The sequence below is a fragment of the Erythrobacter sanguineus genome (genome assembly GCF_900143235.1).
Taxonomy (GTDB): Bacteria; Pseudomonadota; Alphaproteobacteria; order Sphingomonadales; family Sphingomonadaceae; genus Erythrobacter; species Erythrobacter sanguineus.
The window spans coordinates 1-56,095 of sequence record NZ_FRDF01000018.1 but is presented as its reverse complement, the minus strand read 5'-3'; the positions used below and the strand labels follow the sequence as shown (position 1 = coordinate 56,095).

Here is a 56,095-nt window from a genome sequence, read left to right as displayed (position 1 = left end):
AATATCGGTCACGATCGGGGCTGATGCGCGATCGCGAAAGCGGTTTGGCAGTTCTTGGCGAAATCAGACGTTCATTTTGGCGGACGTGAACGACCGGCTTTGGTCGGCAGCTGCCGCAAGTTTGTGAGATTGAACCCGCCATAAAGGGGCGTACCACGGGCGCAACCTTGCGGTTTAGCACTGCTGACGGCATCTCTGACCATCAATGATCGTTTACGAACATGTCACCTGTGAGCAAAATGGGCGCGGGCTTTCGGCGGCGCTGCCGCACGGGCCAGGTCGGCGCAGGCTTGAGCGCGAGAACAATGGCGCGCAGCAGATCGGCGAAGCGATCAGCTACGCCCTGAAGCGCCGGGATAGCCTGACGCGCTTCCTCGACGATGGCCGCATCGATCTCGACAACAACGCCGTCGAGCGCGCCATCCGGCCGCTTGCCCTGAACCGCAAGAATGCCCTGTTCGCAGGCTCCGACGAGGGCGGCGACAACTGGGCGGTGATCGCCACGCTGATCGAGAACTGCAAGCTCAACGGTATCAACCCGCATACCTGGCTGACCGCTACGCTCACCAGCCTCGCCAATGGCCACCCCGCATCGCGCGTCGACGAGCTCCTGCCGCACGCTCACGTGGCTTGAAAATACCGCTTACGCTGAGCTGATCTATTCCAACTGTTATGGCGTCAGACAATTGGCAGGAGCCGAAGCCCCTGCCAATTGCGTCATTCTCAAAACCGGACCTGTATCGTAGCCTGTGCGCTATGGTCGGTCTGGGTGATGCCACTGAGGCCAGTGTAGCCAACGGACACTTGCAGCTTATCGTCAAGGCTGAAACGGGCATCGAGCCGGGCGACCAGCGCAAATTCATCAAGCTGCGCACCGCTGATAGCAAAAGCCTGCTGGGGCGCGGCAGCAAGCGCGAGAAACGCCTGCGGATCACGATCACCAAGCTGGGCTCTGCCTGCGAACGCGCCATTGATGCTTAGACTCTTGCCGATCGGGACCATCGCGTCGATCCCGCCAGTGAGCGTAGCGGTGGAGTAATCCTGCTCAAGCATGGTAAGGTTTGCCTCACCGCCCGTCTCAGTCATACCATCAAGTTTGAAACTGCCGATTGACCCGGCGAGGAACGGACGGACAATCGCGCTGCCCGATGGGATGGTGTAAGATAACTCAGCGAAAGCCTGCTTGGCTTTGCCTTCGGTAGTACCGACATTGGTTTCGGCAAAACCCGGCAGCCTGATATCGCGGAAAGCGCGCAGATCGATTTCTGTAAGATAGCCGCCAATCGCAATCCCCACCCGACCAGTCTGGAGTGACGCATAGACGCCTCCGCCAGCCTGTTCGACCTCCGCGGTCGAGCCGAGACGGTCAATGGTAACATCGCTCTGCACCTGCATGCCGAAGATGCCTGCGCGCCAACTGCTGTTTTCGGTAGCCTTGCCTACATCAATGCCGGTGACCATGCCCATACGATCGGTTTCGAAGGCCGCGGCATTCCTGTCGCTGTCACCGTTGCCCCAGCCGCCAAAAAGTTGGCCCCAGACGCCCACACCCGAGCCCGCTTCCGTTTCGTCGCGCGCGGCCATCGCCACGCTGCCGAGCCGTCCGAGCACTGCGTCGCGGACTAAACGCTCCTGCTCGATCCCGACACCGGCCGCGGTCGCATAGACCTCGCCCGAAAGCTGGTCGAAGGCGCCGGGCATCTGCGCGACTGGCAAGGAATAAATGTTGAACAGCGGCTGCGGGTTGTAACCCGCGGTCACTGCTCCATCGATCAGATTGACCACTGAACGCTGGTTCGAGGTGAGAACAGTCGAACCGACGATATTGGCAAGCAAGTTTGGCGCCATGCGCAGACGCACCTGCGTGTCAGTGTAGACCAGTTCGGGTCGGTAGAGAATCCCGAACCCGGCGAGGCCTGTCGCGTCGGCAAATGTGCCCGTCCGGCCGCCGTCCGCCTCGAGCAGCAGATATTCGCTATTGAAGGCATAGATCCCGCCGAGGTTCGTGATTGCTGCCGTTCCGTCAACCTCAGCCGCGCCCGTGGCAAGGATCTGGTCGATCGGGCCGGTGGCGCTAACCTCGAACTCGACCGTGCTGCCTGACTGCAGGTTGACCGCGCCATCGACATTGAGAACACCAGGGCTGTTACCCGGCGAAATCACGCTGCCGCTGTTGGCGACCAGCCCACCGATCACACCCGTGCCCGACAGACGCGCGCCGGATTCGACCGAGGTGACTGAACGCGACAGGTTCCCATTGACGCGAAGCTCGCCGGCTTGGACGAACGTGTCACCGGTGAAGCTGGCGCTATTGGCGGTGAGGGTCAACATACCGGCTCCGGTCTTGTCAAACCGCCCCGTTCCGGAGATCTGATCGGCAAAAGTGCCGGTAGTGGCTTGCGCGAACTCGATCACGGAGTTGTTCTGGATCGCGCCCTGCAGCGAGGTCGTGTTACCCACGAGTCGTCCGCGGCTGATCAGCGTACCGCCGGTATAGGTGTTCGCAGCGGTCAGCGTGGTGGTGCCCGTGCCGTCCTGCACGAAGATGCCTGTCCCGCTTATGACACCTGCAAAGGTGTAGGTATCGCTACGATTTACGGCCAGGGCACCATTGTTCACCACAGGACCGGTGATCGAACCGCTCGCGGCGCCACCGCCCAGCTGCAGAACGCCGCCGCTGATCGTCGTCCCGCCAGCGTAGGTGTTAGCACCCGTCAGGGTAAGGGCACCAGCTCCCGTCTTGGTGAGCGTGCCGCTGCCGCTCATCACTCCGGCATAGGTGCCGCCTGTCGCCTGGGCGAACTCGACCGCCGCGTTGTTAGCAATCGCTCCCTGCAGCGAGGTCGTGTTGCCGATGAGCTCCCCGGCCGAGACAATCGTCCCGCCAGTGTAGGTGTTGGCGCCCGTCAAAATGAGCCGACCTGCACCGACCTTTACGATGTCACCCGGGTTCACCCCGTCAGATATATCTCCAGCGAGGGTTACGATTTCGCCAGTTGCAACATCAATGATCGGATCGCCATCCGCAACGATATTGGCACCAACGGTCGTCGATCCTGTAAAAATAAGACTGGCAGCCCGGCCATTCACGGTGCCGATGGGATCGCCGATCAGTCTAATCAGCGATGTCGCTCCCAAAGCATCAGCAGAAGCGAGCGAGATTGAACCGCCCGGGTTTACGACGGTCTCGCCAGAATAGGTGTTGATCCCGCCCAGAACCAGAACGCCTGAACCAGTCACGTTGAGATTGCCGGTACCACTAACAATGCCACTCCAGACCACACTGTTGGCCTGAACATCAATTGTGCTGGATGCGCTTGACAAGGCAAGATCACGGTTCGCCGCGAAATCCCCATTGGCGAGCAAGGTGCCAGCCCCAATTTCAAGCGAACCGGTACCGATCTGAGCAATGTTGGAGACGCCCAGGGCCCCGTTTTGAATAAAAAAGCCACCCGAATGAGAGCTGCTTGCCGTCAGGTTAAGGACACCTGCCCCACCCTTGGTCATCCGGCCAACGCCAGAAAAGGAACCCGACAAATTGATGGTGTTGCCGTCAGTATCGATTGTCCCGCCCTGCGACTGCACTGTAAAGGCGTTGCTTACAGTGCCAGAAGTTCCAATGCGTAACGTTCCACCAACAAAGTTAGGGTTGACCTGCGAAGCAGCCAGCTGGACGACCGTGTAAGCTGGCGCAGCTGTGTCAATGTCGGGAATGACGGGCACGGATGGGGTCAGACCAGTACCCGAAACCACCGAAGATCCGCTGGGCACACTGTTCAAGGCGACGCTTGTAAACGTGAGGAAACCGCCAGCGCCGAAGAATTCGCCATCCCCGTTCGCAACAACATTAACCCGGCTGAAAAAGTTGGTGTCATTGATTGCACCGATAAAGTGCTCAGTCCCAGGGATAGTGCTCGCAATTCCGCCCAGCAAGAGCGGTGCAGTGTTATCGAAAATCAGGTAAATTTCCGATGCGTTCGACGTTCCACCCGAGGGTGTGGCGTTGTTAGTTGCGCAGCAAGTTCCCCAATTATTGACGTGCAAACCCAATGAATTCATCTGAAAGGGGTTGGTCAGGCTGGCGTCTGAAAAGAATTCAATATTATAACCAAGGGCAGCAGCCGCGGCAAAAGTATCGGGGCTGTAGCTGTTGCCCCAGTTCGTAAAACCATCCCCACCCAGATCACCGGTGCCGTTATTTAGGGCCGGGGCGCCAACCCGGGTCGTCCTGACAAAAACAATGTCGCTATTGGTTGGGTTGGTGACTTGAAAGATGCTGCCAGTGGTGTTCAGAATATCGATCTCATAGATCACCGATGTCTGACCGGCATTGGCGTCGGCAGCCTGCACTGTGTTGCGGAAGGTTGTGCGGCCTGCATCCCTATCGTCGTTGAAGAAAACGGCCGGTTCGGCAAATGCAGTCGACGCGGCGCACGCCGCAATGACCGAACAGCTGTATTTCAGATGAGAAAATCGCACAAAGCCTACCCCTATGATGAAAGGGGATGCGGCTATCCACGGATCAACCTACAGGCAATAAGTATTCGAACTGAATTCAATTTGGCGATTTTAACTAATTATACCTTATTTATTAATGATGCGTTAGTAATTTGGCCCGTTAAAATCGCTGGTGCTGGAGGCAACCGGTTGAATCAATTGTGGTTGGTCAGCGAAGCTCAGATGCGCTGGATTGAGATTTGTTTTCCGTAATTTCCGCTATGGCCTCGCTGCTGGGTTAATCTGCGACTTCAACCGCTCAACCATCAGGTGCTTCCGGCATGGTGGCTGCGATGCGCTTTTGAGGTTCGATCGGTTTTTCTAAGCCTAAACTCCAAGCCCACTCGATCAAACGCGCACAATCGTATACATAGAGTATGCGTGGGTCCCATCTGAAAGAAACGGGGGTGCCCCGGGGTGGGGGTGTTGCTGGTCAGAAACTCGATGAGGTTGGGGGCTCTATTCGGCGCACCCCAAGCGTCAACCGTAAGATGGGTGCAAAGGCGGGTAGCGAACCAGATCCCCCCTTAAAGAGTTGTTGTCGTTGAAGGTATGGCGGAGAGGGTGGGATTCGAACCCACGTTACCGTTGCCGGCAAACCGCATTTCGAGTGCGGCGCATTCGACCACTCTGCCACCTCTCCGCGAGGCCTGTCGCGCATCGGCGCGCCGCATGGTCAGGCGGCAGGCGACAGGAAGCGCGCGCGTTAGCCCAAGGCCCGCCCCTTGCCAAGTCCCGAAGCTTCACAAAATTGGGGCATATCTCGCAGCCGCACAAAAGCGGTGCTTGTTTTGCTTTTGCAAAAGTCCATATTGTCTCCCTATGGAACGTGCAGAGTTCTTCTCAAGCCAGGCCGGACGCACCATCATCGCTCCGCGCCAGACCCGCGCCCGCTTCGGAATCGGCGATGTGGTGCGGCACCGCATGTTCGACTTCCGCGGGGTTGTGTTCGATATCGATCCGGTCTTCGCCAACAGCGAGGAATGGTATCAGTCGATCCCCGAGGATATCCGCCCGCAGCGCGATCAACCGTTCTACCACCTGCTCGCGGAAAATGACGATTCCTCCTACGTCGCCTATGTCAGCCAGGGCAACCTTCTGGCCGATCCGGACGGCGGGCCGATCGATCACCCAACGGTGCGCCAGCTGTTCGACAGCTTCCGTGACGGACGTTACCGGATGCGGCGCGCGTTGACTCACTGATTTTTGTGGCAAGCCCTCCGGCTTGCCAATCCTCGCAAAGGCTCGAGCGCGCAGTCGCGCTTGCGGCCCTCTGGGCCGGTGCGGGCAACACACCATCCGGCCTGCCAATCCTCGCAAAGGCTCGGGCGCGCCGCCGGGATCAGCTTTTCAGCTTCCAGCCCGAGCGCAGCAGCGCATAAACGCCCACCGCCAGCACCAGATTGAGCGCCAGCAGCCCGCCTGCCGCGCCCCACACCGCGGCCGCATCGCCGATGTCGCTTTCGCCCAGAAACCCGTAGCGAAAGCCCGAAATCACATAGAAGAACGGATTGGCGCGGCTCACCCACTGGAACGCCGGGTCGAGGTTCTCGATCACATAGAACGTCCCCGACAGCAGCGACAGCGGGGCGATCACGAAATTGGTGATCGCCGCATTGTGATCGAACTTCTCGGCCCAGACCGAGGTCGCCAGCCCCAGCACCGCCAGCATCAGCGCGCCCATCAGACCGAACCACACCACCGCCCAGACATGCGCAATCCCAAGCGACACCCCCGGCCACAGCGCCATCGCCAGCGCCACAGTGCAGCCCACCGCAACCGCGCGAGTGATCGCCGCCGCCAGAATACCGGTCATCAACTCGCCCGGCGACAGCGGCGGCATCAACAGGTCGATGATCGTCCCCTGCATCTTGCCCGACAACAGCGAGAAACTGGAATTGGCAAAGGCGTTCTGCATCATTCCCATCACGATCAGCCCCGGCGCAACGAAGCTGGCGAAGGGCACGCCCAGCACCTCGCGCCCGCCGCGTCCCAGCGCCACGGTGAAGATCACCAGAAACAGCAGCGTCGTGAAGGCCGGTGCCCAGATCGTCTGCGTCTGCACCTTGAGAAACCGGCGCACCTCCTTCATATAGAGGGAGTACAAGCCCACGCGATTGATCCCGGTAATCACCGGAACACCGCGCTGGGCAAACCGGGTGCTCCCGCCGGCCTTGTCATGAGTGATGTTTTCCGTCACGGGGGCGGCGTTGCCATTCGGGTTCGCTGAAGCAGTATCGGCCATGGTGCAATCGCCTAGGCCGCCGGGGCTTCCGTGACAAGCATGGCCCGGCATCAGGGCCACGGCCAAGGCGCCGGACACAGGAACAGGTAGGGTTTATGAGCTGGACGGACGAGCGCATCGGGACGCTCAGGAAAATGTGGGAAGGCGGCTCCACCGCCAGCGAGATCGCGACCGAACTGGGCGGGGTCAGCCGCAATGCCGTGATCGGCAAGGCGCATAGGCTGGGGCTGAAGGCACGCCCCTCCCCGGTCAAGGCCAATGACAAGAAAAAACCCGCCGCGCCCAGGAAGCCGGCGGCGGCCGCGCCGCGCCCCGCTGCGGAGCCTCGGGCCGAGACTGCCGGACGCACGCCCGAGCGGGCCGCAGCGGCCCGTCCGGCTGCCGCGCCTGCCCGCAGCGATGATTCGGCCGGCGCTTCGCCCGCCTCGCCCTCGCAGCCGATGCCCAACCCCGCGTCCGATCTGCCCAAAATCGTATCGGTCGGCCCCGGTGGCTTTCTGCGGCAGGGCCCCGGCGACCAGCAGGCGCCGATCCCGCCCGCCCCGCCGCGCCGCCTTGTACCGGCCAAGCCCAGCCCCGAAATCGCGGGCAAGACCACCCTGCTCGATCTGTCGGAAAAGGTCTGTCGCTGGCCGATGGGCCATCCGGGCGAGCCTGATTTCCACTTCTGCGGCCAGCCGGTAAACCCGGGCTTCCCCTATTGCGTGGAACATTGCGGGCGCGCCTATCAGGCGCAGCTGCCGCGCGGGGTGCGCCGTCCGCCGCCGCCGCTGCCTTTCGGCGGGCCCAGAGTCCGCTAGAACACGCGCGAATCGGTGCCACAGGCGCACGCCGGAACGACACCCGGCGTGCGCCTGCGGCCGCGCCGTGTTGGAGACACATGAGACACTGTTCAGGGGCAGAATTTCCGCCCGGTCAAACCGCCCCTGCGCCGAAAGGGATTCGGGCAATACAAGCTTGCGCAGCACAAGGTTGGGCGGTGACAGTCTGGGCCGTGCCAGTTTGAGCGGTGACATTGCGGAAGTCTGCCCTTTGGCGACCCCTGTAGGAAAGCCCTGATCGCGCTGGGCCGACTGGTGGCTGAGGCTGACCAGAAACCGGTCGACAGGGGTTTCGAAACCGCGCGCCTGCCACCATTCCGGCACAGGCAAACTAGGGGGAAATCACATGAAACCATCCGCTTTGGCTGTGGGCGCACTCGCGCTTGGGCTGGGCATCGCGATCCCGGCACCGGCCCTCGCCGCCCTGCCCGAACCCGTTCGCGCGATGATCAATGCGGCGATCGCCACCGGCGACGAGGAAAAGGTGCGCACGGTCATCGACCTCGCCCGCACCACCAACCCGGCTGATGCCGCCGAACTTGATGCGATCGAATCCAATTACGCCGTCACCCTCGCCGCGCTTACCGAAGCCGAATCCGCCGCCCAGCAGGAGGCGATCCGCACGGCGGGACTGTTCGGCAACTGGACCGGGCAGGGCGAACTCGGCGCGTTCCAATCAACCGGGAATGCTGACAACGTGGGCATCACCGCCGGGCTGGGGCTGGTGCGCGAAGGCATCAACTGGCGGCACAAGCTGTCGGGCCGCGCCGATTATCAGGAAACCGAAGGCGTGGTCACGCGCGAGCAATATCTCGCCGCCTACGAACCCAACTACAAGCTGTCAGAGCGCCTCTATGCCTATGGCCTCGCGCAGTATGAGCGCGATGCATTCCAGGGCTTCGCGGCGCGCTATTCGGCTTCGGGCGGTCTGGGTTATGACGTGCTGACCGGCGACAGGATGACCCTGTCGGTCAAGGCCGGCCCGGCATGGCGGCGCACCGAACTGGTCGGCGGCACCAGCAGCAGCAGCTTTGCAGGCCTCGCCGCAGCCGATTTCGACTGGAGGCTGGCAGAGACCATATCGCTGACCCAGGATGCCAGCGCACTGGTGCAATCGGGCAGCAGCACCTTCATTTCCGACACCGGTGTGGTGGCGAAGCTTTCGGGCAAGATGTCGGTGCGCCTGTCCTATACGGTGGAACACGACACCGCCCCGCCGCCGGGCGCGGTCAAGACCGATACGCTGAGCCGGGTGACGCTGATCTACGATTTCTGACTAGACCGGATGATGTGATGCGCGCCCTTGTTGCTGGGCCGCCACCTTCGCCCCGCCCCATTTAGGGTTGCGCAATGAATTTGCCCTAGGTTCACCATGCTTTGGGAGAACCCGGTCAGATGGTCGAGATGTCGGATATGGTTGCAGGAGGCTATTACGCCTCAACAGCCTTGTTCGGCCTTGGCGGGGCTGGATTTGCGCTGGCGACGCGTGATCGGCTCTATGCCTATTTTGCGCTCCATGCGCTGGCGGTTGGGGCGCTTGCGCTGACATTTCCGCCGGTTTCGCCTGCCGCCGATGCAATCGCGCCGTGGCACATCGCCTGCCGTATCGCAGCCGAAGGTCTGGTGGTTGCCACGATCGGGCTGGGTCTTGGCCATCTGCTCGCCCCGCGCCTGTCGGGCCTTCTGCGGCGGGCCATCAGATGCGTTTTCCCGATTGGTCTGATGACGTCGGCAAGCGCGCTCTGGTTCCTGTTCAATACTGATGCCACGTTCATCTATGGCCTTGTCATGCTTGGCGTTATTGTGACCATCGGGATTGCCCTGACGGTTGGCATCGCGCGCGGTTACCGCGAAGCTATCTGGAGTGCGATTGCCCTTGCCCCCTTGCTCAGCGTTGGCGCGATCGCCGCGCTGATGGAGGGGTTCGCGCTGGGATCAATGCAGAATTATGCCGAAAGCATCCTGATCGGCTTCGCGTTCGAACTGGTCTGTATTTCAGGGCTTCTTGCGGTGCGTTTCCGCGCCACCTTGCGCGAACGCGACGCCGCGATGGCCGAAGCGGTTGCAGCCCGCAATGCCAGCGAGATTGATGCGCTCACCGGAATTGCCAATCGCCGGGTGTTTGAGGATGATCTGCGCAAGATCCCGCACCAAAGCTACACCGCGTTGGCGATTGTCGATTGCGATCACTTCAAGCTGATCAATGACCAGTTTGGCCATGCGACCGGCGATATCGTGCTGCAATCGATCGCTCGCTGTCTTGCCTGCGCGCCGGGCAAAGCGATGCGGATTGGCGGCGAGGAGTTTGCGGTCTTCCTAACCGCGCCGGACTGGCAGCGCGAACTCGAATCGTTGCGGGAGGCCATCGCCCACCAGACGCGCCAGGAACTGGCCCGGTTGCAGATATCGCATAATGTCACGGTCAGCATCGGGGCTGTGGAATTGTTGCAGGGCCGCCCAACCGAACAGGCGTTGATGCTGGCCGATAAAGCACTTTATCGCGCCAAACGGCTTGGGCGCAATCGGTTGGAAATTCAGGAGGCTTGCCGGGCCAAACGGCCGATCAATCCCGAAATCGCCTGCGCTGCCTAGGGCCTTTGCGGGGGTTCAGACCTTCTGCGCAAACCAGATGATATGATGCGCGCCCTTGTTGTTCGGGCGTGAGCGGACTTTCCATTCGACGATGTCGAGGCCAGTATCATGCAGCCGCTTGCGAAAGGCCGGATCCGGCCCGGCTGACCACACCGCCAGAATGCCCCCCGGCTTCAGCGCATCGCGCGCCTTGGCAAGGCCGGTGCGCGAGTAGATCCGGTTGTTGGCATCGCGCACCAGACCATCGGGCCCGTTGTCGACATCAAGCAGGATCGCGTCGAACTTTGCTGACGTGCCATCATTGGCATCATCGATCAGCGCGGCGACATCACAGATGCGCAGGTCAAGGCGCGGGTCGGACAGGCTATCGCCAGTGAGCTGCGCCATCGGCCCCGTGGCCCATGCGATGATTGCATCGGAAATCTCGGCGATGACGATCTCGGCGCTATCCGCCAGCCGGGCGCGCGCGGCGCGGTAGGTAAAGCCCATGCCATAGCCGCCGATCAGAATGCGGGCATCGGGCTTGCCCAGCCGCTCGATGGTCAGCTCGGCCAGCTGCTCTTCGGAAAAAGCCATCCGCGTGCTCATCAGCTCGTTGCGGCCCATCACGATCATGAAGTGGCCCGCATGGGTGTAGAGTTCGAGCAATTCGCCGTCAGCGATCTGCGCGCTGGCAAGGTGTTCGCGTTTAAGCATTGGTCAGGTGACCCCGTAACAGCAAATGGGCCGCCCGGATCGCTCCGGGCGGCCCCAATTGTTTACCTCGGATGAGGCGATCAGTCCTTCAGGAAATCGGGCAGGCCCGCCGGGCCGCTGTCGCGTTCGCGCCCGCCGCGATCACCGCCGCCGCTGCGACCACGACCGCCGCGATCGCCGCCGCCCTTGGGCCCGCGACGGTCACCGCCGCGATCCCCGCGACCACCTTCACGCGGTTCGCGCGGGGGACGGGTGTCCTCCAGCTCTTCGCCGGTTTCCTGATCAACGACGCGCATCGACAGGCGAACCTTGCCGCGCTGATCGATTTCGAGCACCTTGACCTTCACTTCCATGCCTTCGGAAACGACATCGGTGGGCTTTTCGACCCGCTCGTTGCGCATTTCCGACACGTGGACGAGACCATCCTTGCCGCCCATGAAGTTCACAAACGCGCCGAAATCGACGATGTTCACGACCTTGCCGTTGTAGATCTTGCCGACTTCGGCTTCCTCGACGATGCCGAGGATCCACTTCTTCGCGGCCTCGATTTCATCGGTGTTGCTGGACGAGATCTTGATCACACCTTCATCGTCGATGTCGACCTTGGCGCCGGTTTCAGCCACGATTTCGCGGATCACCTTGCCGCCCGTGCCGATCACGTCACGGATCTTCGATTTGTCGATCTGGATCGTTTCGATGCGCGGCGCATGCTTGCTGACTTCGGTGCGGGCACCGGTCAGCGCCTTGGCCATTTCGCCAAGGATGTGCATCCGGCCAGCCTTGGCCTGTTCCAGCGCCTTGGCCATGATTTCCTGCGTGATGCCGGCAATCTTGATGTCCATCTGCATCGTGGTGATGCCGTTTTCGGTACCGGCCACCTTGAAGTCCATGTCGCCAAGGTGATCTTCATCACCCAGAATGTCCGACAGGACGGCGAAATCATCGCCTTCAAGGATCAGGCCCATCGCAATGCCCGACACCGGAGACTTCACCGGCACACCGGCGTCCATCATCGACAGACAGCCGCCGCATACGGTCGCCATCGAGGACGAGCCGTTAGACTCGGTGATGTCCGACAACACACGGATGGTATACGGAAAATCTTCCTTGCTCGGCAGCACGGGGTTGAGCGCGCGCCAGGCGAGCTTGCCGTGACCGACTTCGCGGCGACCCGGAGCGCCGAAGCGGCCCACTTCACCGACCGAATAGGGCGGGAAGTTGTAGTGCAGCATGAAGCTGGTGTAGCTCAGGCCTTCCAGACCATCGATCATCTGCTCGGAATCCTTGGTGCCGAGCGTGGTGGTGCAGATCGCCTGCGTTTCACCGCGGGTGAACAGCGACGAACCATGGGTGCGCGGCAGGAAGCCGACGATCGCTTCGATCGGACGAACCTGATCGAGCTTGCGGCCGTCGATGCGCTGGCCATCCTTGAGGATCGCCCCGCGCACGATTTCGGCTTCGAGCTTCTTCATCAGCTTGCCCGCGACCATCTGGGTCTGCCCGCCTTCGTCAGCGAATGCCGCCTTGGCCTTGGCCCGCGCTTCGTTGAGCGCGTCCGAGCGTGCCGACTTGTCGGTCAGCTTGTAGGCGGCCGCGATATCACCGCCGATCAGATCCTTGAGCTTGGCCTTCATGTCAGCGGTATTGTCGCTGAGGTCGACGGTCCAGGGATCCTTGGCAGCCTGTTCAGCGAGATCGATGATCGCGCCGATGACGTTGCGGATTTCGCCATGTGCAAACATGACGGCGCCGAGCATTTCGTCCTCGGTCAGTTCCTTGGCTTCGGATTCGACCATCATCACCGCGTCTTGCGTGGCGGCAACAACCAGATCGAGGCGGCCATCGGCCAGCGCGCGGTCCTGCTTGGGGTTGAGCGTGTATTCGCCATCGATGTAGCCCACGCGGCAGGCGCCGATCGGACCCATGAACGGCACGCCCGAAATCGTCAGCGCAGCCGAAGCGGCGATCATGGCGACCATGTCCGGCTCGTTCTCGCCGTCAAACGACAGAACCTGACAGATCACGTTGATTTCGTTGTAGAAGCCTTCTGGGAACAGCGGACGGATCGGACGGTCGATCAACCGGCTGGTCAGCGTTTCCTTTTCGGTCGCGCCGCGTTCACGCTTGAAGAAGCCGCCCGGAATGCGTCCGGCAGCGGAGAATTTTTCCTGATAGTGGACGGTGAGCGGGAAGAAATCCTGCCCTTCCTTGACCGACTTGGCGGCGGTCACGGCGCACAGCACCACGGTTTCGCCATAGGTGGCCAGCACTGCGCCATCGGCCTGACGGGCAATACGCCCGGTTTCCAGAGTGAGGGTCTTGCCGCCCCACTCCAGCGATACGGTTTTCGTGTCGAACATTGATTTTCCTTTTGACCCGCACAGCCATATTGCCGGGCGGGGCCTCTTGTGCCGGGTAAACAACCGTCCCGGTCCGGTGCGGGGCTGTGTTTGGCCCCAAGGCTAGGCAGACCGGATGTCTGCTGCCCCATATGCAAAAAAGGCGGCCCCTTGGAGCCGCCCTTTCGCAAAACTCTTACTTACGCAGGCCCAGCTTCTGGATCAGCGCGTTGTAGCGCTCGACATCCTTCTTCTTCAGGTATGCGAGCAGCGTGCGGCGCTTGTTGACCATCATCAACAGGCCGCGACGCGAATGGTTGTCCTTGTGGTGATCCTTGAAGTGTTCGGTCAGGTTGCGGATGCGCTGCGTGAGGATCGCAACCTGCACTTCGGGGCTGCCGGTGTCCTTGGGATCACGGGCGTTATCGGAAATGATTCCCTGCTTTTCTTCGGCGGTCACCGACATAGTATATCTCTTTCACTCAGCGACATCGGGAAGGTTGAAACCCCTGACGACCGTGGCCATCCCGTCCGTGATTTCCATCAGCGCGACCGGGACATTGCCCAGTTTCGCCAGATAGAGCCCGGATGATTGGGGCATGTCAGACAGCACCCGGCCCTGTCGGACCGCCTGCGCGCTTGTCTGATCGAGGTGAAGGGCCGGGATGTCGTCCAGCCCTGCCTCCAGCGGCAGGAGAAGGTATTCAAGGCTCGCGCCCTTAGCGGCTTCGTCCAGTTTGTCCAGCGAAATCGCCTGTTCTTGGCGGAACGGACCGGCCTTGGTGCGCCTGAGATAGGTGACATGGCCGACCGTGCCAAGCGCGTATGCGATGTCCCGTGCAAGGCTGCGGATATAGGTGCCCTTGGAGACGTGGGCCTGCAAAGTGGCCTCCTCCAATTCATCGTCACCCCGGCGCAGGCCGGGGCCCAGTGGATCAAGGTTCTCGGCTTGTCGCTCTGGGTCCCGGCCTGCGCCGGGATGACGAATGATAGCGAGGGAGTGAATGGTAACGCTGCGCGCCTTCAGCTCCACCGTCTCCCCTGCCCGCGCCAGATCATAGGCGCGCTGGCCGCCCACCTTAAGCGCGGAAAAAGCCGGCGGCACCTGCTCGATCGGCCCAGTGAAACGCGGCAGCACTGCTTCGACCTCAGTCAGCGAGGGCCGCACATCGCTGGTCGCCACCACATCGCCTTGGGTGTCGAGCGTGTCGGTTTCCTCGCCGAAACGGACGGTGAATTCGTAGATCTTGGAGGCATCCAGCATCCGCCCGGCGAGCTTGGTCGCCTCGCCCAGCGCAATCGGCAGCACGCCTTGGGCCAAGGGATCCAATGTGCCGCCATGGCCGACCTTGGTCCTGGCATAGCCGTTCTGGCGGAGGACACGCTTGACCGCGCTCACCCCTTGGGTGCTGCCCAGCCCGCGCGGCTTGTCGAGGATCAGCCAGCCCGACAGGGGCAGACCGGATGCAGGTTTCAATGGGTCGTTCACCCTGCCCCCCTAGCCAAGCCGGATCGAAAACGCCAAGTTTCGCAAAGCATGGACATTACCGGGCCTCAGGACTTCGATCTGCTGGTAATCGGCGGCGGCATCAATGGTGCCGGGATCGCGCGCGATGCCGCAGGGCGCGGGCTGAAGGTGTGTCTTGCCGAAAAAGGCGATCTGGCAGGCGCGACCTCGTCGGCCTCGACCAAGCTGGTGCATGGCGGGCTTCGCTATCTCGAACATTACGAATTCCGGCTGGTGCGCGAAAGCCTGATCGAGCGCGAGCGGCTGCTCGCCATTGCCCCGCACATCATCTGGCCGCTGCGCTTCGTGCTGCCGCATGATGCGGGCCTGCGTCCGCGCTGGCTGCTGCGGCTGGGGCTGTTCCTTTACGACCATATCGGCGGGCGCAAGCTGCTGCCGCCGGCGCGCAGCATAGATCTCACCCGCCCGCCGCACGCCGGGGTGCTGGAGGAGCGGCTGACGCGCGGGTTCGAATATTCCGATTGCTGGGTCGAGGATGCGCGGCTGGTGGTGCTGAACGCCATGGACGCAGCTGAGCGCGGCGCGGATATCCGCACCGGCACCGAATGCACCGGGCTGAAACGGATGCGCGGCCACTGGCAGGCCCGCCTCACCGGCCCGGCAGGCACGCAGAACTTAACCGCAAAGATGGTCGTCAACGCCGCCGGCCCGTGGGTCGATCAGGTGCTGGCCCGCGCCATGCCGGGCCGCAATGCGAGCAATCTGCGGCTGGTCAAAGGCAGCCACCTCGTCTTCCCGCGGCTTTACGAAGGCGACCATTCCTACATCTTCCAGAACCGCGACGGACGGATCGTGTTCGCCATCCCCTATGAAGGCGACTTCACGCTGGTGGGCACCACCGATGTCGCCTTTGAAGGCGATCCGGCAGAGATTTCGATTTCCGAGGCGGAGGCGGATTACATCTGCGCTGCGGTGAACGAATATCTCAGCCGCGATGTGTCGCCGGATCAGGCGGTGTGGTCCTATGCCGGGGTGCGCCCGCTTTATGATGACCAGTCGGCCAGCAATTCCACCGTCACGCGCGATTATGTGTTCGAACTGGATCGCGGGCGGAACGACAAGGGCCCGCCGCTGCTGTCGATCTTCGGGGGCAAGATCACCACCTATCGCAAGCTTGCCGAGCACGCGCTGGAGAAACTGGGCGTCAGCGGGCGGTCATGGACGGCGGACGCCCCCTTGCCCGGCGGGGATATTCCGGCGCTCGATTTCGAAGGCTTCGTGGCTGCGCAGGCCGCCATCCGGCCGTGGCTGCCCGCGCCCGTGCTGCGGCGGCTGGCCCGCGCCTATGGCACCCGGCTGAACGCGGTGCTGGGCGATGCGCGCAGCTTCACCGACCTTGGCCAGCATTTCGGCGCAGGGCTGACGGCGGCAGAGGTGGTCTACCTCGTCCGCCACGAATATGCCCGCAGCGCCGATGACGTGCTGTGGCGCCGTTCAAAGCTGGGGCTGCACATGAGCGCAGCCGAGCGCGCCGCCCTCGCCCAATGGTTCAAGCGCTTGCGGATCGAGGATCAGGCGATCAGCGCCGCGATCCAGTCCGCCAGTGAAAGATAGAACCCCATCGCGAAGGTTACCGGCGGCATCAGCACCGTGCCGAGCCAGCTTGTCCCGAACACCCAGCTGGCGGCAATCAGCGCGATCAGCAGCGCCATGCCGACGCCTTGCAGCTTTTCCCACCCTGCCCGCATCCGTTCCGGCAACAGCCCGCCAACGATATGCGAGCCATCGAAGGGCGGGATCGGCAGCAGGTTGAACAGGCCAAGGAAGATGTTGACGAGGATGAAGTAGAACAGCCCTGTCGCCAGCCATTGCGGTTCGCCCAAGCCATTGACCAGCAGCGCCGCGCCCGCCTCCATATCGCCGCCAAAGCCGAGCCCTGCGGGCATGCTCAGACCGAGCAGCACCGCGCCCACGCTCGCCAATACGAAATTGCTCCCCGGCCCGGCTGCGGCGACCGCCATCATCCCGTAACGCGGATTATCCAGACGCCACTTGTTGACCGGCACAGGCTTGGCCCAGCCGAACACCGGCCCGCCCAGCAACGCCAGCGCGCCCGGCACCAGCAGCGTGCCGATGGGGTCGACATGGGCAATCGGGTTCAGCGTCAACCGCCCGCGTTCGGACGCGGTGGGATCGCCCAGCAGGCGTGCCATGTAACCATGCGCCACCTCGTGGAACACGATTGCAACGATCAGCGCGGGGATCAGCACGAGGCCGAAAATGAAGGTTTCGCTCATTATCTGACAGATAGGGCGCGCGCGCACCGCGCGCCAGTGCGCGTGCGCGAAATCATGCGACAAGGGCCTGCGAAAAATGCCTGCGGCACAGCGCGACATAGCGATCATTGCCGCCGATTTCGGTCTGCGCGCCCTGTTTGACCGCCGCTCCGCTTTCATCCACGCGCAGGTTCATCGTCGCCTTGCGCCCGCAGTGGCACACCGCCTTCAGCTCCACCAAGGCATCGGCAATGCCCAGCAGCACCGCCGAACCGGGGAAGAGTTCGCCCTGAAAATCGGTGCGCAGGCCATAACACAGCACCGGGATCCCCGCCTCGTCCGCCAGCCGGGCGAGCTGCCACACCTGCTCGGTGGTGAGGAACTGCGCCTCGTCCACCAGCACGCAGTCGATCGGTTCGGCGGCGTGGGCGGCGCTGACGGCGGCCCACAGGTCAGTCTTGGCACCATAAAGATGCGCGCCCGATTCCAGCCCGATCCGGCTCTGCACCTGCCCGGCCGAACGGCTATCCAGCGCGGCAGTCCACAACATCGTGCGCATCCCGCGTTCGCGATAATTGAAATCGGCCTGCAGCAGGCTTGATGATTTGCCGGCATTCATGCTGGCATAGTAGAAATATAGCTTGGCCATGATAAGCGTGAGCCTTGCACTCCGTTCGTCCCGCGACAAGCTCGCTCTGGGTCGTTTGCGGCGTTCTTCAACAGGGTTGCGAAACCATTCCCCTTTGATGCGCGTAAGGTTACCATGGACATCATGGGAATATTGCCACGCCTGCGCCTTGTCCTGCTGCCGCTGCTGGCGGCCTTCGCGCTCGCCAATGCGGGGGCCGAAATTGGCACGCCGCAGCGCTACACGCTTGATGCGGCGGCCAGCAATGTCTCGGCCAAGGTGCCGTTCTTCGGCCTCGCCAGCAAAACCGCGCGGTTTCCCCGGATGCAGGGTGCGGTCACCATCGTTCCCGGCGCGCCCGAACGCGCGGTGATCGACGTGACGTTTGATGCAACCGCGATCGAGGCGCCCGACGATCTGACCTTGAGCCGGCTGCGCGGCGAGAAGTTCTTCTGGGTGGAAAAATATCCCTCGATCCGCTTCGTCGGGCGTTCGATTGCGCTCACCAGCCCGACGCGCGGCATGGTCAGCGGCCAACTCACTGCGCGCGGCAAGACCCGCCCGGCCAGCCTGGATGTGACCTTCGACGCCGATCCGCTGGCGCAGGCAGGCAAGCCGGTGAGCTTTACCGGCACCACCACCATTGACCGGCGCGAATACGGGATGAAAAGCTATCAGCTGATCGTCGGCAACAAGGTCGATATCACGCTGAAGGCACGGATGGTGCCGCGGTAGGCGAGGCTATTCTTCCTCGCCGGCTTCAGCATCATCGCCCAGATCGCGGGCCACCTTGGGATCGCGCAGCAAGGCCTCGATCCGGTCAGCCTCGGCAAAGCTTTCATCCTTGCGGAAGCGCAGCTTGGGCGCGAATTTGAGGCCGAGCCGCTTGGCCACCTCGCGCTGGAGGAAGGCGGTGTTCTGGCGCAGCGCGTGGACCACCTCATCCTCGCCCGCGCCCAGCAGCGGCTTAATATAAGCGGTGGCGTGGCGCAGATCGGGGGTCATACGGACCTCGGTGACCGCAATATTGGCCGCGCTCACCACATCATCATGCACTTCGCCGCGCGCGAGCAGTTCGGACAGGATATGCCGCACCCGCTCGCCCACCTTGAGCACGCGGACCGATTGCTGTTCGGGGGTGAAGGGCGCCTTGGCCATCCCTGCTAGCCCATCCCCGTGCTGGTTGGTGTCGGGCGCGGGGTCGGCAGGGCGGTGGAGGTCGAGCGGGCGTAGATCGTGCCATCTTCCGCCAGCAATTCGCCTTCAAGGAACACCACGCGCCGCCCGGCCTTGACCACCCGGCCCTTGCCAATGATGGTCACGCCTTCGGGGATCAGGCGGATCAGGGTCATGGATATGTCGAGGTTGAGCGGTGCCATCTCGCCGCCCGTCGCCGCGACATAGGCATAGCCCATCACATCATCCAGATAGCCCGCGACCAGCCCCCCCTGCACGCCGCCGCGCCAGGTGGTCATCTCGCGCTTCACGGTAAAGCGCATGGTCGCGGTCTGGGTTGTTTCGTCCCAGCCGACGAATTGCGATCCGAGCAGCGCCGTATGCGGCGACTGCCCGGCATCGTCGGGGTGGTGAATTGCTTCGCTCATTCCGCTCCCTTTGCCCCTCCCGCCTGCGGGAGGGGAGCGAGACTTGACGGCTTACCGCCTAGTCGCAGCGGGGTGGGCAGCCGGCGCACGCGGCACGGATCCACCCCCGGCCCCTCCCGCAAGCGGGAAGGGAGATCCTTACAACGTGCGCTCACGCTCCTCGACCGAGAAGACTTCGAGATTGTCGCCCGGCTTGATGTCGTTGGTGTCTTCCAGCACCACGCCGCATTCGAGCCCGGCGCGCACTTCGTCGACATCGTCCTTGAAGCGCCGCAGCGACTGGATCTTGGTCGCCGAGACGATGACATCCTGACGGGTGAGGCGGGCGAACAGGCCCTTGCGGATCGCGCCTTCCAGAACCAGGAGCCCTGCCGCCTTGTCCTTCTTGCCCGCCGGGAACACCTGCTTGACCTCGGCCCGGCCGACCACGGTTTCGATCCGTTCGGGGCCAAGCTCGCCTGCCATCTCCTTGGCGATTTCATCGGTCAGGTGATAGATGACGTCGTAATACATCATCCGCACATTATCGCGCTTCACCAGATCGCGCGCCTTGGCATTGGGACGCACGTTGAAACCGATGATCGGCGCCTTGGAAGCCGCCGCCAGCGTGACGTCGCTTTCGGTGATCGCACCAACGCCTGCATTGAGCACGCGCACCTTGATCTCGTCGTTCGAAAGGTTGTGCAGCGCGCCCACGATCGCCTCGACAGAGCCTTGCACGTCGGCCTTCACCACCACCGGGAATTCGATGACGCTGGAGGACAGGCTGCTGAACATCGTGTCGAAATTGGTCGGGGCCAGCGCGGTGCGCTTTTCGGTCGCCATTTCCTGACGATATTCGGCGACCTCGCGGGCGCGCTGTTCGTTCTCGACCACGGTGAAGCTGTCGCCTGCGGACGGGACGCCGCTCAGGCCCAGCACCTCGACCGGCATTGACGGGCCGGCCTCTTTCAGCTGCTGGCCCTTGTGATCGACCAGTGCGCGCACGCGGCCCGACTGGGTGCCGACCACGAAATTGTCGCCGCGTTTCAGCGTGCCGCGCGTGACCAGCACTGTCGCCACCGGGCCGCGGCCCTTGTCAAGCTGGGCTTCGATCACGGTCGCTTCGGCATCGCGATCGGGGCGGGCCTTCAATTCAAGCAGTTCGGCCTGCAACGCGATCGCTTCAAGCAGCTTGTCGATCCCCGCGCCGGTCTTGGCCGAAAGTTCGACATCCTGCACTTCGCCGCTCATCGCCTCGACCATGATATCATGTTCAAGCAGGCGTTCGCGCACCTTTTGCGGGTTCGCCTCGGGCTTGTCGCACTTGTTGATCGCCACGATCATCGGCACGCCTGCGGCCTTGGTGTGATTGATGGCCTCGATCGTCTGCGGCATGATCCCGTCGTCGGCAGCCACCACCAGGATCACGATGTCGGTGACATTCGCTCCGCGCGCGCGCATTTCCGAAAAGGCGGCGTGGCCGGGGGTGTCGAGGAAGGTGATCTTGTCCTTCGCCTTGGTGGTGATCTGGTAGGCGCCGATATGCTGGGTGATGCCGCCGGCCTCGCCCTTGACCACATCCGTACCGCGCAGGGCGTCGAGCAGGCTGGTCTTGCCGTGATCGACATGGCCCATGATCGTGACCACCGGCGGACGCGGACGCAGGGTTTCTTCGGGATCGCTGTCCTCGCTGGTGTTGATATCGACGTCGCTTGCCGACACACGGGTGATGTTGTGGCCGAATTCCTCGACCAGCAATTCGGCAGTGTCCTGATCGATGGTCTGGTTGACAGTGACCATCATGCCCATATTGAACAGCGCCTTCACCAGGTCCGCGCCCTTTTCGGCCATGCGGTTGGCGAGTTCCTGCACCGTGATCGCTTCCGGCACGACCACGTCGCGCACCTGCTTGTCGCGCGGCTTGGACGGGCCACCCTGACCGCGGCGTTCCTTTTCACGCGCGCGCTTCAATGCGGCGAGGCTGCGCGCACGGCGGCCTTCATCCTCGTTGAGCGCGCGGGTGACGGTCAGCTTGCCGGAACGGCGCTTGTCCTTGTCGGCATCGATCGGGGCAGCGCGCTTTTCTTCCTTCTTCTTCTTTTCCGGACGCTTGGCTTCGGGCCGCTCGACGGGCGTGAACCGGCGCGGACCGGGGGTAGCATCACCCGTCGCGGCAGGCTCGGCCGGGGCCTCGGTGGCAGCTTCGGCTGCCTGTGCTTCGGCGGGCTGTTCGACCGGCGCAGCCTTGGCGCTCTCGGCCTCGGCAGCGCGCAGCTTTTCGGCTGCTTCTTCGGCCCGCTTTTCCTCGGCGCGGCGGCGTTCTTCTTCCTCGCGCTGGCGGGCGGTTTCGTCGTCGCGCTTGCGCGCATCTTCGGCGAGCCGCAGACGCTCTTCCTCGGCTTCGAGCTGGAGCCGCTTGACGCGTTCCTGCGGCGTTTCACCGGCAGGCGCGGGGCGGGCAGGCGCGGCGGGGCGCGGCGCGGGCTTGGGCGCGGCGGCGACCGGGGCAGGCGCGGGTTCGGGCGCCGGTGCCGGTGCCGGTGCCGGTGCCGGAGCCTGTTCAGGCGTTTCGCCGGGCTTCACGAGCTTGCGGCGCCGCTTCACCTCGACCGCCACCTTGTTGGTGCGGCCGTGGCTGAAGGTCTGCTTGACCTCGCCCGCATCGACCGACCGCTTGAGGCCCAGAGGTTTGCGGGTGCGCTGGTTGTTGTCGTCGCTCATTATCGCTCGTCAATCCTTACCGTATTCATCATGTGCCGAACGGCCAGCCGTGGGCCGATCGCTGTGGCCGGGCGTATCCCGGCCGGTTATGTCCATCATGTCCCGTGCATCCGGAGCCGCCGCATCGGGCGGCGAGCCGCCGTCAGCGACAAAGCGCGAAAGCCGGGAAACCGCCTGCTGCACCCGCATTGCGGCGCGCATGTCACCGGCATGGCCGGCAACGCCGAGGTGGACGACATTGTCGCGGCCCAATGCCACAGACAGCGCGTTGCGGTCCAGAGGCAAGACCTGCCCCCGTTCGCCCGATCCTTCCGCCTCGCGACCGACCCGCCAGGCCTGGTCGAGCTTGCGCCGTCCATCCTCGCTGCTGTCGGCTGCGTGAAGCAGCGCGGCAAGCCGCCCGGCGCGGGCCTGTTCCTCGATCCGGGCCGAGCCCAGCACAATCTTGCCGCTGCGCAGTTCCAGCCCCAGCCGGTCGCCCAGATGGCGTGCCAGCGCGGCTTCGACCCGCTGGCCAAGATCATCGGGAATCGAAAGAGACGCACCCTTGAAGGCACGCATCAGCGCCCGCTTAAGATGGCCCTCGGTCAGCGCGGTTTCAAGCGCGGCGCGGCTTACGCCGATCCACGCTCCGCGCCCCGGCGCCTTGGCCGCCACATCGGGCAGCACCAGCCCATCAGGCGAGATCGCCAGCCGCACGAGCATGTCGCGCGGGGCATTATCCCCCGAAAGGATGCAGCGCCGTTCGCTCCCGGACGTGTCTGGGAGAACCGGCTCGGCGATGTCGGACGTCAGGCGCTCATTGGGTGGAGTCCGCATCGGCGGCCTCCTCGGTCGGTTCATCCTCGAACCAGTGCGCACGCGCGGCCATGATGATGGCGTTGCCCTGCTCTTCGTTCAGGCCATATTCGCCCAGCACGCCGCCCTTGTCCTGCTCGCGCTGCGGACGCCGCATCGGCGGGCCTTCCGCCGTGTTGCGGCGACGCGGTGCTTCGCGCTTCTTGGCGATCAGCTCGTCGGTGGCGAGATCGGCCAGATCATCCAGCGTCTTGATCCCCGCCTTGCCCAGCGTGACCAGCATCGCTTCGGTCAGGTGCGGAATCTCTGCCAGCGCGTCCTCCACGCCCAGTTCGCGGCGGACCTGGCGGTGGGCTGCTTCCTGGCGCTCGAGCGCTTCCAATGCGCGGCTCTGGAGTTCCGCGGCAAGATCATCGTCAAAGCCTTCGATGCTGGCGAGTTCGGCCAGTTCGACATAGGCGACTTCTTCAAGCTCGGCGAAGCCTTCGGCAACGAGCAGCTGGGCCAGCGTTTCGTCGACGTCGAGTTCTTCCTCGAACATCTTGGAACGTTCGGCGAATTCCTTGGAACGCTTCTCGGAAGCCTCTTCCTCGGTCATGATGTCGATCTGGTGGCCGGTCAACTGGCTCGCCAGCCGCACGTTCTGGCCGCGGCGGCCAATTGCCAGCGAAAGCTGATCATCGGGCACCACCACTTCGATGCGGCCTTCTTCCTCGTCAAGCACGACGCGCGCCACAGTGGCAGGCTGCAATGCGTTGACGACGAAGGTCGCGGTGTCTTCCGACCAGGGGATGATGTCGATCTTCTCGCCCTGCAGTTCCTGCACCACCGCCTGCACGCGGCTGCCCTTCATGCCGACGCAGGCGCCGACCGGGTCGATGCTGGAATCGTGGCTGATCACGCCGATCTTGGCGCGGCTGCCCGGATCGCGGGCGGCGGCCTTGATTTCGATGATGCCGTCGTAGATTTCGGGCACTTCCTGCGCGAACAGCTTCTTCATGAAATCGGGATGTGCGCGGGACAGGAAGATCTGCGGGCCGCGGTTGTTGCGTTCCACTTTGGTGATCAGCGCGCGCACGCGCTCACCGGTCCGGGCGGCTTCGCGCGGGATCTGCTGGTCGCGGCGGATCACGCCCTCAGCGCGGCCGAGATTGACGATCACGTGGCCGAATTCGACCGACTTGATCACGCCGGTGATGATTTCGCCCGCGCGATCCTTGAATTCTTCAAACTGGCGTTCACGCTCGGCATCGCGGACCTTCTGGAAGATCACCTGCTTGGCGGACTGCGCGTCGATCCGGCCAAGATCGACCGGCGGCAGCGGATCAACGATGAAATCGCCGACCTTGGCGCCTGCCTGCAGCTTTTCGCCCTGCTTCAGGTCAACCTGCTTGAAGTAGTCTTCGACCTCCTCGACCACCTCGACCACGCGCCACAGCGTCAGATCGCCGGTCAGCGGATCAAGCTTGGCACGGATATCGTTTTCCGCGCCGTAACGGTTGCGCGCGGATTTCTGGATCGCTTCTTCCATCGCCTCGATGACGATCGCCTTGTCGATCATCTTTTCCGAGGCGACCGCGTTGGCGATCGCGAGCAGTTCAGCCTTGTTGGCGGAAATGGCACTCATCAGTCGTCTGCCTTTTCTTTGTCTTCGATGAGTTCATCGGCACCGCTGGTGTCCAGCGGCCTTGTGGCGGCAATCAGCGCGTCGGTGAGGACGAGCCTGGCCGAATGAATCTGTTCCAGCGGCAAGTGCACATCGCCCGCCTTGGCATCGGTGATATGCACCATGCCATCCGCGATCCCGTGCAGAATACCCTTGCTGACACGCTGGCCGTCATGGGTTTTGACCATCACGATCCGGGCTTCGTGTCCGGCCCAGTCGGTGAAATCCTTGCTCCGGGTCAGCGGGCGATCAATGCCGGGCGAGCTGACTTCGAGGTGATAGGCGCCTTCAATCAGCACCTCGCCCGCTTCTTCGGCGGTGTCGATCACGTCGGAAACGCGGCGCGACAGCGCGGCACATTGATCGATCACCAGCTGGCCCGTCGCCGGGTCTTCGGCCATGATCTGCAGCGCCATGCCGCCGTCCCCGGCTTCTGACGTGATCATCGCCACGCGCACGAGCGCGAATCCCAGGGCAGCAGCCTCGGGTTCGATCAGCTCGGTCAGGCGCGCGATATCGGCCATTCGGTCTCCGGTCAGAAGGCATGATCGCAACGGGGTTCGGGCCGGCCCCCGAAAGGCGCCAGCATCCAAACCTTGTCACGACAATGCCGGGATGGGCGGTCACTTAGGCGCAGGCGAAAGATTTGGCAAGTGCGAAGCGCGCAACTTGCGGGGATCAGGCGGGGCTTTCACCCTTGACCCAGCGCCGCACCTGATCGCGGAACGCCTCGCGCTCGCGCTGCTCGAAGGTTTCGGCATGACGGCGCACCGCCAGCACCGCCGCATCGGGCAGCGACTGGTCAAACACAAGGCCATTGACCCCGCCGGCAACACCGGGATCGCGGCGGACGACTTCGGCAAAGGCCTCGATCCCCGCGATCTGGAGATAGGCACAGTCCCCGCACGGCAGCGGGCGCGCCAGCCCGATCCGCGCCCCGCTGCGCGACAGGTCGAGCAGCACGCAGGTCTCGGTGGCATAGGTCGCCACCAGTCGCACCGGGATTGCCAGCCGCAGGCGCGGCGCGCTGCGCCGGCCGGCTGGCCGGGGAAATGGCGATTCGTGCGGACGGACAGGCTGCAACATCGCGCCGCAGCCTGCCGAGGCGCAGTGAAAGCCAGACCAAGCCGCGGCTAAGGATATTTACTTGGGCAAGCCCGCAGGCGCGCTGCGCGAACGGTTATGGCGCGGTTCAGTCGGCCCAGCCGTCATTCGGCTTGCGCTGGCCAGTCGTGGCGGTTGCCGCACCATAGCTCCAGCCATCCTTCGCCATATCCTCGGCGAGGCGTTGCTTCTGGTTGTGCGTGAGCGGCCTTTCGCCGCCCCGCGCGGCGACTTCGGCAGAGACATTCTCAACCTCGGGCATGAGATGGGATGCGCCAAAGGGCAGCAGCAGCCCCAACATCATGATCGTCAGCATGAACAGGCCGATGATGAGCCGGGCGCCGTCGATCAGCTTCTCGAACAGGTTGACGAACGCGCGCATGAATTGGCTCCCGACAGGCAAAGGCAATGCGCGCCGGATGCTAGCGGCAAATCATTATCAAGCGGTTACGCGCCGCCGGTTTCCTGCCCTTCCATCAGGCCATGCTTGCGGATCGCGTGGCGCAGCTGATCATAGGTGAGGCCCAGCGCACGGGCGGTCTGGCGCTGGTTCCAGCGATGCTTGCCCAGCGCATGTTCAAGGATCGCGCGTTCATGCCGATCCACGGCCGCGCGCAGATCGTCGACCATGTCGAAATCATCCGCAGAAGGCGCGGCAGGCGCGGGGCCCGCGGCGCCGGGCGGTGCGGCAGCAGCGCGGCGATGTTCGGGCGGCCGCGGACGCCACGGGCTGTCAAAGGGGTCGAACTGGACATGGGCGATGGCGGTTTCGGGATCGTCCCAGCGATAGACCGCGCGTTCGATCACGTTGCGAAGCTCGCGGACATTGCCGGGCCATGCATAATCTTCAAGGCTGGCCATAACGTGCGGCGCAAAGCCGGGCCAGGCGTGCCAATCAAGCTCGGCCCCCATCCGCCGCCCGAAATATTCCGCCAGTACGCCGATATCGCCTTCGCGCACGCGCAGCGGCGGCAGGGTGATGACCTCGAAACTCAGCCGGTCGAGCAGGTCGGCGCGAAATTCGCCGCTGCCTGCCAGCGCGGGCAGATCATCATTGGTGGCGGCGACAATGCGCACATCGACCCGGATCGGGCGCGAGGCACCGATGCGGGTGACCTCGCCATATTCGACCGCGCGCAGCAGCCGTTCCTGCGCGCCCATCGACAGCGTGCCGAGTTCATCGAGGAACAGCGTGCCGCGGTCGGCCTCCTCGAAGCGCCCCACGCGCGCCTTGGTGGCGCCGGTAAAGGCCCCCGCCTCGTGGCCGAACAGTTCGGCCTCGATCAGGGTTTCGGGCAGCGCCGCGCAGTTCATGGTGACCAGCGGTTCGTCCCAGCGGGTCGACAGGCGGTGGAGACGTTCGGCAATCAGTTCCTTGCCCGTCCCGCGCTCGCCGATCACCAGCACCGGGCGGTTCATCGAAGCCGCACGGCTGGCGCGCTCGACCGCGTCGAGGAAGGCGCCCGATTGGCCGATGAACTGGCTTTCCCGCTCCATGACCAACCTATAGTGAAATTCCCCAATGCTTGGCAATAGAGACCAATCGGTGCTTGTGCGGAAACCGTGAGAATCCTCGATTTCCGCCATTTTCACAGTTTGGCACGCCGATTGCACAATACCGGGCAAGACCACTGAACACCATTTGAGAAGGCTCGGACATGATCGACCGCAAACCCGCCGCCAACAGCTTCTGGAACACCAAGCTCGGGCAGGCCGCGATGGCCAGCATTGCCGCGATGGTGCTGATGATCGCATTGTCATCGCAGATCCAGTCGGGCGCGGCCAACGCCAGCCCGATCGCCCACCCCGCTGCGGAAAGCGGCGGGATGATCGAGATCGCCTGAGATGGGCGATCCCCGCACCCCGCATGACCCCCTAGGGCCGGAGCGTAACGTTCCCCCCGCAGATGCTGCCGGTGACGCGCGCTCCACGCGCGACAACCAGCGCAGCGACGCTCCGGCCCACCCTGCCACCAGCCGCCTTTCGCGGCTTGACGAGGAAATCGAAGCCTTGCGCCGCAGCCCCACCCCGACGCAGGCTCGCGCCCGCACCAATGCCGGCGACACATCCCGAGTCGCCGCGCAGGATCGCGTCAATTCGTTTCTCGATGGAGTAGCCTTCATGGGCATTTTCAGCCGTACCCGCGATATCATCGCTGCCAATTTCAACGACATGCTCGACAAGGCGGATGATCCGACCAAGATGATCCGCATGATCATCCTCGAAATGGAGGAAACCCTGGTCGAAGTCCGCGCCAGCGCGGCGCGCACCATTGCCGATCAGAAGGAAATGCACCGCCACTGCGTCAAGCTCGACAAGCTGCAGGCCGACTGGGCCGAAAAGGCGCAGCTCGCCCTGTCGAAGGATCGCGAGGATCTGGCCCGCGCCGCGCTGGTCGAGCGCAAGAAGGCCAGCGACATGGCCGACCAGCTCAAGGCCGAGATCGCCGTGCTCGACGATGCGCTGCGCGCCTATGAGGACGACATCCAGAAGCTGCAGCACCGCCTGCGCGAAGCCCGCAGCCGCCAGACCGCGATCGCCGCGCGCCTCGAAAGCGCCGAGAACCGCGTCAAGCTGCGCACCCTGATGAGCACCGAACGCACTGATGAAGCACTGGCCCGTTTCGACCAGCTCGAACGCCGGGTCGATTACGCCGAAGGCCGCGCTGACGCTTTGCAGATTGCAGAAGGCAAGACCCCGTCGCTCGCCGATGAAATCGCGGCGCTCGCCGGATCGGACGCGATCGATGACGAACTGGAAGCCATGAAGAAAGCGCTCGGCAAGGCCGACGACAGCAAGGAGGGTTAAGCTATGGAAGACGGACTTATCGCGGTAATGATCGTTGCCACGCTTTTCATCGGCCTGCCGTGGGTGATCCTGCACTACATGACCAAGTGGAAGACCGCCGCAACCATCACCACCGATGACGAAGTGCTGCTGGAAGAACTCTACAACCTCGCCAAGCGGCTCGACGAGCGGATGGATACGGTCGAACGGCTGGTGGCCAGCGACGATCCCGAATTCACCCCCGCCCGCCGTCTGATCGCCGATCAGAAAAAGGACAACCAGCAGCTGCGCGAACTCGAAGCGCTGATGGCCGAGAAGAAAGGAACCCGCGCATGAACAGCCCCCGCACCACGCTTTACCGCGACAAGTATAATGGCAGACTGATGGGCGTTTGCGCCGGGATTGCCGATTACACCGGGATCAACGTGTTCTGGATCCGGTTTGCGGCGGTAGCATCGATCTTCATCACCGGCGGGCCTTCGATCATCGCCTATCTGATCGCCGGGTTTCTGCTCAACAAGAAGCCACCCCACCTCTACCGCGACGAACGCGAACAAAAATACTGGCAGGGCGTGCGCCAGAATCCCAAGCGTACGGCGCGCGAAATCCGCGCAAGCTTTCGCGATATCGACCGGCGGCTGGCGGCGGTGGAAACCCACTATGTCACCAGCAACCCGCGCCTGACCGCCGAAATCGAGCGGCTGCGCTGAGCGCCCGCCACATCTGACAGGGGAACACGATAATGACTGGGGAAATGGCGCTGATGATCCCGATCCTGGGCATTCTGCTCGGCTTTTTCGGGGTCTGGACCAACCACAAGGAAAAGGTCGCCAAGCTGCAGACCAAGGCCGTGGCGAGTGAAACCGCCGAAAAGGCCGCACAATATGCGAGCCACATCCAGCGGCTTGAAGACCGGGTGCAGGTGCTCGAACGGATCATCACCGATCGCGGCTACGACATCGCCACACAGATCGAAGCGCTGCGCGATACGCGGCGGGTCGATTCAGGTGCAGGCCTGCCGCTCGACCTCGAACGCAAGGCCCTCGCAGACAACAAGGCCCTCGCAGACAAGGAGCACGTGTGATGGACTTCGGAGGACCGGATTTCGTCATCGCCATCATTGCCCTGAGCACCGGTGGATGGCTGATCAACAACTGGATCCGCGCCAAGCACGGCTACTCGCTCGAGGATGAATGGGGCGGCAAGACCGAGCGCGCGGACAGCGCGGAGGCGCAGCGGCTCAAGGCCGAGAACGAAGAATTGCACGGCAAGATCGACGCCATGCAGGATCGTATGATCGTGCTGGAAAAGATCGTCACTGACCGCGGCTATTCGCTTAGCGAAGAAATCGAAGCTTTGCGTGATACGCGCCGAGCGGATGCCAATGAATTAGCAGGCACCAGCGTGCCACTCAGCCTCGAAAACAAGGAGCGCGTGTGATGCAAGCATCGGATTTTCTTCCCTATCTCGGCTGGATCATCCTTGCCTGCTCGGTGCTTGCCGGGCTTGGCATCCTCGCCTCGTTCCAGGTCACCCGGATGAAGATCAAGAATGGCTACCCGCTCGAAGGCATGTGGGGCCAGTCTTTGAAACCCGGTTCGGACAAGCAAACCGCGCACCGCGTGACCCTGCTGACTCAGGAAAACGCCGAATTGCGCGCCGAACTCGGCTCGGTGAAGGATCGGCTGATCAATGTCGAACGGATCGTCACCGATGGCGGCTATCACCTCGGCGCCGAAATCGAAGCGCTGAGAGATTCGGCGCGTGACCGTGCGCTGTCGAACCTCAAGGACAAGGGCGAGGCATGATCAGCAGCTGGGCCATCGTTGCCATCATCGCGATCATCGTCTGGGGCGTGGTGCAGTACGGCAAGGCGCGCGCCGGGATCATCACCGATGAAGACGGCAATGAAACCCTTGCCCCGCGCAATGACAATCGCAGCGCGGCCGAACTGGAAGCGGCGCGGCGCGAACTTCAAGACCTGCGCGAGCGTGTGAACGTGCTCGAACGCATCGCCACCGATGGCAACACCAGCGACGCCCGCGAACGCGCGCGCATCGCCGCCGAAATCGAAGCCCTGCGGGCCCTGCCCGCATCGCATGATGAGCGGGCAATCCCGCATACCAAGGAGGACCAGAGCGAATGATGACGCCCCTTCTCGATCCCGCCATCGTCATGGCCGTGACCTGTCTGGTGGGGATCACCGTTGTCGCTGCCGCCCTGCTGCGCGGCTGGCACGGCTGGCTTGACCTGAAACGGCAGGAACTTGAACGCGGCGCCCCCGCAACCACCGCCGCAACCACCGCCGCCCGCACCCCGGACGCCGAAGGTTCCGGGATCGGCACCGCCCGGATCGAACTGGCCGACCTCAAGGAACGCATCCGCAAGCTGGAAGCCATCGCCAGCGGGGTTGAACTGTGAGCGGGCCGCGCAGCACCGCCGCTGCTCAGGCCGGGATCGGGTTCGGCAGCGCGCTCGCCATCGCGATCAGCTGGAGCGTCAACAAATCGATATTCTGGGCAATCGTGCAGGGCTTTTTCGGCTGGTTCTACGTGATCTACTACGCCTTCACCCGCCCCGGCGGGCTGATGGGCTAGGCACGAGGGCCAATCACCCCTTCCGTTTCGCAGTCACCCTGCCTAAATGCGCCTGATGCGCTCCCTTTCCGACATTCTCGAAGAGTACGAATTCCTCGAAGGCGATGACCGTTACGGCCTGCTGATCGAGCTTGGGCGGACGCTCGAACCGATGCCCGATGCGCTGAAAACCGACGCCACACTGGTGCGCGGCTGTTCAGCAGCGGTGTGGGTCTATCCCGCCTCGCAGCAGGAACAGAAATTGCACTTCCTCGCCGATAGCAACGCCGCGATCACCAAGGGCATTGTCGCGCTGGTGATTTCGGCGGTGCAGGACAGGCCGGCGTCCGAAGTGGCGCAGATGGACGTGATGGGCGCACTCGCCCCGTTCGATCTGAAAAACCAGCTATCGAGCAACCGCACGCAGGGCGTGCCGAACATGATCGGTCTGGTGAAAGAACACGCCGCGCGGATTGCTTCTTGAGTGCCGCACGCCCTCCGGCGCGCGAAATCCTCGCTCATGCAGCCTGAAGGCTGCGTCGCTGCGGGCGGCCGGTCGGCCTTGCGGTGCTTGCGGCACCGGTGTTTCTTGCGTCCCGCACGCCCTCCGGCGCGCGAAATCCTCGCTCATGCAGCCTGAAGGCTGCGTCGCTGCGGGCGGCCGGATCAGCCAACCGAATCCCTGACCACCGCGATCCCGGCTTCCTTCTGCGCCTTCAGCTCAGCCTTTAGCTTGGCCGGATCGCGCGCAAAGACGAAGCCGAAGCTGACCCCGCCTTCTTTCCCGATGGTCGCATGGTGCAGCTTGTGCGCCTGCACCAGCCGCTTGGCATAGCCTTTGCGCGGCACCCACTTCCAATAGCGTTGGTGAACCAGCCCATCATGCACCAGCGTGTAGATCACCCCATACAGCGTGATCCCGACCGCAAACCACCACAGCCAGTCCCAGTAGAGCGAGCCATAGATATACATCGCGGCATTGATCGTGCCGAAGACCACCGCGAACAGATCGTTCTTTTCCAGCACATTGTCATGCGGTTCGTGATGATCGCGGTGCCAGCCCCAGCCCCAGCCGTGCATGATGTACTTGTGCGCGACCCACGCGAACAGCTCCATCCCGATCAGCGAGGACATGACGGTGAGGACAATTTCGAGCCAGCTCATGCAGGCACCTTCGCAGTCAATTCCGTATCGCCCACCCCGGCCCGTTTCGCCGCAGGCAGGCTCCACCACGGCACGTCGGGCCGGTGGTGATGTTCCAGATGATAGCCGAAATGGAAGCAGGTGGCGAGACTGGCCAGCGTGCCGAAATCATTGCTGCGGGCATTGTGCCGGTCGGCAAAGGGCTGGCCTTCGCGGTGACAATGCGGGCGATAGGTGCCGAAATAGAACAATTGCAGCGACGATCCCAGCGCCGGCAGGCCATAGAGCAGCACGATCTGCACCATCGGCACCCCGATCACCAGCCAGTAGATCCCCACCACCGTGTGGACATAAAGCAGCGACCGCCAGCCGAAATAGCGTTTGAAGAACGTCCCATACCACCGAAAGAAATCATCCGGGTGATGTTCATCGAAATCGGGATCGCCCGCGTGGCCCGCCAGCTTGTGATGGGCGAAATGCGCGTCGCGCAGCTGCTTCCATCCAAAGCCTGCGTAAAGCGCCAGCAGCACCGCCCCGATCGCGCCATTCAGCTTCGGCTTGCCCGGAACCAGGCTGCCATGCATCGCATCATGGCAGACGATAAACACGCCGACCGAAAGCCAGCATTGCGCCGCCGCCATTGCAAGCGCGAGAGGCAGGCTTTCCCATGTCAGGGTGAACACCAGAATGCCGTAGAAATGGATCGCCAGCCAGTTGCCCGCGATCGCCGCCGCCAGCGCCAGCCCGATTGCGCCCTGCATCACGCGCGCGCGAGGATTGAAGTGCGGCTTCATGTCAGAACGATACGCGCTTGCGGCCCATAAGGATGCCTATAGAACGCTGGCGCAAAGCTGCAATTGCGTTTGCGCAAAAGCGCGAGGCTGCCGCCGGGCGATCGCGCGCCAGCGGGCACAAGGCCGCCCTGCCTCCATCGCGTCCGGCCAATCTTCTGTTGTTAAAGACCGGGCGCAGTGCAAAGCCGGTGCACGGTTGCAAAACTGTGCATTGCCGGGGGGACAGCCAATGTCATCGCGTTTCCTGCGCCGCCTTGCGGGGCCGGGTCTGATCTTTACCGGCGCCGCAATCGGCACTTCGCATCTGGTGCAATCGACCCGTGCCGGGGCGATGTTCGGTCTGGCGCTGGCGGGCGTGATCGTGCTTGCGAATTTCCTCAAATATCCGGCCTATCGATACGGCATCGATTTCGCCCATGCCCGCGGCCGTTCACTGCTGACCGGGTACCGTGAGCTCGGGCTTTGGGCGGTGCTCTTGTTCCTGCTGGCGGTTGGCCCGCTGGTTCCCATCATCTGGGCGGCTCTGGGCGCTGCAACCGCAGGAATCCTGACCGTGCTGATCGGACCGATTGCGCCGGTCCCGGTGCTCGCCGCTGCTATCCTTGTGCTTGCCACCTGCCTGCTGCTGATCGGCGGCTACCGCTTCCTTGACCGGGTCAACGCAGTTTTGCTGGCCTTTCTGGTCGGCTCCACCTTGCTGACCACGGCGGTCGTCCTGCCGTGGGTCGATTGGACGACGATGGCCGATTTCAGCTGGACGGGTGAGGTCTCCGCCCTGATCTTCATCGTCGCGCTGGCGGGCTTCATGCCCAATCCGACCGATGTCTCGGTGCCCCTGTCGCTGTGGAAGATCGAGGCGGATCACGCCTTGCCCGAAGGGCGCAAGGCAACCCTTGCAGAAACGCGCAAGAGCTTTTTCTGGCCTTACGTTATCACCGCGGCGATGGCTGTCTGCTTCTGCATCATGGGGGCAGGCGTCATGCACCGGCAGGCGATTGTGCCGCTGGCCGATGCGCCCGGTTTTGCGGGACAGCTGGTCAGCCTCTACAAGGAAGCGCTTGGCCCCGGACCGGCATTTCTGGCGGGGATTGCCGCGCTGTCGGTGATGCTGACAACGGTGATCGCAGGCATTGATGCCTATTCCCGCACCTTTGCCGCGGCGCGCGCCATCCTGACCGGTCGTGACGACGTGTCCTACAGGCGCGGCGAATATGCGTTCTTTGCGCTATTATTCGTGGCCATCGCCGTGGCGGCCATCTTTACCCTGCTCACCGATCTCACCGGATTTCTCGATCTTGTCACGACTGCCAGTTTCGTGATCGCGCCGGGGGTTGCGTTGCTGAACCATCTGGTTGTCACCCGGTGCGAAATGCCCGAGGCCGCTCGCCCGTCGGCCACCTCGCGCCTGCAAAGCTGGCTGGCCATCACCACGATGACCGGGCTGGCGATTGCCTATTTCGTGCTGGCCTGATCTGCCGCAAGCCGGGCCGCGCGCGCTGCACGCATGGCCAATCCAGCACCTGCGCCCTGCCCCGATTGCAATGCAGCGGGTAATTTCCGTTGGGCAGGACTGGATTGGCTGTTAAGGGCGCGCCCATGCTTACCATCGACGGTGTCACTGTGCGGCTTGGCGGCCGGGCCATTCTGGAACGCGCCAGCGCAACCGTGCCCATCGGCGCGCGGGTCGGGCTGATCGGCCGCAACGGCGCGGGCAAATCGACCCTGATGAAGGCGCTGATCGGCGAGATCGAGCCGGATGATGGCGAAATCAGCAAACCATCGCGCGCGCGGATAGGCTATATCGCGCAGGAAGCGCCCAGCGGTTCGATGACGCCGGAAGAGGTGGTGCTCGCCGCCGCGACCGAACGCGCCGAATTGCTGGCGGAGCTGGAAACCTGCACCGACATGGACCGCATGGGCGACGTCCACGAACGCCTGCTCGCCATCGACGCCTATTCTGCCCCGGCGCGCGCGGCCAAGATCCTCAATGGCCTTGGCTTTGATGAAGAAATGCAGCAGCGCCCGGTCGATAGTTTTTCGGGCGGCTGGAAGATGCGCATTGCCCTTGGCGCGCTGCTGTTTTCCGAACCCGATATCCTGCTGCTGGACGAGCCTTCCAACCACCTCGATCTCGAGGCGACCTTGTGGCTGGAGAATTTCCTCAAATCCTATCCCGCCACGCTGGTGGTGATCAGCCATGAACGCGACCTGCTGAACAAGGTGGTCGATCACATCCTGCACCTGCAAGGCGGGCAGTTGACGCTCTATCCCGGCGGCTATGACGCGTTTGAAAAGCAGCGCGCCGAACGCGCCGCGCAGCTCGCAGCGGCCAAGGCATCACAGGATGCGCAAGCCGCGCGGCTGCGGGATTATGTCGCTCGCAACTCCGCCCGCGCCTCGACCGCCAAGCAGGCGCAATCGCGCGCCAAGATGCTGGCCAAGATGCAGCCCATCGCCGCGCTGATGGAAGACCCGACGCTGAGCTTCGATTTCCCCGATCCCGCCCAGCTCAAATCGCCGATGATCACGCTGGAACAGGCAGCGGTGGGATATGGCGAAGCCCCGCCGATCCTCAAACGACTGAATTTCCGGATCGAGGCGGATGACCGGATCGCGCTGCTGGGCCGCAACGGCAACGGCAAGACCACGCTGGCCCGCCTGCTGGCGTCGCAACTTGCGCCAGCCGAAGGCGCAGTCAACGCGCCGGGCAAGCTCAAGGTCGGATATTTCACGCAGTATCAGGTTGAGGAACTGGCGGGCGAAGACACCCCGCTCGATCTGATGAACCGCGCGATGGACGGCCAATCGCAGGGCGCCATTCGCGCGCAACTGGGCCGGTTCGGCTTTTCCGGGCCGCGCGCCAACCAGCGGGTCGACAAGCTATCGGGCGGGGAGCGCGCGCGGCTGGCGCTGGCGCTGATCACCCGCGATGCGCCGCATCTGCTGATCCTTGATGAACCGACCAACCACCTTGATGTCGACGCGCGTGAGGCGCTGATTCAGGCGCTCAACACCTATACCGGCGCGGTTATCCTGATCAGCCATGATCGCCACATGGTCGAACTGACGGCAGACCGGCTGGTGCTGGTCGATGGCGGAACCGCGCGCGAATATGCCGGCAACATGGATGATTACATCGACTTCATTCTGGGGCGAAAGCCCAAGGGTGATGGGATCAGATCCGACGCGGCCAAAGGCAGGCCGGGCACGCCGAAGACCGTGGCGCAGGCGCGTTTTGCCCAATCGGAACTGGGCAAGGCTGAAAAGGCGCTGACCCGCGCGTCAGCCGAGGTCGAACGGCTGGATGCGCAAGTCCTCGATGCGAGCAGCAAACCCGGCGCGGATGGCGCAAAGTTGCAAAGCCTGCTGACCGCCCGCGCGAAAGCCGCCGACGCCTTGGCCGCAGCCGAGCAGGACTGGCTGGCGGCCGGCACCGCGCTCGAAGCGATCGAACAGGGCTGATGCGCCATCAGCCGCGGCATGCGGCCGGGATCACTCCCCCTGAGGGAAGAAGAACATCCGCAAATGCTCACCAATGCGTGCCGGGCGCAGGGTCTTGGCGTCGATGCAGCACCAGCTCGATTGCACTTCGGCCAGCACCTCCTCGCCGCGCTTGATCAGCGTGGAATAGAACGCACGGGCGCCATTGAAGCGTTCAAGAACGGTCTGCGCGGTCACGTCATCTTCAAGGAAGGCGGGCTTGCGATAGGTAATCTCGTGCTTAAGGGCGACCCACGCCTTGGTGGCGACGTCATCGGCCGGCGCGATCTTGTTCCAGTGCGCCAGCACCGCATCCTGCACCCAGTTCAGGTAGCGCGCATTGTTGACATGGCCCATGAAATCAATGTCCGCTTCCTCGACCTTGATCGGGTGGAAAAAAGCAGGAGCAGGCGCGGCAGGAGATTCGGTTGCTGACATATTTGTCAGTTATACCCGATGAAAGCTGCAAAGCCATGACGAATTTGACGCGGGTCAAGCACGCATCTTGCGCGAGGGGTGCTGGCGCGTCTAATCGCCTTGGCGACAAGAAGGAAACAACGCACCATGGCGACCCGCCCGCGCACACTTTACGAAAAGATCTGGGACGCGCATGTCGTCGAGACACGCGATGACGGCACGGCGCTGATCTATATCGACCGGCATCTGGTGCACGAGGTGACCAGCCCGCAGGCGTTCGAGTCGCTGCGGCTGGCCGGGCGTCCGGTGCGGCGGCCCGAACTGACGCTGGCAGTGCCCGATCACAACCTGCCGACCACGCCGCGCCTCGACGCGAGCGGCAAGCCGGTGCCGATTGCCGACCCGGAAAGCGCGGCCCAGCTCGCCGCGCTGGAAGACAACGCGCCGGCCTTCGGCATCCGCTACATACCGGCGACCGCGAAGGAACAGGGAATCGTCCATGTGGTCGGCCCCGAACAGGGCTTCTCGCTGCCCGGCACCACCATCGTCTGCGGGGATTCGCACACGGCCTGCCACGGCGGTCTGGGCGCGCTCGCCTTCGGGATCGGCACCAGCGAGGTCGAACATGTGCTGGCGACGCAAACCCTGCTGCTCCAGCAGTCGAAGCCGATGGAAGTGCGGGTCGAAGGCGATCTTGGCCCCGGCATCAGCGCGAAAGACCTGATCCTCCACATCATCGGGCGGATCGGCGCGGCGGGCGGCAGCGGCCATGTGATCGAATATCGCGGAGCCGTGTTCGAAGCGATGACCATCGAGGAACGCCTGACGGTGTGCAACATGAGCATCGAGGCAGGCGCGCGTGCGGGCCTGATCGCGCCCGATGACACCACCTTCGCCTACCTCAAGGGCCGCCCGATGGCGCCTGCGGGCGCGGAATGGGACGCGGCGGTCGCCTATTGGCGCACACTCCACAGCGATGAGGGCGCGGTGTTTGCCAAAAGCGTGGTGATCGACGCAGCCGATGTCGAACCGAGCGTGACCTGGGGCACCAGCCCCGAAGATGTGGTCCCGATTGGCGGGCGCGTGCCAGACCCGCAGGACTTCGCCGACGAGAGCAAACGCGTCGCAGCCCAAAAGAGCCTCGATTACATGGGCCTCACCCCCGGCATGGCGATGACCGATGTGGCCATCGAGAACGTGTTCATCGGCTCTTGCACCAACAGCCGGATCGAGGATCTGCGCGCCGCCGCCGCAATCCTGAAAGGCCGCCGCAAGGCCGCCAATGTGCGCTGGGCGATTGTCGTTCCGGGATCGGGACTGGTCAAATATCAGGCCGAGACCGAAGGGCTCGACAAGATCTTCACCGAGGCCGGGTTCGAATGGCGCGAACCGGGCTGTTCGGCGTGCCTCGGCATGAACCCGGACAAGGTGCCGCCGGGCGAACGCTGCGCCTCGACCAGCAACCGCAATTTTGTCGGACGCCAAGGCCCGGGCGCGCGCACGCACCTCGTGTCGCCCGCGATGGCGGCAGCCGCCGCAGTCGCGGGGCGGCTCGCCGATGTGCGCGAACTTGGGTAATCGCCGGGCTTGAAACCGGCCCTTCGGAAGCGCATGGAAAGCAGATGACCGACAAGAAGAAATCCGAAAAGATGTCCTCCGGCAATCGCGCCGCCATTGGCGCGGCGGCGATTGGTTCGGCGGCTGTCGCGGCAGCCCTGCTTTATGCCGGACGCAAGCTCACGGCCAAGAAGAAGCCGGACGAACCGCCCCAGCCCGGCCCGATCCCCTCGGGCGAGCCGCCAGAAACCGACTGAGGAGCCTGCATCCATGCAACCGCTGACCCGGGTCGAGGGCCGCGCCATTCCGCTCGGCCTCAAGAATGTCGATACCGACATCATCATTCCCGCAAAATGGCTCAAGACCATCAGCCGCGAAGGTCTGGGCGCAGGCGCGTTCGAGGCGCTGCGGGCAGAGCCGGGCAATGTGATCGACGATCCCGCCTATGCCGGGGCGAACGTGCTGATCGCAGGCGACAATTTCGGCTGCGGATCAAGCCGCGAACACGCCGCATGGGCGCTGGATGACATGGGCATACGGGTGGTGATCGCGCCCAGCTTTTCGGACATTTTCTCGGGCAACGCGGTGAAGAACGGGATCCTGCCCGTGGTTCTGCCGCAGGAAGCCATCGACCGCCTGCTGGACGTTGCACGGGCGGGCGAGCCGATCACGGTCGATCTTGAAACCCAGACCGTGACCACCCCGTTTCAGGATCGCTTCACCTTCAACCTCGATCCGTTCCGCCGAGATTGTCTGCTGAACGGGCTGGACGAAGTCGGCCTGACCATGGCCCGCAGCGACGCCATCGGCGGCTTTGAAAAGACCCGCACCGCAGCCCAGCCGTGGCTGATGCGCGGCACGTCTGTCTGACCGGATAAATACAGCCACATTCTCATCGGGAGAGATGATCACATGAAAGCCATTCGTACCCACACCGTCGGTGGGCCGGAAACCCTGACGCTGGACGAGGTTGACACCCCCACCCCCGGCAAGGGCGAAGTCCTCGTCGCGGTCAAGGCCTGCGCGATCAACTATCCCGATACGCTGATGATCCGCGACCTCTACCAGTTCAAGCCTGAGCGCCCCTACGCGCCCGGCGGCGAGATTGCCGGGGTGATCGAAGCGATTGGCGAAGGCGTGGAAGGCTATGCCGTTGGCGACCGTGTCATGGCCGGGATCGGCAATGGCGGCCTCGCGGAAAAGGTCGCGGTGCCGGCCGGGCGGATGTTCCCGATCCCCGATGGCGTGCCGTTTGAAAAAGCCGCTTCCTTGCTGATGACCTATGGCACCACCATCCACGGGCTGAAGGATCGCGGCCATATCAAGGCGGGTGACACCGTGCTGGTGCTGGGCGCGGCGGGCGGCGTGGGCCTGTCGGCGGTGGAACTGGCCAAGGCTTTCGGCGCGCGCGTGGTTGCCGCGGTTTCCTCCGAAGCCAAGGGCGAGGTTGCCAGGCAGGCGGGCGCGGATGAGGTGGTGATCTACCCGCGTGAAGCGATGGACAAGGACGCGTCAAAGGCGCTCGCCAATGCCTTCAAGACCGCCTGCGGGCCGGACGGGGCGAACATCGTCTACGACATTGTCGGCGGGCAATATTCCGAACCCGCCCTGCGCGCCATCGCGTGGGAGGGCCGCTTTCTGGTGGTCGGTTTCCCCGCCGGGATCGCGAAGATGCCATTGAACCTCACCCTGCTCAAAAGCTGCGATATCTGCGGCGTGTTCTGGGGCGCCTTCACCGCGCGTGAGCCGATCAAGTTCCGTGCGCAGGTCGATGAATTGTTCGACCTGATGAAGGCAGGCAAGATCGACCCGCTGGTGTCCGAGACCTTCCCGCTCGCCCGCGCCGGCGATGCGATAGCAAAGCTCGAAAACCGCGAGGCGGTGGGCAAGCTCGTCGTCACGATGGAATAATGTCACATTATTGTGATCGGGGGCGCGGCTTCGCGCTTGAAGCCGCGCCCGGCCCAGCCTATTCCGGACGCTGATCGTTCCGGAGGGAAACACATGACCGATTTCAAGGATCGCGAACGGGCAGAAGAAGCCAAGTTCGCGCTCGACCAGGATACCGCCTTTCGCATCGCCGCACGCCGCAATCGGCTGCTGGGCGAATGGGCAGCGGTGCTGATGAAGCTCACGCCCGAGGAAACCGACGCCTATAAAAAAGCGGTGGTGCAGGCCGATTTCGAGGAAGCCGGCGACGAGGACGTGATCCGCAAGCTGCTGGGCGATCTCACCGCCGCCAACACCGACATTTCCGAGGCCGATATCCGCGCCAAGCTTGAGGAAATGACCATCGAGGCCCGCCGCCAGCTGCTCGGCGAAGTCTGATGCCATTTGCCGTCAGGGAGCTGCCACCATGCCGATGAGTGCTGCCGCCATCGAAGAAGCCATCCTTGCCGCCCTGCCCGGCGCAAGCGTGGAACTGACCGATCTGGCCGGTGATGATGATCACTGGGCCGCCACCGTCACCGCGCCGCAATTCGTCGGCAAGAACCGGGTGGCACAGCACAAGATGGTTTATGCCGCATTCGGCGGACGGATGGGGGGTGAACTGCACGCCTTGCAAGTCACCACCAAACTTCCCACCTGAAACGCATCTATCCGATCAACCGCATCAGGGGCTGCCTTACCCATGTCCGATACCAACACCCGCATTTCCGATCTCGTCACCGCCAATGATGTCGTGCTGTTCATGAAGGGCACGCCGCTGTTCCCGCAATGCGGCTTTTCCAGCCGTGCGATCGCGATCCTCGATCATTGCGGGGTTGCCTATGAAAGCGTGGACGTGCTGCAGGACATGGAAGTCCGGCAGGGGATCAAAAGCTTCTCTGACTGGCCGACCATCCCGCAGCTTTACGTCAAGGGCGAGTTCGTGGGCGGCAGCGACATCATGATGGAGATGTTCGAGGCCGGCGAATTGCAGCAACTGCTCGACGAAAGCGGCGTCGCCAAGGTCGCTTAGTTCTCCGCACGCCTTCCGGCCGGCAAGATCATCGCTCGTGCGGTGGTGTTCGGCGGCCTGGGCAGAAACAGAAAACCGCCCCGCAGGACCAGTGCGGGGCGGTTTCTTGTATCGGGGAGGCGCAGCCCGAATTACCAGGAAGGGCGCGCCTCAAATTGAAGACCATTGGGACCGCAGCTTCATATGCATGGCGCGTGCCAAATCGGAAAAACCGCGCAAATACGCCATTTTCATCCTGCCGGTCGCAGCCACGCCCGGCGCAGGTGTAAAGCATCCCGACAGTCGCCCGCAAACCGGCATGAACCTGCCAAACCGCTTGGCAAGCGCTTGCCGCCGCGCCATGCTCTGGCGCAATGACAAGCGATTCAAAGCCCGATGGCATTCCCGCCGCGACCATCATCATCTTCCGCAACGCCCCTTCGGGCGGGCCGCCGGAGGTGCTGATGACGATACGATCGAAGGGCATGGCCTTTGCAGGTGGCATGGCGGTGTTTCCCGGAGGCCGGGTCGACCCGGCCGATTTCGCGCTGGGCGAGCAGGTGGCGGCAACGCACGGACTGACCACGGACGAGGCCGCGCACCAGATCGCCGCCGTGCGCGAGACGCTGGAGGAAACGGGGCTTGCGCTCGGCCTTGCGGGCGAGATTGATGCGCCCCGCGCCGCTGCTGCGCGGATAATGCTGGAACGGACCGGCGCGCTCGCCCCGGTGCTGGAAGAATTCGGCTGGCGGCTCGATCTTGGCCAGATCACGCCTTTTGCCCGCTGGCTCCCCAAGAACGAGCGGATCCCGCGGGTCTATGACACGCGTTTCTATCTCGCCAATCTGGGCACCGGCGAAGTGGAAGTGTCGATCGACCATGCCGAGAACACCCACTTGTTCTGGACCAGCGCCCAGGGTGCGCTGGAAGCGGCGGAGCGCGACGCGATCAAGCTGATCTTCCCCACCCGCCGCAATCTTGAACGTCTGGCGCTGTTCGCCAGCTACGAAGAAGCCCGCGCCCAGGCCGAAGCGATCCCGGTGCGAACCATCATCCCGCAGGTGGACACCAGCGGCGAACAGCCGATGCTGCGGATCATGGCCGATGCAGGCTATCCGATCACCGCCGAATTGCTGGAGAATGTGGCGCGCGGGTAAGCGGCAGTAGCCGACGCGATTGGAACCAGACGCGGTTTTCCTGACCCCGGTGTCGAGTTTGACGTCAGTCCGGGGTGTCGTTGCGAATGTCCGGCAGATGCAGCTTGCGCTGCGCTGGATTGCTGCCCGACCGCGCACCACAACCTGTCGCAATTGTCACACAGCTGACACTAACCGGACATAGTGGCGCATCGGAGCCGGTTCGTGTTGGACCTGGAAATTGCGAAGGCAAGTTGTCATGTCCCGAATCTCCGGCGGATCTCCCGGCATCCTGTTTACCCTGGCTCTGTTGGCGGGTGCCAATGTCCCGGCGCTGGCGCAGGACGCCGATCCGGTGGTATCTGACGAATCGGATCAGGCCCGCACAATCGCCGATCTTCAGCGCCAGATTGATGAGCTCAAAGCGATGGTCGAAGTGCTTCAGGCACAGCGGGTAACGGCTGCGCCTGCGTCCCCTGTCACCACCCCGTCCACCGCGGACACGCCGATTATCGCGCAGGATTTCGGCGCGCCGTCCCTGCCCGAAGCGGCCTCGGTACCGGCACCACAAACCGCTCCGCAGGTCGCCATGGCCAGCCCGCCCAAACCCGCGGCGTGGTATGAAAAACTCCGTCTGCGCGGATACACGCAACTGCGGTTGAACGAGATCGTTTCCGGCGATGCCTCGGCGCCCGCTGGTGTGTCGCGTCTTCGGACGATCGGCGATGGCGATGTCAGGGACAACAACAATTTCAGTTTCCGCCGCGTGCGTCTGATCCTGCAAGGCGATCTCAACGAGTATGTCTCGCTGTATTTCCAGCCGGATTTCGCGGTCGCCGTATCGAATCAGTCTGCGGGGGAACGTCGCGGCGGCGTTGCGCAATTGCGCGATGCCTATGCGGATGTGTTCCCTACCGGCGACAAGAGCTTCAGGGTCCGGCTGGGCCAGTCAAAGGTGCCGTTCGGTTGGGAAAACCTCCAGTCATCATCCAATCGTCTGGCACTGGACCGGACCGACGGGATCAACAGCGCGCTGCCGGGCGAGCGCGATATCGGGATCGTTGCCTATTACACGCCTGCACCAGTGCAGCGGGTCTGGGATCGTCTTTTGGCTGACGGACAGAAATTGTTCGGCAATTATGGCGCCATTGGTGCAGGGGTGTTCAACGGGCAGGGGATCAACCGGACCGAGACCAATGATGGCCTGATGGCAGTCGGCATGGCGACCTGGCCGTTCGAACTTGATGGTCTGGGGCTGGATGGTCAGGTGTTAGAGGTGGGCGGCGCGATCATGCGCAACCGCGTCAGCCCCGAAGTGCGCAGCGGCGGGGTCAGCCCGGTCAGCTTTGCCGATAACCGCGTCGGGCTGCATGCGATCCTCTACCCCCAGCCGTTTGGCCTGCAAGGCGAATGGAACTGGGGCACCGGGCCCGAATTCGATCCGGCCACCGGAAGGATCGAGGAACGTCCGCTGCGCGGCGGCTATGTGCAGGCGATGGCACGGGTGAAGGAATCGCCGATCGGTTCGTTCTATCCCTTTGCCCGCTGGCAGTATTACCGCGGCGGGTTCAAGGCTGCGACCAATGCACCGCGGCTGGAAACCGAGGAGCTGGAGCTGGGCATTGAAGTGCTGGTGAACTCCGCGCTCGAACTTACGGCGACCTATGGCTGGGCCTCTCGCAAGGAAGCCGACGAACGCCGCTTTGGTCGGGCGGAAGGCCAGATCGTACGGGTTCAGGCGCAATGGAACTATTAATGCCAATGCTCGATGAGGTTGACTCATCGAGCATTGGTTAAGCCCGTGCGGGGCTTGAGCATTTCCAGCGCGTGATGCGTCAGCATCCTGGCGCGCTGGTATAACGCGCTTCCCCGCGATCCTTGCGCCTACTGGCCGGTAAGCATGTAGGAAACATCACCGGCGATATTGGTGGCATAGTCACCGACCCGCTCCAGCTGCTTGCCGAGCAAGGCGACATCACCTTGATCGAGAGCCAGGTGCTATTGACCGAGCATGATGCCCTGGTCGGCACCGTATATTGCTCCTTCGCGCGGCGCGGGATCACGCGCAAAAAATGACCGGGCATGCGATTGAGCAGGATCGGCCCGACGTCCTGAAGTAGCGCCAGCACTGGTTCGACGACTAGCTCGATCTCGATCCTGAGCGCCTCGTCTTCATCGACGAGACAAAGACCGCGACGAACATGACCCGCAGCCATGGAAGATGTGGGTCCTGATCGACAGACTCATCGACATCCTCCAGCGCGACGAATGTCGCCAACCACTTCAGATCTTGCGGATATGAACCAGAATAAAACTAATACAACCTAACCCATCCTTTGGATATTGGTGATTTTCGTTGAGTTTTAATAATACGTGATAACTCTTATATTCTTGTTATGCGCAATCGTCCAGCACACACGTTGAATTGTCATGTCATAGGGGGCAGTCTTGCAAGTCAATACTTGTGCTTACATTCTGCTAACATTATTAACGGCAACTTCTGAAGTTTATGCTCAAAATATTGTTGATGTCGACCCTGTTAGGCCTGAGTTAGTTGCTCGTGCGCCTGTCCGCAGCAGTGGTGCGACTCAGGGCCCTCTTGATCTTAGTGGAGCTTCCTGCCGCCTTGACCGCGAAGAACCCTCGCCCGGGTGGATGGGCGATGCTGTTCAGTCAGGCATTCTGTGCGCAAACGAGCGCGCGGGTCTCATGGTTCGGGTTTCGGACCAGTCGCAATCCGCGGCCCAGCGCAGCCATGATCCGCTGCCTGTGGATCAAGTCACAGAGTTTCTCCTTGCCAATCAGAGGAGTATTTGCGGTGACGCGGTAGATTTGTCGTGGGGCGGCCTGCAGCTTCGTGCGCTTAAGTGTCGTTCGGTCGACGACAGCTGGCCCATGATTGCGCTGATCAGTTATGATGCGGCAGGTCTGCAAGTCGCGTATGGTATGCCTGCGGCATTCCCTTATCTTGCGCATGTTATCGGGGCCGATGTGTCCTCAGTTTCCAGGCAGGACGCCGCAAGTCTTGTTGCCGGCCTGTGGCCCACTCCCGTGCCACTTGCGTCGGTCGCAGATCGCCGCCGCATCAAGGATTCATGGTCTGCCGCCCGCAAAGCCAGCGTGAAACTGGATTTTGCAACGGCGCAGGAACAGCTTGATGCGGCACTGGAAGTGCAGACGCGGCTGTTTGGCGACGCAGACTTCACGACCACCGCGCTGCTGCTCGATCTTGCCATGGTGCTCGCCTACCAGGAAGATTTCGAGGCATCGCAAGCAATCATCCGCCGCGCCGGACCGCTCATCGATCAATCGCCGCGCGCAGAAGATCGGGCTCGGCTCGCTGGCTATCAGGCAAGTATCGCAGCACTGCAAGGCGATCATGTCGTTGCCAGCGAATTCGCAAAAAATGCCACGGACAAGTGGCGGCAGATAACTGGTAGCGACGATCAACAGGCTCTGCTTTCGCTTTTCCAGGCTGACGAAATTCAAGCCACAGATGCGCAGCCGGAACTGGCGCTCTCTCTCGCCAGAGAGGCAGCGATCCTGCTGAAGGTGAACGATCCGGTTTCTGCCTATGCGAAGGTCAGTGAAGCGCTCTTTGTGCTCAATTCGTCTCGGGTGAAGCCGCCAATCTGGCGCTCCGAAATCCTTGGGGTTCTGGGTGAGGCATCGTCTGCGATAGGGCGGGCATCTGCTGCAGAAGCGTTTTTCGAGAAAGCCATTTCACTGCGCAGGTCGCTTCAGGGTGATGGCGCCGGGATGGTGCGCTTGTTGCTCGCGAAGGGGCGCGCCTATCAACGCGAAGAGATGAACGCGAACGCGATAATCAGCTTTCGCCAGGCCATCAAAATAGCCAAGGAACTGCCGCGCGGGTCGGTTGCGGTGCGGGTCGACGAACTGATCCCTTTTGCCAAGGCTGTTTTGGCGGAAGCCGAGGCGATGTCGTCCGAGGATGACAAGCTGGGCTTGATGACCGAGCTTTACGATGCATTCCAGATCGCATTCGTTCCAGGCCGTGATGAGGTAATCGATCTGGCTTCTTTGCAGATGGCCGATGCGGATCCCCAGCTAGCCAAACTGGTGAGCAATCTGAAGCAGAGCATACTGGCGCAGTCCGAGTTGCAAGGCAAAGTTGCCATAGAACGCGAAAAGCCGGCCGCTGAACGCGATGACAAGCTGTTCGAATTGTTGACAAAAAGGCTTGAAGACCAAACGATACAATCTGCCAGACTGCGCGACCTTCTGAAGAAAAATCATCCCGAGTATCAGCGCTTTGGCGAAAGCCACGCGCCGGATCTGAACCTTCTGCGCAGTGCGCTGAAGCATGACGAAGCGCTAGCCAGTTTTCTGATTGGGCGGGACGCCTCCTTCCTGCAACTCGTCATGCGCGACCGGATCTACATCACACCGATCGCAGCGGGGGAGGAAGACCTGTCCCGAATTGTGCGTGGTTTGCGCAAAGGGCTGGAAATTGAAGGCGGTTCGGTAAACGAGTTCAATCTCGAAGACTCCCATTTGCTGTACCAGACGCTCTTCGGAGCCGTCAGCGAACCTCTTTCGCGGGTTAAGCGACTTATCGTAGTGCCCAATGGGCCATTGAGCACACTTCCCTTCGGGACGCTGTTGACTGGTTTTCCGACAAGTGATGATTATCGTGATGCCCCATGGCTGGTGAAGCGGATGGCGATCACCCACGCGCCGTCAGTCGTCAGCTTCGTGAACCTGCGGTCCACAAGGCCCGCAAAGGCGCCTGGCAAACCGTTCCTCGGCATTGCCAACCCAAGATTTTCAGGGCCGGCCCCGGCCCTGCCCGCCGACGCTGCGCCAAGCTGCAATCCGGAAGGAATTGCGCTGCACAGCCGTTTTGACAGCCTCGAGCAACTGCCCGATACAATCGATGAGGTGCGGTCCGTTATCGCATCCTTGCGCGTTGACGGTGCCGATCTGTTTTCCGACAGATCGGCGAAGGAAGAGGTTTTCCGCAACGGTTCACTCAACCAGTACAATCTGATCTATGTGGCAACCCACGCTGTAATGCCCGGTGAGGTCGCGTGTCAGCGCGAACCGGGTATCGCGCTGGCTCGTCCGTCCGAGATTGCTTCATCAAGGGCTACAGATGGCTTTCTCGACGCCAGCGAAGTGGCGGCTCTCCAGATCTCGGCCAACCTGGTGGTCCTCTCCGCTTGCAATACCGCGACCGGCAGCAATTCAACCGTCCAGAAGGGTGATGCGCTTTCCGGTCTTGCAGAAAGCTTTTTCGTCGCAGGCGCACGCAGCCTGCTCGTTACTCACTGGCAGGTTCCTTCAGCCGCGACCGCTTCGCTCATGCGCGATATGTTCAGCGCCATCGGTGCCGATCGCATGCTTGCCACCGATACCGCGCTGCAACGCGCCCAAGGTTTGGCAATCGACAATGCCGATACCGCGCATCCCTTCTTCTGGGGCGCATTTTCATTCGTCGGAAGTGGCACGGAAACCGTCTTTGTGAACGAAGCGGTGTCGTGATGCGCACGTTATTGATCTCGATCATCACCCTGCTGCTTGCCGCTCCAGTCGCCGCCCAGACGGCGGTAGTTGTCGAGGTCCGAGGGATTGATCTGAAAGTTGGGTCGCGGCTTGAAGAAGGGCGTCCGGTAAAGCTGCCGGCAGGGGGAAAGCTGGTCGTCGTGCGCAATGATGGCACGGTGATCAGCCTGCGCGGCCCTTACGATGGGCCGGTAAGATCAAAGGCGGCGCCAAGCCGGGGCGCTGGCCGAGCGCTGGCGGCACTTGTCGCGACCCGTAATGATCGGGCCAACCGGGTTGGGGCGGTCCGGTCGGGGTCCAATGCCGCGCCCGTGCCATCACCCTGGCTGATCGACATCACCCGACCGGGCGAACGCTGCCTGATCGAAGGGGCGCCGATCGGGTGGTGGCGGCCGACAACGGTGGTCACCGAAGATTTCACCCTGTCCCCGCTCGATCGCTCGTGGAACACGCAGTTCCGCTTCGAAACGGGGCAAGACATCGTGTCGATCACCCGGGTCAGCGATATCGACGGAACGAAGGCCTTCATCGTCAAGGATGATGAGCGCGAATACAGCATCCGTTTGCACCTGATCCCCGCGGCCGTGACGGAACCGGCCATACTTGCCGCATGGATGATCGAAAAGGGCTGCATCCAGCAAGCAGACGCCATGCTCGCCCTTCTTCCAACAGACGAAACTTCGGAAAGTGGTGAATGAAGCTGTTTCCTTCTTTGTCAGCGCTGTGGATGAACGGTCCGACCCGATCAGGCGTGTGGATTACGGTTGTCGCCGCGCTTTCTGCGCTGCTGGCCATCGTCTCGGTGCAATTGTTTGCTCCGCTGCAAAACCTTGAAAAGAAACTTGCAGACATTCGCGTTGCTGCGCTGGCGGTGCCGCAATCCCCGTCGGATCAGATCATTGTCATCGCGCTTGACGAGGAGACTGTTTCGCAGTTCGCCTATCGCTCGCCGATTGATCGCGAATTCATCGCCAATCTCATAACGCGGATCGATACAGCCGGGGCCAAAGCAATTGGCGTTGACGTTCTGATCGACCAGGCCAGCGATTCGGCAAAGGATGATCAGCTTTATTCCGCAATCCGGGCGGCCAGGACCCCACTTCATTTCAGCTTCACCTCTGACAGCGCCTTCGTGACGGAGCCGCAGCTTGACTACATGCGGTCCTTCATCCCCGCGGACATGCGGATGGAAAGCAGGCTGTTGTCTGACCCATTTGATGGCCTGGTCCGACGGATCAATCCCGGCGGTTTTGTGGCCGACGGGAAGATCATCTATGATGATGACCATCCGCCAAGTTTTGCTGCCGTCATGGCGAGCTATCTGGATGCGCCCCTGCCTCGCCGCACCCGCGAGATTGCCTGGCGCCCGTTACCCTCAGATGGAGCCGAACCGATCCCGGTCATTTCGGCCAATTACGTCTCCTATCTGCCACCCGAGATGTTTGCCGGCAAGGTTGTGCTGATCGGTGCCGTGCTTTCGATGACCGACCGACACCCCACCCCCCTTTCGATCATTGACGATGGCGACCGCGGGCTGATGCCGGGAGTGCTGATCCAGGCCCATGCCATCGACAGTCTGGTATCGGGCGCACCCGAACCTGTATCCCCACCGCTGCTGACGTTGCTGCTGGTTGCCGCCTTCACGGCCTTGGGTGTGCTGATCAGCCAGCTTCGCAAGGGGCTTTTGTTTAATGTCGCATTGTCCCTGATCTCGCTTGCCGGTTACTGGGTCATCGCCATTGCCGGGTATGGTTACGGCATCGGCATGCTTCCGATCCTCATGCCATCCATCGCTATGCTGCTTTCGGTCTGGATGATGGATCTTGTGATCGGCCGTGGGGAGCGGATGCAAAGGCAATTCATTCAATCCACCTTCTCGCGCTACGTTTCGCCGGCCGTGGTGGACCGCATTGCCGCAGACCCGAACGCGGCGGCGATTAGCGGCGAAAAGCGCCTGGCCACCTTTCTCTTCACCGATGTTGCCGACTTCACGACAATGTCCGAACTGCTTACGCCAGAGGATCTGTCGGACGTCCTCAACAGCTATCTCGACGGTGCGTGCGAGATCATCCTTCGCCAAGGTGGAACCATCGACAAGTTCATCGGCGATGCGATCATGGCGATCTTCAACGCCCCGCTTGACCAGCCTGATCACGCTGCCGCAGCAGTCCGGTCCGCTCTGGAACTTGATGCCTATGCGGAACGATACCGCGAGGAATGCAACGCCCGGGGCATACCGATCGGTGTCACGCGCATCGGCGTTCATGCAGGTCCGGCAGTTGTCGGCAATTTCGGTTCTTCGCAGCGGATGGATTTCACCGCGCTAGGGGATACGGTCAACACCGCCGCGCGTACCGAAGGGATCAACAAATACTTCGGCACCCGGATATGCTGCACCCAGTCAGTGGTCGATCAGGCCCCCAATCAGGCCTTCCGCACGATCGGCCATTTCGCCCTGAAGGGCAAAGCCGAATACACGACGTTGTACACCCCGCTGCCAGCCGAGCACGATGAGGATGCCGAAGAAGCCTATCGTGAGGCCTTTGCGCTGCTTGAACAGCACGACGAATCCGCTCGCCCGCGGTTTGCCGAACTCCACCAGAAATATCCCGACGACCCGCTCATCAGCTATCACCACCAAAGGCTGAAGGACGGCGAAGTATCGGCGCGCATCAAGATGGGCGCAAAATGATAGGTTCCCCGACGATCACGAAGAACCGCTTGCTGCTGTTCGCGCCATTGTGCTGGCTGGTTCAAGGACAAGCAATGGCACAATCGGTCGTTGTGCCATCGGAAGCCGACATTTCCAGATTGCGGTTAAGCCCGCCCGAATTGCCGGCGCAGGAAGACTTTGATCTCACGATCCGCAATCCGGAAAAATCAGTTGTCCCAAAGGACGTGTCCGTCCTCGATTTTCTGGTCTCACGGGTACAGGTCAATGGCGTGACCTATTTCTCTGAGGAACAGGTGGCCACGCTTTTTGCACCACTGGAAGGGCAACGAATCCGGCTGGAAAGCCTACGCGAACAGGCCGACCGCCTGCAGGCGATGTATACCAATCAGGGCTTTCTGCTGACCCGCGTCATCATCCCGCCGCAAACGATCGAAGATGGTATTGTCACGATCGAAGTCGTCGAAGGTTACATCGACGATATCTTGCTGGAAGATGAAACCAGCGTTGGCGGTAAACTGGCGCAGGGCGCGCTTGCGGATTTGCGCGACCAGCGCCCGCTGAATATCCGCGAGCTTGATGGCAAGCTATTAATTCTGAATGATACGCCTGGGATTGCCGCGAAAACACTTTTGCGTCCCGGAAACGAAATCGGTGCGGCCAATATGCTTGTATCGACAAGCAGGGTGCCAAATCAGGGCTTCGCCAGCGCCAGCAATACCGGCTCGAACGCTATCGGTCCGGCCATCTACTCGCTGGGCTATACCCTCAATTCACCGCTGAGCCGGCCGGGATCGATCGACCTTTCGGTCAGTCTTGCGGGACGAGACCTGGAAGAATTGCAGGCGGTCAGCGCGCGCTATGCAGTCCCTATCGGTTTCAAGGGGGCTGTCCTTTATCTTGGTGGGTTGGCGGCGCAGGCAAAACCGGGAGGCGAAGCCGCAGAGCTTGATGTTTCCAGTAAGTCCTATTCGCTCGAAGCCAGACTGCGCACACCACTTCACCGCTCCCGTTCAAGCACGCTCTATCTTGAAACGGCGCTGCTCTATGCCCGCACCAGAGTGACCGCTCTGGATGCCGAAATCACCCGGGACAAGATTGCCAGCAGCCAGATAGGTCTGCGCGCAAGGCACCAGTCCCCTTTGGGGCAAACAAATGCACAAGTGTTTGTAACAGCCGGGCTATCAGCCTTTGGTGCCTTGGATGAAAGTGCCCCCAACCCTTCCGTTCCGGGGTTTGAACCCAATTTCAGCAAGGTGAGTTGGCAACTCGATCATGTGTTTCCGCTCAGTACCAACGCATCCTTCTTAACGCGCGTGGTTGGTCAGTGGACCGATGATCGACTGCTGGCAGGAGAACAGCTTGCGTTTGGCGGCCAGTTTCTGGGCCGCGGCTATGCGCCGTCCGCGCTGACCGGCGATCGCGGCGTGGGCTTTCTGGGGGAGCTGCGTTTCGATCTGCCAGCAGTCCAGGCGCCGGGTGCGATTAGCAATGTCCAGGCTTATGGTTTTACGGATGCAGCACGAGCAAAACTGCTGCCTGCTCAAGACGTCCCGGCCGAACAGCAAAGCATCATATCGTACGGCATCGGGTTGAAAGCCCTCCTTGTCGACCGGCTTTTCCTTGATCTGCAATTTGCCGCTGAAGGCCGCAAACTGCCCGGCGGAGAAAGCCGCCCGGCACGGGTAAACATCAGCTTCGTATCGGTTTTTTGATGATTCAGGCCATTCCGCGATCGCATTTGGAAAAACAACAATGAAACTTGCGCGCCTCTTGCTACTGGTTTCAGCCAGCGTAAGCTCTGTAGCGACAGCACAAAATAGTGTGCAGCCCGCCGTGCCGGATCAGCCACCGAATGTGATTGCCGGCAGCGCAACCTTCGCTGTCGATACAACCGGCACAGTACGCACTGTAACCCAAACCACAAACAGGGCATTTCTTGACTGGTCCAGCCTGAATGTTCCGCAAGATCATACTTTGCGTTTTGATCAGCCGGATGCCACGGCGATCACGCTGAACCGGGTCACAGGCAATAGTGGTTCCGTGATCGATGGCCTGATCGAGGCCAATGGGCAGGTGTGGATACTCAATCCGAACGGGGTCTTCATATCGCCTACCGGACGCGTAACCACAGCCGGATTTCTCGCATCGACCGGGAACATTTCGCATACTGATTTCATGGCCGATACCGAGCAGTTCTTTATCGGGAATGGTAGCTCATCCGCATCTATCATCAATCAAGGCATCATCACGAATAGCCTTGGCTACACGATCCTCAATGCCGCCAAAATTCAGAACACCGGCCAAATAGGGGCACACCGCGGGACGGTTTTGCTGGCATCGGTCGACAATCTGAGCGTTTCCTTCGACGAAGGTCGGCTCATTTCCTACGAATTGAGCAATAACTCCTCCATTCCCGCCACTTTCCGCGACATCGCCAATACCGGCACGATCACAGCGAACGGTGGTTTGGTAGCGCTGAGCATGGCATCGGCGCTGGGAGCCATCAGCAGCGTCATCAATGTAGAAGGCTTGATCGAAGCAAAAAGCGTTGGATCGGCAAACGGCGACATTACGCTTGATTCCAGCCCGAATGGTGCGCTCACCATCAAAGGCACTGTCACGGTAGAGGGAACACAAGCAGACGAAGTTGGCGGTGTCATCACCGCACGTGGCGCCCTGGTGACCATCGAGCCCGATGCCAGACTGAATGCCGATGGCAAGGCTGGCGGGGGCGAGATTACCCTGACGGCTGCCCCAGCTGCGGGGACGGGTTTCGATCTTTTTGCGCCCGGGTCAGAAGAAGTTTCATTCAATCCTGAGTTTACAAATCTATCGATCCCGCAGCGAGACATCCTGGCTAACGGATCACTAGCGAGCGTGGCAATCAGGCAAGGAAGCCTGCTTACCGCCAGTGCTACCGAACTTGGGGCAGGTGGTTTTATTCTCGTCGACGCAAATGATAGCTTGGGACTTGCAGCCAAGATTGGCGGACAGGTCAGGGCGAACGGCGCTGGTTCTCAGGGAGATGGTGGTGAGATCGCACTTGGCGGTTTCTACCTAGATATCGAAGGGGCAGATCTGCAGGCGGCTGGTGGCAGCCCGCTGTCAACACCAGGGATCGTAGAGCTTACCGCAGCCTCGATCGACGTGGTTGGGCAGCTGACCCAGGCAACGCCCAACGTACTGGCTTGGCAGTCGTCGGCAAACTTGCCATTTTACGATCCGGCGGTTTTGCAGAGCCTCGATGTGGGTGACCTCGAAATCGCCGAAGCCGTACCGATAGGTTTCAACTTCCTGTATTTCGGTGAAACCTATGATTCTGTTGAAGTTTCCTATGCTGGGCTGGCAGCTTTTGAGAGCCTTAATGGAAACCCGCTTTGTTGCGAGGGGCCCCCGTTAGAGACGGGTAATATTCCCCCGGCGATTTTGGGCCTTTGGACAGATCTCGGCATTGACAGAGAGCCGGGCAGCAACACCGTCTCGATCCCAAGCGGGAGGCCTCTCTTTGGTACGTTCAATTTACCCGACGGCCAGCAAGAGTTTGTGCTGCAGTGGCGCAACGTACCCGCATTTCCCAACGTTGGAACAGGAAACACGTTTGAGATCAGGATCAGGGAAAGCGGCGATGTAATCTTAAATTATGATGGGTTAGACGTTCCAGATCGCTCTGTAACAGGCGGCTTAAAAGGCCGCACTATTAATGATTCATTCGAATTATTTCATCAAAGCTTTCAGAGCAAAACAGACGTCCTTTCTCAAATATCGCAAACATCCTCAATATTCACCCAAGCCGACCCGATATCGCAAATTTCAGGCCAGAGCATCGATAATATTTTGAATGGGGGAACCAATTTTTCTATAAATGCGAAAGATTTCACCAGTGCCAACAGTGCCAATTTTTCCATCGGAAATGTAAACATTGCAACGCCGTCATCGCTGAGCTTTCCGCTAACCGGTCCCGCGCGCCAGATATTTGTCACCGCTGACAAAAACATACGCATTGAAGGCGATCAGGCTTTTTCCGGTCCTGTGGCGATTGGCTTGGCTGCTGATGTCAATCAGGACGGGGTTGGCGGAACAATCAGGCTGGGCGGCAACATCATCGATGCCAGCTTGATCAACATCTTCGGTGACGTGCTTTTGACGGGATCGCGAGAAATACGCGCTCTCGGTGATATTCTGATTCAAGGCGACATCCTAACCGCGCCAGAAAGTGCTGGCTCGCAAATCATTCTGGATGCGCAAGGCAGTCTGACAGTTACCGGCCTGCTTGGCGATTCCGCGCTGACCTTTGCCGGGTTGCGATCCAACGATCTTGACGTTAATGCCCTCAGCGCTAACGAAATCGAGATTGATGTGCTGGGCGCTGGCGTAATGTCTGGCCCCATTTCCGCAACCTTGTTGTCAAAATTCGGCCCCGGCAGCCTGACTTTGACTGGAAACAATTCGGCTCTTGGCGATCTTAGAATCGCAAGCGGAAGGCTTCTTGCTCCGGGAGCCGCCAGCATCGGAACAGGAACCATCGATTTTGACGCCGGTTCACTAGAGTTTACCGACCTTTCTCCGATCACTCTTTCCAATCCAATCGTTGTCCAGCAATCAGCCGAGCTAGCATTTGCCGGCCCAGGCACGATCGCAGGAACGATCAATAGTTTCAGCGACGGAATCGGCGATTTCGATGTCAAAGTGGGCGGCGATCTAACCTTTGCTGGAGAGATCGGCACGAGCCAACTGCTCAATGGCATCTTTGCGACAGCCCAAGGGCGAATAACACTGGGTACTGACGCCATGCTGGCCGCATCGGACGTTATTCAACTGCTCGGCTTTGGCGGGTTCACGAACCTGTCGCCAAGAACCGATGCGCTTGCATCCGGCGAATGGTTTGTCTGGAGCGGCAACCCCAATCCATTTGCAGGCAACACGCCTGACATAACCGGTGCGCTTCAGCACGACTGGCGATTTTATGGCATTAGTGAAGCACAGGTCCGCGGCGAGGCTCCGCCCCCTGATCGGCCGATCGGTGCCAATGGCCTGGGTTACAGCTTTGCCCCGGTGCTTACGCCGCAGATGGTGGGCAACCTTAGCAAATCCTATGACGGGACCCGGGACTTTCCAACCACACAGATCAGTTTGAATTTTGTCGGACTGGTCAATGGTGACATCAAAAACGATGCCAGCATTGCCTCGATTCTAGCCGATGTATCGGGCATCTCTGCGTCGCAAGCCACTCTTGCCGGCATCGCGGCCAGCTTCACCGATACTTCGGGAAAACCTGTGTTTGGCTACCAATTCACCCCGACTATTACAGCGCCGGCTTCCATCCTGCCGCGCCCGCTGCTGGCTTCCCTGATCGGGAGCGTCAGCCGCGATTATGATGGCACCACCGCAGCGCTGCTGTCCGGCGGCAACTATGCTCTTGATGGTCTGGTTGCAGGCGAGACCATCACCGTCACGCAAACCGCCGGCGCCTTTGCCACTCCCAACGTCGGCAGCGACCTGTCGGTTAGCACCAGCCTGACCAGCAACGACTTTGTCGGCGGCAGCGGCACCGATCTTGCCAACTACCTGCTGCCCGTCACCGCCAGCGGAGCCATCGGCTCCATCCTGCCGCGCCCGCTGCTGGCTTC

Annotated in this window: 54 protein-coding genes, 1 tRNA gene and 2 pseudogenes; 36 read left to right on the top strand and 21 right to left on the bottom strand. The window is 62.0% G+C overall.

What is annotated here, in order from left to right; genetic code table 11:
• Positions 1 to 304: 304 nt before the first annotated feature.
• A pseudogene (locus tag BUA05_RS13910) lies at positions 305 to 634 on the top strand (IS66 family transposase); the annotation flags it as partial.
• Between the two features lie 89 nt (positions 635 to 723).
• Here BUA05_RS13910 and BUA05_RS13905 read toward each other — a convergent pair.
• Entirely contained in the window at positions 724 to 4,314 is a 3,591-nt protein-coding gene (locus BUA05_RS13905) for an autotransporter-associated beta strand repeat-containing protein (RefSeq protein WP_143150322.1), read from the bottom strand.
• Between BUA05_RS13905 and BUA05_RS14620 the strand changes: the two genes are divergently transcribed.
• Positions 4,267 to 4,710 (top strand): hypothetical protein, encoded by a 444-nt coding sequence (locus tag BUA05_RS14620; RefSeq protein WP_143150321.1) that lies wholly within the window; start codon positions 4,267 to 4,269, stop codon positions 4,708 to 4,710. The two genes, BUA05_RS13905 and BUA05_RS14620, sit on opposite strands and share 48 nt — an antisense overlap.
• A 340-nt stretch (positions 4,711 to 5,050) precedes the next feature.
• Here BUA05_RS14620 and BUA05_RS13900 read toward each other — a convergent pair.
• Positions 5,051 to 5,140 (bottom strand) — tRNA-Ser (locus BUA05_RS13900).
• Between the two features lie 179 nt (positions 5,141 to 5,319).
• Here BUA05_RS13900 and hspQ point away from each other — a divergent pair.
• Positions 5,320 to 5,700, top strand: a complete 381-nt coding sequence (gene hspQ, locus BUA05_RS13895; RefSeq protein WP_072675617.1) for a heat shock protein HspQ — start codon at positions 5,320 to 5,322, stop codon at positions 5,698 to 5,700.
• Positions 5,701 to 5,839: 139 nt separating this feature from the next.
• On the opposite strand, the gene BUA05_RS13890 is transcribed toward hspQ, so the two are convergent.
• Positions 5,840 to 6,742 (bottom strand): ABC transporter permease, encoded by a 903-nt coding sequence (locus tag BUA05_RS13890; RefSeq protein ID WP_084662732.1) that lies wholly within the window; start codon positions 6,740 to 6,742, stop codon positions 5,840 to 5,842.
• Between the two features lie 95 nt (positions 6,743 to 6,837).
• Here BUA05_RS13890 and BUA05_RS13885 point away from each other — a divergent pair, with 95 nt between their 5' ends.
• From BUA05_RS13885 to BUA05_RS13875, 3 genes are all read left to right on the top strand, one after another.
• Positions 6,838 to 7,542 (top strand): GcrA family cell cycle regulator, encoded by a 705-nt coding sequence (locus BUA05_RS13885; RefSeq protein ID WP_072675616.1) that lies wholly within the window; start codon positions 6,838 to 6,840, stop codon positions 7,540 to 7,542.
• Positions 7,543 to 7,909: 367 nt separating this feature from the next.
• A complete protein-coding gene (locus BUA05_RS13880; RefSeq protein ID WP_072675615.1) occupies positions 7,910 to 8,839 on the top strand; it encodes a DUF481 domain-containing protein in 930 nt (309 codons plus the stop codon).
• 119 nt (positions 8,840 to 8,958) lie between these two features.
• Complete coding sequence (locus BUA05_RS13875; protein WP_072675614.1) at positions 8,959 to 10,155, top strand: GGDEF domain-containing protein; 1,197 nt, start codon at positions 8,959 to 8,961, stop codon at positions 10,153 to 10,155.
• A gap of 15 nt (positions 10,156 to 10,170) precedes the next feature.
• On the opposite strand, the gene BUA05_RS13870 is transcribed toward BUA05_RS13875, so the two are convergent.
• From BUA05_RS13870 to truB, 4 genes are all read right to left on the bottom strand, one after another.
• On the bottom strand, positions 10,171 to 10,851 hold the full coding sequence (locus BUA05_RS13870) for a polyamine aminopropyltransferase (protein ID WP_072675613.1): 681 nt from the start codon (positions 10,849 to 10,851) through the stop codon (positions 10,171 to 10,173).
• An 80-nt stretch (positions 10,852 to 10,931) separates the two neighbouring features.
• Positions 10,932 to 13,211, bottom strand: a complete 2,280-nt coding sequence (gene pnp / locus BUA05_RS13865) for a polyribonucleotide nucleotidyltransferase (RefSeq protein ID WP_072675612.1) — start codon at positions 13,209 to 13,211, stop codon at positions 10,932 to 10,934.
• A 175-nt stretch (positions 13,212 to 13,386) separates the two neighbouring features.
• A complete protein-coding gene (gene rpsO, locus BUA05_RS13860) occupies positions 13,387 to 13,656 on the bottom strand; it encodes a 30S ribosomal protein S15 (RefSeq protein WP_072675611.1) in 270 nt (89 codons plus the stop codon).
• A 12-nt stretch (positions 13,657 to 13,668) separates the two neighbouring features.
• Positions 13,669 to 14,667 carry a tRNA pseudouridine(55) synthase TruB gene (gene truB, locus BUA05_RS13855; protein ID WP_245790213.1) on the bottom strand — a complete coding sequence of 333 codons (999 nt, stop codon included), beginning with the start codon at positions 14,665 to 14,667 and terminating at the stop codon, positions 13,669 to 13,671.
• Positions 14,668 to 14,727: 60 nt separating this feature from the next.
• On the opposite strand from truB, the gene glpD reads away from it, so the two are divergent.
• Positions 14,728 to 16,272, top strand: a complete 1,545-nt coding sequence (gene glpD / locus BUA05_RS13850; protein ID WP_072675610.1) for a glycerol-3-phosphate dehydrogenase — start codon at positions 14,728 to 14,730, stop codon at positions 16,270 to 16,272.
• Here the strand turns inward: glpD and BUA05_RS13845 are convergent.
• Together BUA05_RS13845 and BUA05_RS13840 are read right to left on the bottom strand one after the other, a co-directional pair.
• Positions 16,230 to 16,955 carry a site-2 protease family protein gene (locus BUA05_RS13845; protein ID WP_072675609.1) on the bottom strand — a complete coding sequence of 242 codons (726 nt, stop codon included), beginning with the start codon at positions 16,953 to 16,955 and terminating at the stop codon, positions 16,230 to 16,232. The genes glpD and BUA05_RS13845 overlap by 43 nt on opposite strands.
• A 52-nt stretch (positions 16,956 to 17,007) precedes the next feature.
• Positions 17,008 to 17,583: a thymidine kinase gene (locus BUA05_RS13840; RefSeq protein WP_072675608.1), complete on the bottom strand. Its 576-nt coding sequence runs from the start codon at positions 17,581 to 17,583 to the stop codon at positions 17,008 to 17,010.
• Between the two features lie 114 nt (positions 17,584 to 17,697).
• Here BUA05_RS13840 and BUA05_RS13835 point away from each other — a divergent pair, with 114 nt between their 5' ends.
• Positions 17,698 to 18,297 (top strand): YceI family protein, encoded by a 600-nt coding sequence (locus tag BUA05_RS13835; protein WP_245790212.1) that lies wholly within the window; start codon positions 17,698 to 17,700, stop codon positions 18,295 to 18,297.
• A 6-nt stretch (positions 18,298 to 18,303) separates the two neighbouring features.
• Here the strand turns inward: BUA05_RS13835 and rbfA are convergent, their stop codons facing one another.
• The 9 genes from rbfA to pspF form a co-directional block, all read right to left on the bottom strand.
• Positions 18,304 to 18,720, bottom strand: coding sequence for a 30S ribosome-binding factor RbfA (gene rbfA / locus BUA05_RS13830; RefSeq protein WP_072675607.1), 417 nt, complete (start codon positions 18,718 to 18,720; stop codon positions 18,304 to 18,306).
• 5 nt (positions 18,721 to 18,725) lie between these two features.
• Positions 18,726 to 19,166, bottom strand: coding sequence for a PaaI family thioesterase (locus tag BUA05_RS13825; protein WP_072675606.1), 441 nt, complete (start codon positions 19,164 to 19,166; stop codon positions 18,726 to 18,728).
• A gap of 138 nt (positions 19,167 to 19,304) precedes the next feature.
• Positions 19,305 to 21,869, bottom strand: coding sequence for a translation initiation factor IF-2 (gene infB, locus BUA05_RS13820; protein ID WP_072675605.1), 2,565 nt, complete (start codon positions 21,867 to 21,869; stop codon positions 19,305 to 19,307).
• A 9-nt stretch (positions 21,870 to 21,878) separates the two neighbouring features.
• On the bottom strand, positions 21,879 to 22,688 hold the full coding sequence (locus tag BUA05_RS13815) for a DUF448 domain-containing protein (RefSeq protein WP_084662730.1): 810 nt from the start codon (positions 22,686 to 22,688) through the stop codon (positions 21,879 to 21,881).
• Positions 22,669 to 24,297 carry a transcription termination factor NusA gene (nusA, locus tag BUA05_RS13810; protein WP_072675603.1) on the bottom strand — a complete coding sequence of 543 codons (1,629 nt, stop codon included), beginning with the start codon at positions 24,295 to 24,297 and terminating at the stop codon, positions 22,669 to 22,671. The genes BUA05_RS13815 and nusA overlap by 20 nt, the downstream gene beginning before the upstream one ends.
• Positions 24,294 to 24,857, bottom strand: a complete 564-nt coding sequence (gene rimP, locus BUA05_RS13805; RefSeq protein WP_072675602.1) for a ribosome maturation protein RimP — start codon at positions 24,855 to 24,857, stop codon at positions 24,294 to 24,296. The genes nusA and rimP overlap by 4 nt, the downstream gene beginning before the upstream one ends.
• Positions 24,858 to 25,011: 154 nt before the next feature.
• On the bottom strand, positions 25,012 to 25,419 hold the full coding sequence (locus BUA05_RS13800) for a PilZ domain-containing protein (protein WP_072675601.1): 408 nt from the start codon (positions 25,417 to 25,419) through the stop codon (positions 25,012 to 25,014).
• A gap of 106 nt (positions 25,420 to 25,525) precedes the next feature.
• Positions 25,526 to 25,819 (bottom strand): hypothetical protein, encoded by a 294-nt coding sequence (locus BUA05_RS13795; RefSeq protein WP_072675600.1) that lies wholly within the window; start codon positions 25,817 to 25,819, stop codon positions 25,526 to 25,528.
• Between the two features lie 65 nt (positions 25,820 to 25,884).
• Positions 25,885 to 26,934 (bottom strand): phage shock protein operon transcriptional activator, encoded by a 1,050-nt coding sequence (pspF, locus tag BUA05_RS13790; protein ID WP_072675599.1) that lies wholly within the window; start codon positions 26,932 to 26,934, stop codon positions 25,885 to 25,887.
• 161 nt (positions 26,935 to 27,095) lie between these two features.
• Between pspF and BUA05_RS13785 the strand changes: the two genes are divergently transcribed.
• Genes BUA05_RS13785 through BUA05_RS13735 form a run of 11 tightly spaced genes read left to right on the top strand, consistent with a single transcriptional unit; the run spans position 27,096 to position 31,284 of the window.
• Positions 27,096 to 27,281, top strand: a complete 186-nt coding sequence (locus tag BUA05_RS13785) for a hypothetical protein (protein WP_072675598.1) — start codon at positions 27,096 to 27,098, stop codon at positions 27,279 to 27,281.
• A gap of 1 nt (position 27,282) precedes the next feature.
• Positions 27,283 to 28,245 (top strand): phage shock protein PspA, encoded by a 963-nt coding sequence (gene pspA / locus BUA05_RS13780; RefSeq protein WP_245790211.1) that lies wholly within the window; start codon positions 27,283 to 27,285, stop codon positions 28,243 to 28,245.
• Positions 28,246 to 28,248: 3 nt separating this feature from the next.
• Entirely contained in the window at positions 28,249 to 28,560 is a 312-nt protein-coding gene (gene pspB, locus BUA05_RS13775; protein WP_072675597.1) for an envelope stress response membrane protein PspB, read from the top strand.
• The gene (gene pspC / locus BUA05_RS13770) at positions 28,557 to 28,934 is read left to right on the top strand and encodes an envelope stress response membrane protein PspC (protein WP_072675596.1); all 378 of its coding nucleotides are present in this window, start codon (positions 28,557 to 28,559) and stop codon (positions 28,932 to 28,934) included. Before pspB ends, pspC begins: the two co-directional genes overlap by 4 nt.
• A gap of 32 nt (positions 28,935 to 28,966) precedes the next feature.
• Positions 28,967 to 29,308, top strand: coding sequence for a hypothetical protein (locus BUA05_RS13765; RefSeq protein ID WP_084662728.1), 342 nt, complete (start codon positions 28,967 to 28,969; stop codon positions 29,306 to 29,308).
• Complete coding sequence (locus BUA05_RS13760) at positions 29,308 to 29,664, top strand: hypothetical protein (RefSeq protein WP_072675594.1); 357 nt, start codon at positions 29,308 to 29,310, stop codon at positions 29,662 to 29,664. The genes BUA05_RS13765 and BUA05_RS13760 overlap by 1 nt, the downstream gene beginning before the upstream one ends.
• Positions 29,664 to 30,032 (top strand): hypothetical protein, encoded by a 369-nt coding sequence (locus BUA05_RS13755; protein WP_072675593.1) that lies wholly within the window; start codon positions 29,664 to 29,666, stop codon positions 30,030 to 30,032. The genes BUA05_RS13760 and BUA05_RS13755 overlap by 1 nt, the downstream gene beginning before the upstream one ends.
• Entirely contained in the window at positions 30,029 to 30,370 is a 342-nt protein-coding gene (locus tag BUA05_RS13750; protein ID WP_245790210.1) for a hypothetical protein, read from the top strand. Before BUA05_RS13755 ends, BUA05_RS13750 begins: the two co-directional genes overlap by 4 nt.
• Positions 30,367 to 30,645 carry a hypothetical protein gene (locus BUA05_RS13745; RefSeq protein WP_072675592.1) on the top strand — a complete coding sequence of 93 codons (279 nt, stop codon included), beginning with the start codon at positions 30,367 to 30,369 and terminating at the stop codon, positions 30,643 to 30,645. The genes BUA05_RS13750 and BUA05_RS13745 overlap by 4 nt, the downstream gene beginning before the upstream one ends.
• Positions 30,642 to 30,821, top strand: a complete 180-nt coding sequence (locus BUA05_RS13740; protein ID WP_072675591.1) for a hypothetical protein — start codon at positions 30,642 to 30,644, stop codon at positions 30,819 to 30,821. Before BUA05_RS13745 ends, BUA05_RS13740 begins: the two co-directional genes overlap by 4 nt.
• A gap of 55 nt (positions 30,822 to 30,876) precedes the next feature.
• The gene (locus tag BUA05_RS13735) at positions 30,877 to 31,284 is read left to right on the top strand and encodes a SufE family protein (RefSeq protein ID WP_072675621.1); all 408 of its coding nucleotides are present in this window, start codon (positions 30,877 to 30,879) and stop codon (positions 31,282 to 31,284) included.
• 182 nt (positions 31,285 to 31,466) lie between these two features.
• Here the strand turns inward: BUA05_RS13735 and BUA05_RS13730 are convergent, their stop codons facing one another.
• Both BUA05_RS13730 and BUA05_RS13725 read right to left on the bottom strand, forming a co-directional pair.
• On the bottom strand, positions 31,467 to 31,964 hold the full coding sequence (locus BUA05_RS13730; protein WP_072675590.1) for a sterol desaturase family protein: 498 nt from the start codon (positions 31,962 to 31,964) through the stop codon (positions 31,467 to 31,469).
• Positions 31,961 to 32,704 (bottom strand): fatty acid desaturase, encoded by a 744-nt coding sequence (locus BUA05_RS13725; protein ID WP_245790214.1) that lies wholly within the window; start codon positions 32,702 to 32,704, stop codon positions 31,961 to 31,963. Before BUA05_RS13725 ends, BUA05_RS13730 begins: the two co-directional genes overlap by 4 nt.
• Before the next feature lie 262 nt (positions 32,705 to 32,966).
• Between BUA05_RS13725 and BUA05_RS13720 the strand changes: the two genes are divergently transcribed.
• Together BUA05_RS13720 and BUA05_RS13715 are read left to right on the top strand one after the other, a co-directional pair.
• A complete protein-coding gene (locus BUA05_RS13720; RefSeq protein WP_072675588.1) occupies positions 32,967 to 34,208 on the top strand; it encodes an NRAMP family divalent metal transporter in 1,242 nt (413 codons plus the stop codon).
• 125 nt (positions 34,209 to 34,333) lie between these two features.
• Positions 34,334 to 36,199: an ABC-F family ATP-binding cassette domain-containing protein gene (locus BUA05_RS13715; protein WP_072675587.1), complete on the top strand. Its 1,866-nt coding sequence runs from the start codon at positions 34,334 to 34,336 to the stop codon at positions 36,197 to 36,199.
• Positions 36,200 to 36,229: 30 nt separating this feature from the next.
• Here the strand turns inward: BUA05_RS13715 and BUA05_RS13710 are convergent, their stop codons facing one another.
• Complete coding sequence (locus tag BUA05_RS13710) at positions 36,230 to 36,655, bottom strand: acyl-CoA thioesterase (RefSeq protein ID WP_072675586.1); 426 nt, start codon at positions 36,653 to 36,655, stop codon at positions 36,230 to 36,232.
• A 126-nt stretch (positions 36,656 to 36,781) separates the two neighbouring features.
• Here BUA05_RS13710 and leuC point away from each other — a divergent pair, with 126 nt between their 5' ends.
• The 15 genes and pseudogenes from leuC to BUA05_RS13630 form a co-directional block, all read left to right on the top strand.
• Positions 36,782 to 38,212: a 3-isopropylmalate dehydratase large subunit gene (leuC, locus tag BUA05_RS13705; RefSeq protein ID WP_072675585.1), complete on the top strand. Its 1,431-nt coding sequence runs from the start codon at positions 36,782 to 36,784 to the stop codon at positions 38,210 to 38,212.
• A gap of 44 nt (positions 38,213 to 38,256) precedes the next feature.
• The gene (locus tag BUA05_RS13700) at positions 38,257 to 38,448 is read left to right on the top strand and encodes an isopropylmalate isomerase (RefSeq protein WP_072675584.1); all 192 of its coding nucleotides are present in this window, start codon (positions 38,257 to 38,259) and stop codon (positions 38,446 to 38,448) included.
• A gap of 13 nt (positions 38,449 to 38,461) precedes the next feature.
• On the top strand, positions 38,462 to 39,061 hold the full coding sequence (leuD, locus tag BUA05_RS13695; RefSeq protein WP_072675583.1) for a 3-isopropylmalate dehydratase small subunit: 600 nt from the start codon (positions 38,462 to 38,464) through the stop codon (positions 39,059 to 39,061).
• Positions 39,062 to 39,103: 42 nt separating this feature from the next.
• The gene (locus BUA05_RS13690; RefSeq protein WP_072675582.1) at positions 39,104 to 40,102 is read left to right on the top strand and encodes an NADPH:quinone oxidoreductase family protein; all 999 of its coding nucleotides are present in this window, start codon (positions 39,104 to 39,106) and stop codon (positions 40,100 to 40,102) included.
• Positions 40,103 to 40,195: 93 nt separating this feature from the next.
• Positions 40,196 to 40,519: a DUF1476 domain-containing protein gene (locus tag BUA05_RS13685; protein WP_072675581.1), complete on the top strand. Its 324-nt coding sequence runs from the start codon at positions 40,196 to 40,198 to the stop codon at positions 40,517 to 40,519.
• A 28-nt stretch (positions 40,520 to 40,547) separates the two neighbouring features.
• Positions 40,548 to 40,781: a BolA family protein gene (locus BUA05_RS13680; protein ID WP_072675580.1), complete on the top strand. Its 234-nt coding sequence runs from the start codon at positions 40,548 to 40,550 to the stop codon at positions 40,779 to 40,781.
• 42 nt (positions 40,782 to 40,823) lie between these two features.
• A complete protein-coding gene (gene grxD / locus BUA05_RS13675) occupies positions 40,824 to 41,153 on the top strand; it encodes a Grx4 family monothiol glutaredoxin (protein ID WP_072675579.1) in 330 nt (109 codons plus the stop codon).
• A 353-nt stretch (positions 41,154 to 41,506) separates the two neighbouring features.
• Positions 41,507 to 42,289: an NUDIX hydrolase gene (locus BUA05_RS13670; protein ID WP_072675578.1), complete on the top strand. Its 783-nt coding sequence runs from the start codon at positions 41,507 to 41,509 to the stop codon at positions 42,287 to 42,289.
• A gap of 238 nt (positions 42,290 to 42,527) precedes the next feature.
• Positions 42,528 to 44,024, top strand: coding sequence for a porin (locus tag BUA05_RS13665; protein WP_084662726.1), 1,497 nt, complete (start codon positions 42,528 to 42,530; stop codon positions 44,022 to 44,024).
• A 293-nt stretch (positions 44,025 to 44,317) separates the two neighbouring features.
• Positions 44,318 to 44,493: pseudogene (locus tag BUA05_RS13655) on the top strand (IS630 family transposase); the annotation flags it as partial.
• A gap of 430 nt (positions 44,494 to 44,923) precedes the next feature.
• Positions 44,924 to 47,773, top strand: coding sequence for a CHAT domain-containing protein (locus tag BUA05_RS13650; protein ID WP_084662724.1), 2,850 nt, complete (start codon positions 44,924 to 44,926; stop codon positions 47,771 to 47,773).
• Positions 47,773 to 48,492: a hypothetical protein gene (locus BUA05_RS13645; protein ID WP_072675575.1), complete on the top strand. Its 720-nt coding sequence runs from the start codon at positions 47,773 to 47,775 to the stop codon at positions 48,490 to 48,492. The genes BUA05_RS13650 and BUA05_RS13645 overlap by 1 nt, the downstream gene beginning before the upstream one ends.
• Before the next feature lie 29 nt (positions 48,493 to 48,521).
• On the top strand, positions 48,522 to 50,486 hold the full coding sequence (locus BUA05_RS13640; protein ID WP_178139189.1) for an adenylate/guanylate cyclase domain-containing protein: 1,965 nt from the start codon (positions 48,522 to 48,524) through the stop codon (positions 50,484 to 50,486).
• A gap of 74 nt (positions 50,487 to 50,560) precedes the next feature.
• Positions 50,561 to 52,180, top strand: a complete 1,620-nt coding sequence (locus BUA05_RS13635) for a ShlB/FhaC/HecB family hemolysin secretion/activation protein (protein WP_158093687.1) — start codon at positions 50,561 to 50,563, stop codon at positions 52,178 to 52,180.
• Positions 52,181 to 52,220: 40 nt separating this feature from the next.
• Positions 52,221 to 56,095: two-partner secretion domain-containing protein (locus tag BUA05_RS13630; protein ID WP_143150320.1), on the top strand; the 3,875-nt coding region annotated here is incomplete at its 3' end.

What these genes read in the sequence shown, in the direction of transcription:
- rimP (WP_072675602.1), bottom strand. Translation starts at nt 24,857, where the DNA reads ATGGCCGATATCGCGCGCCTGACCGAGCTGATCGAACCCGAGGCTGCT.
- BUA05_RS13870 (WP_072675613.1), bottom strand. Translation starts at nt 10,851, where the DNA reads ATGCTTAAACGCGAACACCTTGCCAGCGCGCAGATCGCTGACGGCGAA.
- BUA05_RS13685 (WP_072675581.1), top strand. Translation starts at nt 40,196, where the DNA reads ATGACCGATTTCAAGGATCGCGAACGGGCAGAAGAAGCCAAGTTCGCG.
- BUA05_RS13645 (WP_072675575.1), top strand. Translation starts at nt 47,773, where the DNA reads ATGCGCACGTTATTGATCTCGATCATCACCCTGCTGCTTGCCGCTCCA.
- BUA05_RS13765 (WP_084662728.1), top strand. Translation starts at nt 28,967, where the DNA reads ATGACTGGGGAAATGGCGCTGATGATCCCGATCCTGGGCATTCTGCTC.
- BUA05_RS13640 (WP_178139189.1), top strand. Translation starts at nt 48,522, where the DNA reads ATGAACGGTCCGACCCGATCAGGCGTGTGGATTACGGTTGTCGCCGCG.
- BUA05_RS13650 (WP_084662724.1), top strand. Translation starts at nt 44,924, where the DNA reads ATGGGCGATGCTGTTCAGTCAGGCATTCTGTGCGCAAACGAGCGCGCG.
- leuD (WP_072675583.1), top strand. Translation starts at nt 38,462, where the DNA reads ATGCAACCGCTGACCCGGGTCGAGGGCCGCGCCATTCCGCTCGGCCTC.
- BUA05_RS13670 (WP_072675578.1), top strand. Translation starts at nt 41,507, where the DNA reads ATGACAAGCGATTCAAAGCCCGATGGCATTCCCGCCGCGACCATCATC.
- leuC (WP_072675585.1), top strand. Translation starts at nt 36,782, where the DNA reads ATGGCGACCCGCCCGCGCACACTTTACGAAAAGATCTGGGACGCGCAT.
- BUA05_RS13880 (WP_072675615.1), top strand. Translation starts at nt 7,910, where the DNA reads ATGAAACCATCCGCTTTGGCTGTGGGCGCACTCGCGCTTGGGCTGGGC.
- BUA05_RS13750 (WP_245790210.1), top strand. Translation starts at nt 30,029, where the DNA reads ATGATCAGCAGCTGGGCCATCGTTGCCATCATCGCGATCATCGTCTGG.
- grxD (WP_072675579.1), top strand. Translation starts at nt 40,824, where the DNA reads ATGTCCGATACCAACACCCGCATTTCCGATCTCGTCACCGCCAATGAT.
- BUA05_RS13715 (WP_072675587.1), top strand. Translation starts at nt 34,334, where the DNA reads ATGCTTACCATCGACGGTGTCACTGTGCGGCTTGGCGGCCGGGCCATT.
- BUA05_RS13700 (WP_072675584.1), top strand. Translation starts at nt 38,257, where the DNA reads ATGACCGACAAGAAGAAATCCGAAAAGATGTCCTCCGGCAATCGCGCC.
- pnp (WP_072675612.1), bottom strand. Translation starts at nt 13,211, where the DNA reads ATGTTCGACACGAAAACCGTATCGCTGGAGTGGGGCGGCAAGACCCTC.
- glpD (WP_072675610.1), top strand. Translation starts at nt 14,728, where the DNA reads ATGGACATTACCGGGCCTCAGGACTTCGATCTGCTGGTAATCGGCGGC.
- BUA05_RS13735 (WP_072675621.1), top strand. Translation starts at nt 30,877, where the DNA reads ATGCGCTCCCTTTCCGACATTCTCGAAGAGTACGAATTCCTCGAAGGC.
- BUA05_RS13730 (WP_072675590.1), bottom strand. Translation starts at nt 31,964, where the DNA reads ATGAGCTGGCTCGAAATTGTCCTCACCGTCATGTCCTCGCTGATCGGG.
- BUA05_RS13840 (WP_072675608.1), bottom strand. Translation starts at nt 17,583, where the DNA reads ATGGCCAAGCTATATTTCTACTATGCCAGCATGAATGCCGGCAAATCA.
- BUA05_RS13665 (WP_084662726.1), top strand. Translation starts at nt 42,528, where the DNA reads ATGTCCCGAATCTCCGGCGGATCTCCCGGCATCCTGTTTACCCTGGCT.
- rbfA (WP_072675607.1), bottom strand. Translation starts at nt 18,720, where the DNA reads ATGGCCAAGGCGCCCTTCACCCCCGAACAGCAATCGGTCCGCGTGCTC.
- BUA05_RS13795 (WP_072675600.1), bottom strand. Translation starts at nt 25,819, where the DNA reads ATGCGCGCGTTCGTCAACCTGTTCGAGAAGCTGATCGACGGCGCCCGG.
- pspA (WP_245790211.1), top strand. Translation starts at nt 27,283, where the DNA reads ATGGGCGATCCCCGCACCCCGCATGACCCCCTAGGGCCGGAGCGTAAC.
- BUA05_RS13825 (WP_072675606.1), bottom strand. Translation starts at nt 19,166, where the DNA reads ATGAGCGAAGCAATTCACCACCCCGACGATGCCGGGCAGTCGCCGCAT.
- pspF (WP_072675599.1), bottom strand. Translation starts at nt 26,934, where the DNA reads ATGGAGCGGGAAAGCCAGTTCATCGGCCAATCGGGCGCCTTCCTCGAC.
- BUA05_RS13800 (WP_072675601.1), bottom strand. Translation starts at nt 25,419, where the DNA reads ATGTTGCAGCCTGTCCGTCCGCACGAATCGCCATTTCCCCGGCCAGCC.
- BUA05_RS13680 (WP_072675580.1), top strand. Translation starts at nt 40,548, where the DNA reads ATGCCGATGAGTGCTGCCGCCATCGAAGAAGCCATCCTTGCCGCCCTG.
- BUA05_RS13835 (WP_245790212.1), top strand. Translation starts at nt 17,698, where the DNA reads ATGGACATCATGGGAATATTGCCACGCCTGCGCCTTGTCCTGCTGCCG.
- BUA05_RS13725 (WP_245790214.1), bottom strand. Translation starts at nt 32,704, where the DNA reads ATGCAGGGCGCAATCGGGCTGGCGCTGGCGGCGGCGATCGCGGGCAAC.
- pspC (WP_072675596.1), top strand. Translation starts at nt 28,557, where the DNA reads ATGAACAGCCCCCGCACCACGCTTTACCGCGACAAGTATAATGGCAGA.
- BUA05_RS13815 (WP_084662730.1), bottom strand. Translation starts at nt 22,688, where the DNA reads ATGCGGACTCCACCCAATGAGCGCCTGACGTCCGACATCGCCGAGCCG.
- BUA05_RS13890 (WP_084662732.1), bottom strand. Translation starts at nt 6,742, where the DNA reads ATGGCCGATACTGCTTCAGCGAACCCGAATGGCAACGCCGCCCCCGTG.
- BUA05_RS13690 (WP_072675582.1), top strand. Translation starts at nt 39,104, where the DNA reads ATGAAAGCCATTCGTACCCACACCGTCGGTGGGCCGGAAACCCTGACG.
- BUA05_RS13785 (WP_072675598.1), top strand. Translation starts at nt 27,096, where the DNA reads ATGATCGACCGCAAACCCGCCGCCAACAGCTTCTGGAACACCAAGCTC.
- pspB (WP_072675597.1), top strand. Translation starts at nt 28,249, where the DNA reads ATGGAAGACGGACTTATCGCGGTAATGATCGTTGCCACGCTTTTCATC.
- BUA05_RS13720 (WP_072675588.1), top strand. Translation starts at nt 32,967, where the DNA reads ATGTCATCGCGTTTCCTGCGCCGCCTTGCGGGGCCGGGTCTGATCTTT.
- BUA05_RS13745 (WP_072675592.1), top strand. Translation starts at nt 30,367, where the DNA reads ATGATGACGCCCCTTCTCGATCCCGCCATCGTCATGGCCGTGACCTGT.
- BUA05_RS13875 (WP_072675614.1), top strand. Translation starts at nt 8,959, where the DNA reads ATGGTCGAGATGTCGGATATGGTTGCAGGAGGCTATTACGCCTCAACA.
- BUA05_RS13755 (WP_072675593.1), top strand. Translation starts at nt 29,664, where the DNA reads ATGCAAGCATCGGATTTTCTTCCCTATCTCGGCTGGATCATCCTTGCC.
- BUA05_RS13635 (WP_158093687.1), top strand. Translation starts at nt 50,561, where the DNA reads ATGGCACAATCGGTCGTTGTGCCATCGGAAGCCGACATTTCCAGATTG.
- hspQ (WP_072675617.1), top strand. Translation starts at nt 5,320, where the DNA reads ATGGAACGTGCAGAGTTCTTCTCAAGCCAGGCCGGACGCACCATCATC.
- rpsO (WP_072675611.1), bottom strand. Translation starts at nt 13,656, where the DNA reads ATGTCGGTGACCGCCGAAGAAAAGCAGGGAATCATTTCCGATAACGCC.
- infB (WP_072675605.1), bottom strand. Translation starts at nt 21,869, where the DNA reads ATGAGCGACGACAACAACCAGCGCACCCGCAAACCTCTGGGCCTCAAG.
- BUA05_RS13760 (WP_072675594.1), top strand. Translation starts at nt 29,308, where the DNA reads ATGGACTTCGGAGGACCGGATTTCGTCATCGCCATCATTGCCCTGAGC.
- BUA05_RS13885 (WP_072675616.1), top strand. Translation starts at nt 6,838, where the DNA reads ATGAGCTGGACGGACGAGCGCATCGGGACGCTCAGGAAAATGTGGGAA.
- BUA05_RS13845 (WP_072675609.1), bottom strand. Translation starts at nt 16,955, where the DNA reads ATGAGCGAAACCTTCATTTTCGGCCTCGTGCTGATCCCCGCGCTGATC.
- BUA05_RS13710 (WP_072675586.1), bottom strand. Translation starts at nt 36,655, where the DNA reads ATGTCAGCAACCGAATCTCCTGCCGCGCCTGCTCCTGCTTTTTTCCAC.